The organism is Pseudoalteromonas sp. JC3, assembly GCF_030291895.1.
Taxonomy (GTDB): domain Bacteria; phylum Pseudomonadota; class Gammaproteobacteria; order Enterobacterales; family Alteromonadaceae; genus Pseudoalteromonas.
Map to the genome: position 1 here is coordinate 4,178,014 of NZ_CP127855.1, position 57,671 is coordinate 4,235,684.

Below are 57,671 nucleotides of genomic sequence, written 5' to 3' on the forward strand. Positions count from 1 at the left end.
GCGAGACTGCTTATCCGCTTCTAGCTCTTGATATCCAGCATCAAACGTCGTTTTCCAGTTTTCATGACGATATTCAAGTTGGGCAAATGCGCCCATCAACGCACCATTATTGATGCTTTTCTCGGCTCCAAGCTGCCAAGCAAGTTGGCGCAGCACATCCTGCCCTTTTAATGCCACGCCCAAACTATCAAAAGAGGCGCTATTTAATGCGCCTGATAAGGCGACAGAATAAGACTGTTCGAACACAGAATAATCAGAACTGGGCAGGGCGGTTTGATCTATCTTAGCCGCAGGTAATTGATGGGGATGCTGCTCTTTTTGTTCCGCCTCATCCACTTGTTCCAACACACTCACGGTGCGCCAAGCCGGAGCAACTATTTTGTTAACCTTGACCCCCTCAGGGGTCGCATAGCTCACCAGTAACAGCTGTGAATGGGTAATAATTTGCTCAAGCGGTTTAGCACTTGCAGGTAAGGTCTCAAGTATTTTACTCGCCACGTCATAACGCATCACCGCTAAATGGCCTGCGACTCCAGAAATAAAGTACAGCTTGTCATCATCATGAGACCAAGTTAACCCCGAAAGGTATTGATGTGACTTAGGTAAATAAACAATTTTAGTTGTATCATGGCTAAGATCTTTAACAACAAGTTGCCAGCGTTTGTTAGGAGTAACATGCACATAGGCTAATGTCGTCTTTTTATTAGAGAGCACAGGAAAGTCATGGACATCCCCAAGCTTGCTTGTGGTGATTGGCGTTTGCTTGCCTGAGTCCAGCTCTATGGTCACCAGCTGTGAGTAACCTAAACGGGACACCTCCGCAATTACGGTGTTGGCATCAACAATACTAAAGCGACGAATACCCGCACCTTCGGTTAGTTGCTTCGGCTTTCCAGTACCAATTCTCCAGACAAACAAATCATTGATAAAGGTATCGTCTGCAGCTGGCGTTTTTGCAACGAAATAAATATGGCTGTCATTCAGCCACTGGGGGTAATAGATACCAGCAAAATTGTGAGCATCAAGCTGCGCAAGTCGCTTTTTTGGAAAGACTTCAGGTGCAATATCCACAATATCTTTAGGATCGGCATTTAATATCGCTTCGTTGCGCTTATTAAATTGCTCAATGGCTTCTACATTTTCTTTGTTTTCGTAGATATTGAGTGTGACTTGGCGTTTACGATTTTGCTCTACCACCAAAAACTGACTGCCATCTGGAGAGAATGCAATATCTCGAGCAGCATATGCGAACCGCTGCCAAAGTTCACTCTGTGTCGGAACCAAGGCCAGCTCCTGCTGCATGGCCTGATAGCTATATTCAACAATAAAGCGACGATATAACTGACTGGCTGGCGCTCCAAAAGCACCACTAAATGCGGTTTCAAAACTGCGAGATTCCACCGCCTGCACTCTTGTCCACACGGCATCTAACGTCTGTGCGCCATAATTATCCTCAAGCCATGCTAGAAAACGTACGCCTACTAAGTATGCCATGGAGTTGGAAAGGTAAGACTTGTCGCCATTATCTAAAGCGCTATAGGTCGGTAATGCGCCTTGCTGCGCGTAATAGCGCACAATGCTCTCACTGTAATTATCGTATAAACGTCCTCGTCCCGTTAATCTAGACTCCAGCAAGGTCGCATAGCCTTCGCTGACCCAACGCGGTAATACCGCATCGAGCAAGTCGGTAATATCGTGCCAATCTCTGAGATGTTGTCGCCATTGATTACGGCTAGGTTGTGATAGGTGAACGAGATGAATATATTCGTGCAAAATGAGCAACTGCTGCCAACTGGTGTTATTTGCGATGACGGAATCAGCTTGAGGCGGCGTTGCTTGCAGTGCCATCATTGGTTTATCTGTGCTGGGTAATGCAAAGCCATTGGCCGTATTTTCTGGATCGTAAATAATCACATCAGCACGTTCACTCAAGGCTCTACCTTGTTGTGCCAGCACTTTATCTCGAACCACTTCCAGCTCATTTGCTGCAGAATACGCCCATTGCTGAAGCGCTTGAGGATAATGCACATTGAAGTTTTCGGTTTTGATGGTTTGCCACTTAGCCTGTAAACCAAAGCTCGTAAAAGCAACAAAAATTATCAGTAGCGCTCGCATTACCTTTCCTAAATAAATCCAGTTGCGCTAGCTTAACAAGAGATGTAAAGAAAAAGTGTGCTTTTTAGTAACAATTTCTTGCGCACGCTACGCCTTAAAACGCCTATTTCGGGGCAAGCAAAATCTGAGTTGCTCTAAATGCGCGTAATTTTTCAGTGATTTTGTGGCTGTGCAAGGGTGACAAACAAGCTAAGTACCGCAAGAGATACTGCAAAAACAAAAAATACCACGGTTGAACTCAACCCCGCCTGCCATTTTGCCGCGGCGATTAAACCCGCGCTCAATAACACCGCCAACTTTGCCTTGGTATGTGCATGTGGTTTGAATGATTTGGAGTAGCTATACGCCATAAAGATAAAGCCGCAGGCCAACAGATAAGTGACTAACATGGTAGCTCCTTGCCAAGGTTTTGAAGGAATTTTAATTATATGCTAATGATAATTATTATCAACAAGGCAAAGTAATTTTTATTAATCCACCTGAGTCTGTGTTGTGACAACTCAGTTGTCCATCATGTAACTCCACAATGGTACGGCTAAAGGTTAAACCTATTCCCTGCCCACTTTCTTTGGTGGAATAGAAAGGAGTAAGCATGTTATCTAGGTTGGCAAAGCCCGGGCCATTGTCTTGTACATCAATCACCGCTTGTTGCTGCTGATAATAAGCATGTAGTGTCAACTTAGCATTTTCACCGCTGGCCTCAATGGCATTTTTTACTAAGTTAATCAGCACTTGCTCAATTAAGGCTTTATCGAGATTGAGCGTATTCACGGTGCAATTTACTTGGATGTCAGTATCCTCAAATAGCGCCGCAACAGAAGACAGTAACAGCATGATAGAGACTGATTTCCGATCTAGTCTCGGGGTTTGCGTAACCTTGGCGTATTGGCTCACAAATTGTTGTAAATGCTGGCAACGCTGACCAATAACACTTAACGCATGCTGCTCTTTTTTGTCCTTCGCTCTTGCCAATAAGGTTTGCGCTAGGGAGCTGACGGGCGTCAAACTGTTGTGGATCTCATGACTTATTACTCGGATTAAATGTTGCCAAGCAGCCAGCTCCTTTTTACGTAATGCCTTAGTAATATCGAGTGCGACAAGTAAAGAAAACTGCTTACCCTCTTGAAAGAATTCACTACTTTGTAGTTGCCACCGAGATTGCTGCGCTGTATCTGCAAAATGCCAGTGATTATCTTGTTGCACCAGCCCAAACTGAGCCGCGCTTATTCCCTTACACTCTAACCAAGGGCGATGATAAAGCGACTCAAATGCACCATTGGCATAGGCAAGTTTGAGTTTTTCGTCAAACATCATAATAGGCGTATTAAGGCTGTCTATTAGCTGATAAATGATAAACTGCTGACTATGATAGCGGCGCTTTTGACTGTGTAGCTGTGCACTTAAGGCCAGTAAGCGCTGTTCAAATTCGGCTACCACGCCCGCTGTATAATGGGGCTTAATAGTTTGCGTAAAATCACTTTGTGCAATCGCTTCCAGCTGCCAATTAGCACGCATGGCAATGCGTTTAAGGTGAGACAACAGTATTTTTTGTAACCCGCCCAACAGCCCCAACACACTCACCGATACGGCAGCTACCCACGTTATCTCTAGCTGTAATTGCAGAAGCAGCAAAGTCAGTAAAACCGTACAGCTAATGGTTAACAGCGTACAGTAGGCCCCAAGCCGCCACTCAGCGCTAGCCAGATGTTTTAAGGCCATATTTTTCCAAACGCCGATAAAGAGAAGAGGCCGTGAGCCCAAGTATTTTAGCGGCTTCAGCGACATTGCCTTGGGCCCGTTGCATCGCTTGCTCCACCATTTCCTGCTCCACTTGTTGCAAGGTCTTGCTTGGCATATCACTGATCACTTTAGGTGCGGCGGTAAAGCGTAGTTGGCAATCACTGAGCTCAATCTGCAAGCCCTCCGCCATTAACACGGCTCGCTCCATGACGTGACTTAACTCACGCACATTGCCGGGCCAATTGTGTTCAATCAACACAGCTTTAACCGCAGGGCTAAGTTCACGAATTGGCTCACCATACTGCGCACAGAATTTAGCAACAAAATACTCAGCCAACGGCACGATATCGCCAAACCGCTCGGCGAGCCTCGGCACTTCAATCACAATTGTATTGATGCGATATAACAAGTCTTCTCGGAACTCACCGGCTTTCACTAAGTCGTCAAGATTGGTGTTGGTTGCGCAAATAAGTCGACAATCCGCTTGTTGCGTCTGACTGCTACCCACAACTTCATAACTGCCATTTTCCAGCACCCGCAGTAATTTTGCTTGTAAAGGAAGTGGAATAGTCGCAACTTCATCCAAAAATAATGTGCCCTGCTTTGCCATTGCAAAACGACCAACACGATGCTGCTTTGCATCTGTAAACGCCCCTTTGCTATGACCAAACATCTCACTTTCGAATAATGATTCTGGCACCGCGCCCATATTCACCTCAACCCAAGGTCCTGCTGAACGATTAGATTGTTGGTGTAACCACTGAGCTAAATGACTTTTCCCCGCGCCACTTGGACCGGTAAGCAGCACCCGAGCGTCGGTTTTTGCTACTTTGGCAAGCTGCTTATATAAAGATTGCATCGCCTGAGAGCGCCATTGAAACGCGCCGCGCTCGCTGTGTTTTGCTACGATATTCGCTTGCTTTAATGATATTTTGAGTTGTTGCTGCACGGCTTGCAGCAGCTGCTGATTGTCCCATGGCTTTTCGATGAAGTCGCTCGCACCAAGCTGCATTGCAGACACCGCTAACGCGACATTTCCCCAACCGGTAATACAGATCACTGGCACATTAAGAATGGAGTCACGTAGCCAGCGCAAAAAGTCCAGCCCTTCATTACCTGAGGTGGTATCTCGGGAGAAGTTCATATCGAGCAAGGCTAATGACACTTGCTTAGCGGTGAGCAGTGGCTTGGCAAGTTCAAGGGTTGCCGCCTCAATCACATTGAAACCTTGATCTTCTAAAAAGAATACGGCGCTGAGGCGTACTTCGGCGTTATCGTCGATAACCAGTATTGTGGGCTTTTCCATAGGGGGAATTTTTATTGTTATAGGGTTTCAGCGGAGCATAGTGTGCTCCGCGAATATAAAATTATAACCAACGGATGATTGTACTTAAGGTATGGCTTTCACCTGGTGCAAGTTGCACGGCATCGTCCATTACGTTACAAGCTTCTAAGCACAACATCTTGTGGTATTCGTCATCATTAAAGTTGCTTAAACGCTGTGACTTTTCAATCCATGGGTTCCAAAGCACACAAGAAGTTGAGTTTTCACGTTTTACTTCAATAATGCCCGCAGGCGTGTTGATGGTTTGCACCGGGCTTGCTTGGGTGTACACCATATCGGTTTCGCGGGCAAAGCTAACTACTTCGGTTTGCTCAAATGGACCTTCACCAAATTCGATATATTTCGCGCCTTGTAACCCGTCTACCGTGGTATTACCGACTTCTGGCGTTGGGAAATACGTATGTAAGGCTTGCGTTAACGTAAATGGCGCATCACCAGTATTGATATTGGTCAGTCGCACTTCAAGCTTGTCTGATAACACAAACTCGACCTCTAATTGTGACGTGTGTGGCCAGTATTGCGCTTCAACTAAGGTCATCGGTAGTGTGAGTTTAACGGTAATTTCATCGCTTTTTTCTTCAACGCTGTGCGCACGCCAAAGTAGCTTGCGAGCAACCCCATGAATTGGCCAATCCGCTTTGCTATGTACGCCAAACCAAGGCCAACAGATTGGAATACCACCGCGTACTGGTTTACCTTCAAGGTAATCTTCCGCCTCAGAAACCCAAATTAAATTGCCTTTTCCTGCTGGTGTAAACTCGGTAAGTTGCGCGCCCTGTAAAAAGATCTTCGCTTGGCAAAATGCACTGTCGACCCAAATATACTCTAGTCCGGACTCAGTGCGCTCGATTGAAACTGAAGGTGATAATTCCATGGTGATTCCTACGTCAACTCAATGATATGCCTACCTTACCACTTAAATACTACGAGTAAACTGTTATCCATCCAATTTGAAAGTTATTCAATTATACCAATGCGGTAGCACCGTGAGAGCGTTGCTCTCACGATTTATGGAACTTGAGGATTGGGCTAAAGCTATACTTTAAATTTGCCCACCAGCTCTGTGAGTGTGCTCGACAATGAATGTAATCTCACGCCATTTTGATTGGTATTCACAGCGATATCACTCACGCTATCCGCAGCATTTTTAATTTCCACCACGTTGCGATTAATGTCTTCAGCAACATGTTGCTGCTCTTCAGCTGCGGTGGCGATTTGCGTGTTAAGGTCGCTAATATTGACAATCGCTTGGGTAATTTCACTAAATTGTTGTTGCGCTGAGTTTGTCAGTTCAACCGTTTGCTCCGTACGCGTTAGGCTGCGCTTCATTTCTCCCGACACCATTTCCGTCATTTTTCTAAGCTTATCAAGCTGAGAGGCAATTTCTTCCGTCGATTCAGAGGTACGCTGCGACAACGCGCGTACTTCATCGGCCACAACGGCAAAGCCACGGCCATGTTCACCTGCGCGTGCCGCCTCTATTGCCGCATTTAACGCTAAAAGATTGGTTTGTTCTGCTATGCCTCGGATCACGCTGAGTATCGACATAATATTTTCGCTTTCGGTGTCGAGCTGCATGATATCTGCGGTTGCCTTATTGATCACTTCAGATAATGTTGTGACGCTCTCGACAGACTCTGTTATCACCCTTTGGCCCAACTCAGATGCTTGCTGAGTTTGTCCTGCAAGCTCAGCCGCATTGGCGCAGCTTGCCGCCACTTCATTTGCGGTTGCCGCCATCTCATTAATAGCAGTAGCAGCCATTTCAAGCGCTTGCTGTTGTTGACTGGTAGCGCCGGTGAGCTGATCAGACTGCGAAGCGGTTTGTCGTGAGGTTTCATTAACTTGCTGCGCACACTCGTTGATTTGCGTCACCAACTCAGCAATGAGATTTAAAAACAAATTAAAACTCGTCGCCAGTTTGCCTGTTTCATCCTGAGCTTTAATGTCTAAACGCTGCGTTAAATCACCACCGCCTTGTGAAATTTCAGTTAAGCCATCACTCACTTCTACAATGGGCGCTGAAATCAACTTAGAAATATAACTTGCTAGCAACAAAAATACGGTGATCAGGACAGCACTTAGAATCAATATCGTCAGCGTCATCGCATTGGCTGCAGCCATTACCTCACTTTTTTCAACTAAACCAATAAACTTCCAGCCTAATTTGGGTGCTGTATAGATGTTGGCAAAGTAGTCTTGCCCGTTAATTTCGAGCTCAAATAGCCCATCTTTATTTTGAGCCAATTCACGATAGCGGCCGTTCGCAATGTCTGCCAGCTTTTTAAATCTATGTTCGGAGAACTTGGCATCGACCAACACATTTCCAGTGTCTTCCACTAGCATTAAATAGCCGGTCTCGCCCAATTTGATATTGCGGATGATTTTGGTCAGCCCTTGCAGTGACACATCCATACCTTGAACACCCACGGTTTGACCATTGGCAGTAACCGCTTTTACCGTCGACACAATCACCATATCATCCGGCGCCCAATAATAGGCGCTAGTGCGGATCGTCTCGCCATTTCCTGATTGTCCTGTTTGATACCAAGGACGCTGTCTAGGATCGTAGTTTGCATTCACTTCACCTAGAGGCCATTGAATATAACCACCTTGCTGATTCCCCATGTAGATATAGGCAATGCCGGGGTGCGTGTTACCAAAGTGCTCAAATAACGAATATGCTGCTTGCTCTGTTTTACTTCCTACTTTGGAATTAAGTCGAGTGGTGCTGGTTGAATCCATATAAGTTTTCACGTCTTGCTGCGCGCTCAAGACTTGTGCATGGGTTGCCAAATAGTCTACGTTTTTTGCAATTTCATCAAAAAACATCTGTATGCCATTCTCAACCTGTAGCGCCTCTCGATCACTGAGCTCCGAGAAGGTCTCTATTCCCTGCTGCCTAGTTTGACTGATAATAAGCCCCGCGATGATTAACAAAGGAAGCGCGATTGCCGTTGCGAAAGACAGCTTTAATTTTTGCGATATATTCATGAATAAACACCGTTTCACAGATAGTAAAAATATAGTGAGGGATAGGCTATTGGGCAAGAATGACATACAAATGTGATCACTTGTTCGTCTTATATTCATCTTAGGTATGGTTAAATGTTGGGTAACTTTGAGGTCGGATAGGCCACAGTGTTACTATGGATAATTCAATCAAGGGCCATAAAATTTATTTGCTTTCTGCAATGATAGCTTTGGTGGTCTACAATTTGTAAGAGGTTTTGCGCTCAACCATTTAACAACGGGACAACTATGTTAAAACTTTCAACCATCTCACTCGGATTAGGTCTAGCACTTTGCTCTAATTCAGTGCTTGCCGAAAACTCAGAAATTGACGCGTTAAAGCGCCAATTGGCTGAACTTCAGAAGAAACTCACGCAGCTAGAACAAAAAGAGCAGGCGCGAGCACAACAGGAAAAAATCGCAAAGGCTGAAAAAGCCGAAGCAAAAGCTGAAACTAAAACTCAAGTTGCAGCAGCTGAAACAAAACCGGCCATCAAAGTCGGCGGCGCGATCAGAACAAACTACAGCCATACGTCTTATGACGATGACAACAAGAACCGTGGCGGCGATTTTGACTTCGATATTTTCAGATTGAACTTCTCTGGCAATGTCGGAGGCTTTGGCTTAAATGCTGAAATCCGCTTTTTCGACTATATGACTGCGGTAAAATACGCTTACCTAGACTATGACTTTGCCGACCATTGGCAAGCTCAGGTTGGTATGACTAAAGTACCTTTTGGTAACTCACCTTACAATTCACACAACTGGTTCTTTAACACTACCTATTATATTGGTCTTGAAGACGACCACGACATGGGGGTGGTATTTAAACGTAAAGTGGCGGACAACTGGCAGCTTGATCTTGGTTTTTTCAAAAATGATGAGCTAGGTGGTGTGGACGGTTACGTGGATGACCGCAGCGATCGCTACTCTTATGACGTGGTAGGTTTCCGTAAAGCGGGCGATGGCGTTTATGACGACCCAACGCAACCAATCGGCGAATACAACACCTTTGTTGGTCGTTACGCGTATCATATTGAACACAACGGTGGCACAACTGAAATTGGCGTCTCTGGTCTTGCCGGAGGCCTTCACGACGGTAATGACCGAGCAGGTGATTACAACGCGTGGGCACTACATTTAAACAGCAACATTGGCCCTTGGAACTTACAGTTACAACACGGTGAATACCATTACGATATTGATGATGTAAACCGTATGGCAGTAGGTGCTTATGCATTTTATGATTCCATCGCAGCAGAAGCCACCATGTCGAACTTTAATGTAGCGTACAACCTGCCAGTTGAGTTCGGTCCAATTACCGATCTGCAATTTTATAACGACTTCGGTATTATTTACGACAAATCCGATAACACTGAAGACACTTGGATGAATGTCACAGGTGTGTCACTCGCTGCGGGTGCATTCTTCACCTATGTTGATTTAGTTCACGCAAAGAACCAGCCGTTTATTGGTGGTTCAATCGCAGGCGATAGTGACGAAAGCGAGCGTCGCTTCAACATTAACTTCGGTTATTACTTTTAATCTAAGGGATTAATCTTAGGTATTAAATCAAAAAGGCGATGCGCTTGTTGGCGCATCGCCTTTTTATTACCTTACTTTCTGAAATACCAATAAGATCAGCCTTTACTCTGTGGTTGCCCTCCAACCAAGGCGCTCCGCTTCAGCGGCGGCAAATTGAGGTAAGTCTGCGGCGATAAATTGTTTGTGCAGTATTTGCACACCAAGCAAGTGATTGATCACGGCATCTAGTTGCACTTTGAGTGAATCATCTGCGTCTGGCGATTCATGTAACTCAAATAGCGCATTTACCGCTTCAAAATCTAATAAACCAGCGGCTTCTACAGCTTGTCTAGATAAGTATTTATCGGCCAGCACGCGCATTGCCGCCCATTTTTTCTTATCCGAGTGCGCCGGTGGTGCCATAAAAGCAAACTTTTCTCGTTCATACAGCACTTCTGGCAGCAGTCCTTTCATCGCTTCACGTAACACGTACTTTTCTTTACGATCTTTAATGCGATATTGCGGGGGAATGGTAAAGGCAAACTCAGCGAGGTGATGATCCAAAAAGGCAGGCCTTGCCTCCATCGAATTGGCCATGTCGACCCTATCTCCACCCCAAGTTAATATTTGCCCCTCAAGCATGGTTTTAATCCACACATACTGGGCTTTGTCGAGTGGATGGCGGGACTCTAACATGGCATCATCTAAAGTCTCGGCAATCGCTTTGCCTGCGTCATAACCCGTGAGTATTTCTCTGTGTTCGGCGGCAACGAGTTGATGGGCAAAGTGACTGCATGACAGCCAAGGCTGCAAACAACTTGGTGTGAAACCAACCACCTCATCTAATGCTGCACTATCGTATTGCTCACGGGAAAGCATAGCCCCCTTAAACAACTTATTGCTGTCTTCCAGCATGGTTTGCCACTGGGCTTTTTCGGTGTCATCAAGTTCATCTAAGCCATATAAAAACAGGTCTTTTCTAAATGCTGGATAACCCGCAAAAAGCTCATCGGAGCCTTCTCCGGTCATCACAACTTTATAATTAGACTCGTTAACTTGCTGACTCATCAAGTATTTCGCAACACCAAGCGTGTTATAAATGGTTCGTTCGGTATGCCATAAAGTTCGCTCGAAATGGCCATATAGCTCGTCACCGCTTAACGACATAATATGATGATCGGCCTTGGTGGCTTGCGCCATTTGCTTTGCAATCGACGTTTCGTCGTACTCAGCACTATCAAAGCCTATGGTAAAGGCCTTAATTGGTGCTTGCGCCGCAGCTGAAGACAAACCCAAAATAGCGCATGAATCTATGCCACCACTTAAGTAACAACCTACCGGGACGTCTGCGGTGAGTCTCAACTGCACCGCTTCTAGCAGCTGTTTGCGCACGCCATCAATGTAGTATGCTTCATCTTTGCTATTTAAATACGCTTGCGCCTTCGGAAAGTTAACATCCCAATAAGGTCTATCTTCAATGCTAAAACCTTGTTCGCTTCTGGTGATACTAACAACATGTCCAGGTTTGATTTGATGTACATTCGCAAATGCCGTGCTGCCGGGCACCATGACTTGGATCAGTTGATGAAATAGGCCTTCACTTGAGAATCGGCGCTTAACTTTAGGGTTGGCAAACAGCACCTTCAGTTCTGAGCCAAACACAATTTCGTCTTCTGTTTGGGTGTAGTACAAAGGTTTAATACCAAAGCGGTCTCTCACTAAGTGTAGTGTATCGGTTTGTTGGTCATACAACGCAAACGCAAACTCACCGCGCAGATGCGTCAGCATCTCATCGAGACCAAGCTGCTGATATAAGTGCATAGCAATTTCTGAGTCGCTTTTACTTTGGAACCTTGCCCCTTTTGCTACCAGCTCAGCTCGGATCCGCGCGTAATCGTAAAACTCACCGTTGTGAGCCAACATTAGACGCTTGTCAGAACTAATAAAGGGCTGCCGCCCTCGCTGCTCGTCGAGGTCGATTATCGACAGTCTGGCGTGACTAAATCCCACGCCAGCCATTTGTTTATAGCCAAAACCGTCGGGGCCACGATGATGTTGAATGGCTGCCATGTTTACTAATAATTGATTATCTATTTGTGTTTGCGCTTGCGTTGAAAAAATACCAGCAATTCCGCACATAATATCTCCCTAAATCACATCCATCACAGTACTGGCGCGCTGCACCATACAGGTCAATAAGGCTTGGCGTAAAAAGACGGCACCACGTGCCTGACTAAAATACCAATTGTGTGGCGTGGCATCTAAACTGGTACACAGCTCTTCACCCCGAGCCAGAGGATGAAGCACTATCGCATCGGGCTTAAAGGGGGAATCTGCGCTCAATTTAAACGACTTTCCATAGGTTTCGAAGCTTTCACCAACCCATGCAATGGAATTGATATACACCACATCAAGCTCAGGTAAAACGGCGTTCAAGTCATGGCCGATAGACACCTTGACCCCCGCTTCCTCTAGCTGGGCTAATTGCTCGCTCGACACCGCTTCCTCGACACTCTCGTCGTAGAGCAGGAATATTTCGTCCACAATGCGCGGAAAATGTGTAAACATTTTCAGCAGGCTACGCACCGTACGCATTTGACTCGGCACGCCAATCACACCAATTTTTATAGGACTAAAGGCTTCGCTGTCAGGGAGTAATAACGACGGCCGCCATTTGAAGATAGTGTATAGATCAGACATCGCTTGTGTTGGGTGCTCATCAATGCCATTACCTGCGTTGATAATTGGAATGCGTAGGCTGTGGATCATCTCTTCAATAGACTCCACAGAGGTGTCACGTAAAACGACACAATCGCCATAATTATTGAACATCTCGGCGACATCTTGCAGCGACTCCCCTTTCGCAATGCCCGTTGAGGAGCGATCGGTGATCGACATAATATCGCCCCCCAAGCGGTGCCATGCACTTTCAAACGACAGACGGGTGCGAGTGCTGGGTTCATAAAACGCACTGATCAAAATTTTGCCACTAAGCGGCGAGCTGAACCTTGCAGGGTTACTTTCATATTTCGCGGCGAGGCGGAATAGCTGGATCAGCACGTCTCGGTCAAGGTGGTCGACACTGATAATGTGCTTATTCTCCAAACAATGCAGCCTGTCCCCGTCTTCTTGTATCGCTCTGAGTAATGCTTTGGGATGTGCATCCCCGTAAACATCCGGCTGCGCTCGATTAAACTCTACTTGCTGCGCACTTACCATAACTGCCTCTTTTTAAAATCAATAAGGAACATAACGACAAGGACAACAGGACATAAACAACTGAGCACTATGGCCAGCCAAATTAAACTAGAAAATGCGCCCAATGAGATCATACATCCTCCACTTTGCTTCGTGTGCCCAACGCTTGCCAATGGAATGATTGCTGACTAAAACGCCAAGCAATCACACAAATTAATAACGACACCGCACAAGAAACTAATGCAGCGACATAAAAACCAATATAAAAATACCCAATCAAACCTGATACCGTGCCAAGCAACATAGCCCAACCAGCGCTATTTCCCGTCATTCGCGCAAAGTACAAACCAAATACGATAGGCCAAATGGTGCTGGCGACGAAGGCACCAGCGAAGTTCAACAAGGCACCCAGCGTGGCGATTTTTGGTAAACACAAAAGCCAAGTTACTACACCTAAGATGACAATGATCCACTTAGCACTTTTTAAGCGTTCGCTATCGCTCGCCTTTGGTTTGATGTATTGCAGGTAAATATCTTGATTGATGAGATCTGACGTTGCGGCGAGCAAAGAGTCCAAGCTCGATGCTAGCGCTGAGAACACCACAATGAACAGAATGATCGAGCCGGTATAGCCGAGCACTTGGCTTGCAACCAAGGGTCCCACCATATCGGCACTAGCGGGATACAAACCTAAACTCGGCGCTGCCAGCGCAATAAACCCAGTTACGATGGGGATCGGTAGCCACAGTAGTCCTGCGATAAAATACGCCTTTTTGCCCACCCCACCTTTAAATGCAAACGCCCTTGACCACCATACGTTGCTGTGAAAAATTTCTCCTAAACCAAAAAAGATATTGTTGAATAAAAACATCACAGCGGCAGGAAAAAGCAGGTCGAGTAGCTTGGGGTGGTCGCTACTGAGTTTTTGGTGAATTGGTTCAAGCCCAACATTCATCGCCACGACAATGGCAATTCCGACGACACCTGCCAAAATAATAATGGCCTGTAGAAAGTCCGTGGCGATCACCGCTTTTAGACCGCCAAAGAGCGTGTAGACCACACACATCAGCAGAATAATCGACATACCAAGGTGATAATCTAAGCCACTTAGGGTGTGTAGCAAAATGCCACCGGCCATGCCTAGACTAACGAGCCAGCTCATGGCATACACGAAAGAGATCAGCAAAAAGACCCACCAAGAGAAACGCCCAAACCGCAACCGCATGAAGTCGCCACTGGTGTAGCCGTGGGGTAGTAAAGTTTTGATGCGTTGGCTTAGCGGCGCAAATAGCAACAATCCGAATGCGGCACAGGCGTAGCCTATCATGCCCCAAATACCAAACTGATAAGTGAGCTGTGGCGCAACTAAAGTGGTATTACTGGTGACCCAAGTTGCCATCGCAGTGGCACAAGCAAAGGCCAACCCAACATTTCTACCGGCCAGCGCAAATTCATTATGTGACTGCACGCGCCTGCCAATCCACCAGCCAAAAAATACCCATAGCAAAGCAAACGCTAGGGCAAGACCGAGCGCCAATGAAGCATTTATCATACGCTTTCCTTATCGTGCGTTTGCTTATTACCCACCATAATCATCCCTACAAGTAGCACAAATAAGCACAAGCCCAGTACAAACAGCGCAAGCGCCAGCGTTAACTGATGATGTTTGACTGAAAATGAGACCGACGTTTGTGCCGAGTTAGCAGAGGGACTACCTAAGGTTGCGAGATAATCACCATCAGCCAAGCCACTAATGGTTACCGCTTGTTGAGTCGGCTGAAGCGAAAGGGAGAGGGAGTAAGGTTCCGAAAGATGTTGAATGGATAGCTGTGTTGGTTGTTGTAGAGGCGGACCTGTACGCTCAATGTGTAGCGTAATAAACCCAGCAGTCACGACCTCATCGCTCACCCTCAGCGAGGCGGCAAGCCCACTAAAGCTCGCAGCAAGTAAGACCAAGGTTACTACTCGGGCGATCCACATCCTCATAATCCCTAACTGCGGTTATCCAAGTCCGAATTCGCCGCAAGTTTTGCTATCCACATTATTCTAGTAGTAACAAAGACTAGCCCAAGGATCAAATTTGTCTAGTAAAGCCTCACCCAATTTCACCCCAGCCTTACATTTATTCTTTTGTTTTTATTGCTCTTTTTTGAACACATTGCAGCAGTAAATTACTCCCAGCTTCAACATCATGCCAATGACTCCATTCGTCTGGCGCATGGCTAACGCCGTTGAGTGATGGAATAAATATCAGCCCCGTGGGACACACTTCTGAAAAAAACTGGCTATCGTGACCAGCACCACTTGGCATGATTTGATAATTCAGTGACAAGGCCTCTGCTTGTTGACTAATAAATTCCACCATCTCAGGTGTGCACTTCATTGGAGACAACCAACTCACCTGCTCGTATTCAAACATTAAATGGTGTTTTCGAGCGATGGCTGAAAGCGCTTTACGACAGGCAATTTCAAGGTTCTCCATCACCGTTTCGTCCATATCACGCGCGACGATGGTGAAATCCACCTCTCCAGCAATCGTATGTGCAAAACCCGGCTTTAATTCTGCCTTACCGACGGTGATCCTCGTGGTATCTGTGCCGTCCTCTGCAATAATGCGGTCTAACTGGTAGGCAAAGTCAGCCAACCCCATAAAGGCGTCGCTGCGCATCTCCATGGGGGCTGTGCCTGCGTGGTCGGCCTTTCCAATTAATTTAACCATCCATTTAAATACTCCCGAAATCCCTTCCACCACACCAATTTGAATGCCTTTTTGATCAAGCACGGGCCCTTGCTCTATATGTAATTCAAAAAAACTATTTATTTGCTCAGGTTCTAGCCTCGCATTCAGTGCATCCATAGGGTCTAACCCTCGCGCGCGCATGGCATCACTAAGCATACAGCCATCCGCATCATGACTTGTGAGTAATTGGTGAGGCGTTAACTTCCCGGTGAGCGCTTGTGCCCCGATCATGCCGCCAAAGCGCCCTTCTTCTTCACTGGTACCGATGACCCAAATCGGCCTATCCAATTGCACATTGTGCTCTTTTAAAATACGAATACACTCAAACCCCGCAATGACGCCCAAAGTTCCATCAAACATGCCACCTGCTGGTACACTGTCGAGATGAGAGCCGATGATCACTGCGGGTTTCGCTGCGATATCCGGACTGGTCATTTCAATAATCACATTGCCAGCGCCATCCATACGACTCACAAATCCTTCGCTTTGTGCGCATTCCATCAGCCATTTACGCGCTGCAAAATCCTCATTGCTAAAACCTTGGCGATAAATTCCCTTATCTTCATGGTTATAGCCGAACTCCGCGAGCGCAAATAAGGTAGACTTTAGACGTTCTAAATTTACTTGCATACTTTGCTCCTCAACGTTTCAGTCGCACCACTTCCCTGTACTTAACCTGAGATCAGATTCGCTATTTCAAACACTGACGTCCGACTGATAATCTCTTTGCTTTAGCTTAGTTGAAAATTCGCGAATTTCAGCCGCTGTGATATGCTTTTAATAATTGGCTTCTGGTTAACAATGTTGGCTCAGGTCACCGTGATGCGCTGCCAGTTCAGCACTCCCGAAATATGAGGATGCCTATGCGTAAGAAAATCCCCCTATTCAATCGTTGTTTTTGGCTGCATGTTGCTGGCATCGTATTTGTTGGTCTCGGCTTTATCGGCATGGCACTGCCTGTTATGCCTACCACCATCTTTTTTATTCTTGCCCTTGCTTGCTTTACCCGCTCTTCTCCTAAGTTAGAAAACTGGCTGCTTACCCACCCCAAATTTGGCCCGAGTCTGCTTGCATGGCGACAACATCAGGTGATCCCCATAAAAGGCAAGATTGGCGCGGCAGTTGGCATGAGTGTTGGCTTACTGGCACTGAGCTTTAGTGGCGCACCTGTTTGGGTGGTGTGGTCTGTCGCTATAACCGAAGCCGGAGTGCTCAGCTATATTCTAACGCGTCCGTCCATAATTCCTGTAAGCACAAAGTAGTCCCACTTATTATAACAAACAAAATAAAAACAACAAAAATACATATATAACCCACTATTTACATTAAGTCCCTTTTTAGGGTATACAGTTTGTTCTTGTAAAAGAAACAATAAAAACTGAGATACCATGAAAATAAAAATAACTTATCTAGCTACTTTGCTAGGCATACTTCATGGCACTGCTAGTGCCCAACAAGAATACCCATTATTTCCAGGTGATCCCCTTGTCAACCAACAATGGCATTTGAAAAATACAGGGCAAAATGCTTTTTCTGAGCGGGGTGGTGTTGCAGGAGAAGATCTAAACCTTAGCCTTACTCATGCGCTTGGTATTATGGGAACAGGCGTAACCACCGCAGTCATCGACGGTGGTGTTGAGCTTACTCACCCTGATCTTATAAACAATGTAAAACCAGGCTCATGGGATTTCCTTACGAATTCTGCTGATTTAAAACCAGCCAACAGCGGCGATGGTCACGGTACAGGTGTCGCAGGTATCATTGCTGCCAGTGCATTTAATGGCATTGGCGGTCGTGGTGTCGCACCTAGAGCCGGGCTCGTTGGCTTTAACTATCTTAAAAACGGAAGTATGGAAAATTGGTTACAGTCTCACGGCATGTATTCTGATGGTTTCAACAAAGCTTCTTTTGATTTTCCTAGAGTATTTAACCAAAGCTATGGCCGAACCCTTTCATCACCGCAAACATTTAACTACGACTTCTCTCCATGGCTACAGACCTATGAAGATGCTCAAGAAGAGATCACGACTACAAGTCACAGCGGCCGCGGTGCAATTTTCGTAAAATCTGCAGGTAATGGTTACCAAGCTCAAAGCTTTAATGCCAGTGGATTAGGGCCTGGGTATCTATGGTTTGCAAATCGTAACCATGGCTTACCAATGCAAGATGTTAACTTAGAGCGTATTGATACCAGCTATTGGAATTTGGTTGTGTCTGCTTATAATGCTGACGGTAAACGCTCGTCATACTCTACGGTTGGTTCAAGCGTCTTTGTCAGTGCGCCTGGCGGTGAGTACGGCTCAACCACTCCCGCTATAATCTCTACGGACATCAGTGGCTGTGACTGGGGAAGCAACCCGACCAATCTGCGTAACACCTTACATGGAAGCCATCCACTGGATCCTAATTGTGATTATAATGCAACGATGAATGGCACTTCTTCCGCTGCACCAAACACGACAGGGGCAATTGCACTTATCATGTCAGCAAACCCGGCATTAACTTGGCGCGATGTGAGACATATCTTAGCCTCTACAGCGCGTAAAATTGATGCGGACAATCCTGGCGTTACATTGACCTTTAATAATGCGGCTGGAGAAGCACAACAATATGATGCGATCCCCACATGGCAGCGCAATGCTGCAGGTTATAACTACCATGGCTTCTACGGCTTTGGTGCAATTGATGTTGATGCTGCAGTAAATATGGCTCGTTTCTATAATGAAGATAGAGGTAATTTCACTATCACACCTTGGCAGCAAGTTAATGCTAATGTCACCATTCCTGACGGTAGCCTTGCTGGCGCAGAAAGTTCGGTACAAATTGACAACGATGTCACCGTAGAAGCCGTACAGATCCGTGTAACCGGTGAGCATACCAGTACCCGTGACGTTGCAATTGAGCTTATTTCTCCATCAGGTACTCGCAGCGTATTAATGACGCCAAGAACAGGAACTATTTCTGGACGCAACGGCTTTAATGATATGCAAATGCTATCGCATCACTTCTATGGCGAACCTGCGCAAGGCCAATGGACCATTCGGTTAATTGATACACAAAGTGAGGACGAAGCCTTTATCTTTGATCCAGTAAGTGGCGCACCGGACATTCGTGCTGTACACAGAAATAATGCGCAAGATGGCCAGCTTACCTCTTGGCAAATTCGTTTTATTGGTCATAACTAAGGAGAACCATTATGAAAGCACTCTTTTTATCAGTCATACTACTTAGTGGCCAAGCTCTTGCGACCGACAATGTGTTGATAGAATTAACTGAGGCGCCACACGGTGCTGAAATAAACATCAACAATCAATCATTTGTTTCACTTGAAGAAAACAACACCACACTGGTTAAAGGGTTGAAACTACAATCACCAGTAACTGGGGAGGTGTATACCGTAACCGGTGAGATTATCGTTGAACACCTTACGATGATTAACGCCAATACTTTCGCTAGCGACAATAATCTAATTTTAAGCTACGCTCGTGGTAACCGAGCTATCTATCGCCACGCTGACGCACACACTGACCTCACAACTTTGAATGCATATTTACGTGTACAAGCAGGAGTATTGAGCACTCAGATAGGCTTACAGCTTGACGGATTAGAAAGCGAGTAATACCTAGTAGAGAGGCTAAATGCCTCTCTACTAATTAGCTAAACGCTTTAAAAGCATCATCCAGTGGAGTATGTGCGATATGATTCACGTAGTTACTCATCACTTTTTGACTTAGTGCTAAGATGATTTCCAGCAAATTTTGTTTAGTATAACCTGCTGCAAAAAACGCTTTCGTTTGTGCATCACTCAGTTTGCCACGCTCACGCAGCATTTCAAGTGTTGTGGCACGCAGCACTTCTAGTTTCTCATCGCCCAGCGGTGCTTGCTCACGCAGTGCTTTGACCAATTCATCACTTACTTTCATTGATTTTGCGATAGCAGAATGAGCCGGTACACAGTAGTGACATTCATGCTCTACATTAATCGCTTGCCACACCACAGTTTTTTCATCGTTATTGAACGAGCTATTTAAAAAAGCCTCATGTAACACTTGATAACCATGCAGATGCTCTGGTGATTCCGCCATTACACCATGAAGGTTCGGAATACGTCCAAATGCTTGCTGGGACTTCTCAAGTAATGGTTTACCTTTTTGCGGTGCAGATTCTACGGTATGGATTGTAAAGTCAGTCATCAGTTGCTCCTCTTGATGCATTTTGTATTGGTATAACCTGAGCTCTAACTAACCTCAGGTTAACTACTCATTGGATGCTAGACTAACTTTACTTGAATGATCATTCAAATAACTATTCGCTATAGTAAACACCATAACTGTCTAAATTAATATGAAATTTAATTAGCTACTGACTGGTCGAGCGTCAAGCCAGCAGCGTTGGGATCAAAAGTAAATTTTGTTCTCAGCGTAGTCGATAATGAGCTTATCGTCGTTGAAATTACTTAAACCCAGCAGGATAAACGGCTCATCTTTATATCCAAGCACCTCAAACACAGGCATATCCGATAAGTGACTTTCGGTATTGATGATTTCCTTGTCACCTAAGCTAAAACGCAGTGATTCTATGGCCACCTTTTTAGTCGCTTGGTCGTTTAACCCTCGGCTGATGTCTTTTTCGCCCAGCGTTAATGTTAGTTTATTGGCCAGGTGTGAGTTGATGTAGTTGGTTGGAGCGCCGGTATCAAGCACGGCGTCTACCTCTTCGCCATTAAAACTTGCTGTCAGCTTGATGAAATTGTTATCTATTTTAAAACTTTCACTCTCCAAGCCTTGTGTCACGCTACTTGGGCAAACCCCTTGATACAAACTCAGCTCATTATTATTAAAATCAAACACATTACAATATTGCGACATATATCCATGCCCCAAAATTCCTGGCAAGACGCCTTCCACATCTAAGCGGGTCATATCTTTAAATACATATGGAAGCGACTCTGCTGCTAAGTGGCCGACGCTGGTGTGGTCTATCGTTGCCAATACTAGCTCTGAGCTACCACTTGCGCCTTGTACGTCCATTTTGCTTAGCTTATCTTCTGGCAAGGCAAGTGCTGCTTTCAGATTAACCGGTAAAATACCAACATTCGCAGCACTATCTAAAATCATAGGATGGGTAACCGTATGGTTAATCGTTGCCATCACATAGGCATGACCTTTCTCGGTGTACTTCATCGGTAAAGTGAGTGATTGTGGCGCGGTAGACGCGGTGATCCCACAACCAACGGTGGTACATGCCAATGCTGATAAAATAATTGCTCTCATATTTTTGCTCTCAAACTGTTGATGTCGTTGTTGAGCTAACTATGCCGAGCAATTGTCAAGCAATTATCAAGTTAGTCGAGAAAACCGAAGTGAAAAGCTTGCGCCTTGATTTTCAGTACTGGTCGCGGTCAATGTCGCGCCCATCAACTCGGCAAGTTGACGGCAAATTGGTAAGCCGAGCCCCAAACTGGATGTATCGTGGCGCGACCCCTGCGCACGATAAAAGCGCTCAAACACCTGTTCGAGTTGATTAGGCGACATACCTTGGCCGCAGTCAGCAACCGTAATCACCAGTTCATTATCTTGATAACTGAGCTTTAACGTCACAACGCCACCATCAGCACCATATTTAAAGGCATTATCTAATAAGTTCACCACTATCTGTCTGACTCTTCCGGCATCAAGCGTCACGGTCACACCTTCTTGAATATCTGCGTCCAATTTCACGCCTCGCGCTTCGGCCTGTGCTTGGTAACGCACTAAGGTCGATGTTAACAGCTCAGAGAGATTTACTCGTGTTGATGACAAGGTCAGCTGCTTTGACTCGGTTAATGACAACAAACACAGGTCGTCGATAATACGGTTAACGTTGTGAAGGTCTTGGGTTATCACCGCTAACTGAGCCTTATCCATTGGCACTATACCGTCTTCCATCGCCTCCAAGCGCGAACGAATGCCGTTAAGTGGTGTTCTAAGTTCATGAGATAAGTCGGAATTCATTTGTTTATACTGCTGATGCAAACCTTGTAGCCAAGCCGCAAGATTATTAAAACTATTGATGATTTCACCTACTTCATCATGGCGTTTTAGCGCTAAGCGGGTGTCTAACTCGCCCGACTCTATCGCCTTGAAGCTACGTTTGAGCTGTTTAAGTGGCGACAAAAAGTACCACGACCCCAACCAAGCAAGTAATGCAGCAATAATCGATAAGATGACCAAAGTAAGCATAAAATCATCCAACATCGCTTGCTGCAGCGCTTCCTTTTCAAACGACCTATCTAGCAATACCTCAGGCAACCAAAACAACTCACCCTGTGGTGATAACACATATTGCGCCTCATTAAATTGCACCACAAACGCCGCAACACCGGGATGATGAATTGAAAATTGATGACCGGATTTGACCTGCTCATAGTCTATGGTGAGATCGGGGTTGAGGATCTTTACATCCGCTGTTGAGTTAGCATCTCGCCAAATAAATAGCTGCTCAGGAAAGGTTGATGCTAAAAACGTTAACGTCGCTTCTGGGCTCGCAAAGGTTTTACCAGTCAATGCTTCTTCCACTAAGTCATCATCAAGCAATGAATGACCAAACGTTACCGCACTTTGCTTATTAAATGCTAAAAAAGTGCGCTCGGCTGAGTTTTTAGATAGTTGATAAAAGCTTCCGAGTAGCGCAAAGGTACAAAGCGCCACGAGTAAGGTAAATTTGGTTTTTAGCTTCATGAAGACACCTTACGCGCGATAAATTGATAGCCTTGCCCGTAACGAGTGGCGATAAACTTGGGCTCAGCCTTACTGTCACCTAGTTTTTTACGCAAGTTAGCCAAATGAGTATCGACTGCCCGATCCGTAATAGGCGCATCACTTCCCCATACTTGTTCAATTAATTGCGCGCGGCTAAATACTTGTTGCGGCTGCTTGGCCATGGTCAGTAATAACTCGAACTCCACAGCCGTTAACGCTGGTGTTTGTTGTGTTACCGTTACGGATTTGCTCTCAAGATTGATACTTAAGCCATCAAACAACAAAGCGGCACTCTGCTGACCACGATAGCTACGTTTACATAGTGCCTTTGCTCGTGAGATCACTTCTCGTGGGCTATAAGGCTTACATACATAATCATCCGCACCTAGCTCAAACCCCTCAAGACGGTCGGTTTCAGACACTTTGGCGGTCACCATAATGGTAGGAATGTTGCGTGCAACGGCTTCTTTAAGTAACTCACGGCCATCACCTCCGGGTAGCATGACATCTAAAATAGCGAGTTGAAATGTTAGGTTTTGTAGGGCTCGGTGGGCATCTGGGGCGTTATCGAAATGGACAACCTGCATATCCGCTTGTGCCAGATATAAACGTAATATCTCAGCACTACTTGGGTCATCTTCTACATATAAAACAGTATATTGGTCAGACATTGTTGAGATTAATTTAACGAGTTAATGCTGAGATTCTTAAAGCCGCTTTATAACCACAGCACCTCCGCATGACGAGGGATATTTGTAGCCACATTGCAGGGTGATCTTTCAGCTAATAATTTAAGTGACTTTACTATGCCACAGCCTTACTCGTTAAGGAACGTCATACTTACCTCTACTGATACCGCTTTTAACTATCGCATAATAAAACAACATCCGCTTCCATCCCTTCCAGCTACTATAACCATTTAAAATAAAAGGACTTTTACATTACTTACAAGCTCAAAATAGCAACCTTTGCAACTCAAAATTAATAGTGTCATAAAGACACAAACTCATCACAACACAAATTTTGATCAAGCACCAAGATAGAGTCACAGAGACAATATACTCCACTTATTAACATTGAAACCTTTGTTTTGCTTTAACCTAAACAATCGTTTATTGTGTCCAAAAGACATTAACTAAAAAATCAATGAGCTCAGAACACAATTTATCCCAGTTTCACCCGCCTCTTTTTTCAGTAGACAGTGTGTTATTTACAATTTGGCAAGGTAGCTTAAAAGTCCTCCTCACCAAACGCGCCCATGCGCCGTTCAAAGGCCGCTGGGGATTACCTGGAGGGTTTGTTGATGTTGAGCTGGATGACAACACGGATATGAGCGCGCTGCGTAAGATCAAAGAGAAAACCAGTGTTGCCCCACAATACCTTGAACAACTTCAGGCGTTTTCTGGGATCAACCGTGATCCGCGAGGCTTTAGTGTCACCTTGGTTTATTACGCCTTGATTTCACCTCAGCAAGTGGCAACCCAAATTGACTCGGTAGATGATGTGAGATGGGTGGATCTTAGCGAGATCCCAGATCTTGCTGTGGCTTTTGATCATAAGCATATTATTGAAAAGGCCAAGGCAAGGCTGCAGCAAAAGGCGTTATATTCCATGATCCCGGTTTATTGTTTGCCAGATCAATTTACCATTGGACAACTCAAAACCGCCATCGAAGCCATTATCGCCAAACCCATTCAGCGCAAGAGCTTGGTAAGACGAATTGAAGCCTCAAACATGTTTGAAGCACTGGATGAAAAGGTCAAGTCAGGCGGACGGTTAGCACAGCTCTATAAGCTAAAGCCTGATGTCGATATCGTGCATTTTGAGCGCAATCTGAGCTTAGGATAAAATGCGATTGTGCGGTGTTTATTACAGAGCTATCACTGCCCCTTGCAGATAATCAAGCTCCTGACACCGCATTTGCAGTAACTCAATAAAGTCTCTGGTGTAAGTCGGTGGAGTTCGTTGATTTGGCCAAAGTGCGTAGATGCTGCGAATAAATTGGTAGTCACCGATATAGCTAAATGCGGTTTGAGATTGCGCTGCCAACGCTGCAATTTCTGTCATCGGCAATACGCCAGCACCGTTAGCCGAGCCTACCAATTTACGCACTAAGGTAATATCACCCACATAAGAGACGTGACTAAACTGCGCCAACAGTGCTCGCCACGCATCGGTTGCGGGCAGTTGCGATGCTTTAAAGGGCAAAAACAGGGTTTGTGTAGTCGCAATTTCCTTGGCGACCACCACCCTTACCGCGATTTGCCCCAGCCGTTTTTGATAGACGCTTGAATCATCCAGCTCCCCGACTCGCACGGTTAAATCAAACCGCTTTTGGCTGAGTAAGGCCACACTATTGGCAGGCTCCACATGCAATTGGATCTCTGGATACTGGGCCTGAAACGATTGCAGCGCATTATACAAAGGACCAATCATTAGGTTTTGCGGGCATAACAGGTGGAAAGTGGACGCTTCTAGTGTTGATAGCGCCTCACTTTGCGCTTGCAAGGCGAGCAAAGACTCCGCCATGTTATCCACCACTGCCTGACCATGATTCGTTAATGTAAGTCCTCTGGCGCTGCGCAGTAAGAGCGGATAACCAAGTTTGTCTTCCAGCGCTAACATCCGCTTAGATAAGGTCGGCGCGCCTATGCCAAGGTCTTCTGCCGCCTTGGCAAAACTTCCTCGGCGGCTTACCTCAACAAAGAGTCGTAAGTCATCTAGCATAGTTATCTCCGCAATCTTAGCTTTCCATTTTTGCCATTCTGATCGGCTGGCAATTCCCTACAATCATATCAACAGCCAGAGGAGGAAACATGCAAAAACTCATTTTTACATTACTGCTGTCATTGTGCCTGTCGTTTATGGTGTCTGGATGGGTTACGTACATCAATTTGGGATTAGTGGCGGACTTTACCACGCGATGGGCGCATGCCTTTGCCAATGCTTGGCCGGCCTCATTCATCGCCGCCTATGTTTTATCAGCCCCAGTTACCGCCGTTACTAAACGCATTATGGAGAAATATCATGGCCAACAGCCACAATAACGTCAACTTTATCGCCCATATCACGCCTAAAACCGAGCACTATCAAGATTGTATTAACGCAATCCAAGAGATCTTGCCAGCCACTCGAGCAGAGGTCGGATGTTTACGCTTTGAACTTTATGAAAGTGAAAACCGCACCCAGCTTACCTTAGTCGAACGCTTTGTCGACCATGCCGCGTTTGATTTTCATCACCAGCAAGCCTACACCAAACAGGTATTTACACTGTATCAAGGATGGCTGGCAAAAGCGGTTGATATTATTGCCATCAAACCGCTTTAATTTGCACTTTTAACAAGTTAAGCGCTTCTTCACAAGCAATGATAGAAGCGTTTTAAAGCGCTACGTTAGCGAGGCACTTTGCAGCACAGTGGAGTTATTGAAAAAGCCGTTGCGTTATCGAACAAGTTCGGATGTAATTGCTGAACAAATATACACCACCACAGTCACTAAGGAACGTAAATGGCTACTGGAAGTCAGGGAATAAAATCACACTTTTTGCACACATCTACTATTTCCTTGTTAGCCGTGACCCTGTGGCTTTGTAACACACTCAGCACCAACCTAAACTACGGCTACCTGATGATATTTTTTGCAACTTTCCCTATTGCCTACTTCCTAAAATTAGACCATTTTCTAGCCACCTTTTTATCATGGTTATTGATTCTCTTAGCGGATAAATTCCTCAGTATCCATATGCTGCTGCCGCAAAAAGCTTATGATGGATTAATATTTATAGTCTTAAACGCATTAATATTGAGCGCACCTGTGCTCATTCTAAAAGTATCTATGTGTGTATTTCCGCGCCTCCGCCCTATATTCCACAAACAAAATCCTAAAAACCACCACACAAAATAATTGTATTTGGCGTATCGAGAGTGAAGTATAGCTATGTCTGACAGTGGGTCTACCGTCATTTCTTTAAGGTATATAAGTTTTATATAAAAGCGCTTAAAATTTATACATATAACCTTAATACTCTCATTGATATTGGTAAAAGTGGTATGAGGGAGTATGACCAACAACACTAGTGCAGTTGCTCCTTGGCTAGGCTATACAACACAAGAATATAAACTGGTGCAACGATTGTTAAATGCAAAGAAAGGGAACGTTTTAGGCTTCGAAATTTTGGATGATGTTCAGGAGCAGTCCGACAAAAGAACTGTTCTTGAGCAAGATAAAATTAGCATAGCTCGTAGGATAGCGCTCTGCCACTATTCACACTTCTATATTGGCTACTTGTCAGCTATCAAAATTAGCTGACAAGTAAAGCTAATCTCACTGAACGGTGGCTAAAACGCCCCCTTTTGCCAAAGCACTTGCCCTTGTTCGCCAATCACCTGTATCCGATGCGCTTCTGTCACCGATGGCCACTCCAACCTTTTCAGCTGCTGGGCTATCACTTCATCTGGGACGACTCGTGCTCTTGCTCGGTTATTTTGCCGAAGTTGTACTTCACCTTGTTGAAATACAACTAACGTCACGAGCGCACCGTAGTCACACCCTAAATCGCAAAGTATCTTACGAAAATCTTTTCGCAGGTTTGTCGCATCCCACACAACATTTTCCTTTGCTGCTAATGCTTTTTTCAGCTTTTGTTTGGCGGCTTGTAGAACCTGACCACGGTTTTTTTGACTCGTGGAACGACCATTAATCTCGCCTCTTAGTTCATCCAAAGAGACCAGTGTAAATCCTTGAAGATGCTTTGCTATCCAACTGGATTTACCGCTCCCACTAGCTCCACACATGATATAAAAATGACCATAGTGCTTTGCCTGTTGGTAAAATTTGATAGGAGCTTCTTCAGGAACTGTGATTTCGCCAAAAGCCATTTGCCTAACTGTATAAGCAGCAATGAAGCACTGTTCTTCAACAGTTGGGTATCGCGATATATTAGCAAGTAGTGATTCAGCCGGATCTGCAATCGACCAAAGCTTATATTCTTGAGCAAACATTTTAAACAAGCTCAGCAGTTCAATTTGCATATCCTGATCTGGGCAGATACGACCTCGCATATCTGCAACTTCGAGCCAGTAGAGCATCTCGAGATCAGCATTTAGCGCTAAATTAAGATATTCACTGAAGCCTTTGTTTTTAACTACCAATAATTTGGGCATTTGATGAAAACCGACTAATGCCAAAATCGTTTGAATAGTCTGCATTGGCAACGGTAAGTCAACGAGTCTACTTGCTAGGTAACTCATCCCGATCGCCTCATGCCGCGGTGCAACAATCCGCCGTTGACCATCAATCTCCTTCGCTCTGGTCACGACAGGCTTGGCAATATCATGCAACAGCGCAGAGAGTATCAGCACCTGCCTTCGCTCCCCCTTTATATGAGAGGCAGAACTCTGCAGCAATGCATAAAGTGCTTCCAATACCATATTGGTATGAATGGCAACATTACCTTCCTCATGCCAAATAGTATCTTGTGGTGTTGCTTCAAGTTCGTGCAACAGGGGAAAGGTTTCCCCCAACATGGTTAAGCACTCTGTAAAATCAGGCTGATGTTGCTCTGCAAGCAAAGGCAACCAATCCGCTACTTTTTTCTTCGCTAACATACAGTGTTACTCCTCCATGAGTTTGTTTGGTGTAATAACGCTATGCATCCAATGCTTATCCGACACAATATGATCTGAGCGCACCCATTTGGCAACACAATTAGCAAACTCATCATAATGGAAGGCATCAGCCACTCTGACCACATAGCCTTCTTGTAAGTTTGTATCTACAACAATACTTTTGATGGTTTTTTCGCACCATGCCCCACGATAGAGCACCTTTGGATTATGCAGACCAAGCTCATTAAAAATAGCTTGGCTATCATCCCAACTTAAACACTCGTTACTCGCGTTCCACACAGAAAAAGCGAGGAAGTAGCTAGGCAACTTCTGATAATGAATGGCGTGCTTTGCATACAAGTTTTCACCACAGATACGCCATCCTTTTGGAATCTTTAGACCTATTTGAGCCTGTAGTGCTTTTACCCAAGAGCGAGATGGATGATAACGACTGTCGAGTGATCGTGCATGCATATAATCAGCATACAAAGTGGTATTTTCACCATCCATTTTCTCGGTCACGACTACTTGTTTGTTTTTAAAGTGCTCCGTGTTGGCACACCTTACATCATCACTTGTGATCCCTTTTGACCACACCAAGTGCGGAGTTCGAGGATATTTAATTCTCATCTTAGTTGCTCCATTTTTAAAATTAAAAAGCCAAGTTGGTACTTGGCCGCAAAATCAGCAATTAATCGCAACAAAACGACTTATTGTGTTCTCAATTGCTTGTTCCCGATGGAATTACATTGCTCTATCCTCTTCCCTACAATCTTATTAACACCCCAAATGGGCTGGGTTAAACCACTAAAATACTCGCGACACTGTCTTGTAATAGCGTCACTAGCTCGTCATCCATAAATTGATATTCGTCAGGAATATCCAATACTTGAACATTTTTATAGCGCAATAGATTGGCGTATTGTGCACGCAGCCGCGATTTATGTTTTTCTTCCATGACTAAAATAGTATCGGCCCACTCAATATCACTCGCATTTACGCTGCGACGTGCTCTTGGGCTTGTGCCTGCCGATCTCACGCTAATACCCGGATGATTTTTCCAGATACGCTCAGCGGTTGGACTGCGCCATTGGTTGCGACTACAGATGAATAACACATTAGTTGTCATGCAGAGCTCCTATATTAAACGGCACCCTTGGGCTGAACTGGTTTCCTTTAAAAGTATTTTTAGGATTACCGCGTTGTAGCGCCTGATGTTGCTGCCACCTTGCTTTATCACGAGCCATTTCCTCAGCATCTGCCTGCGCGGCCAATTTCTGTAGCAATAACGCCTTTGCAACGCGCTTATTGGCGTGCTGACTACGCTCACTCTCCACTCGCACACTCAATCCTGATGCTATATGCGTCGCTCGTACCGCTGAGTCTGTGGTATTAACATGCTGCCCACCAGCTCCTGACGCGCGACAAGTTTGATAGCGAATATCGGATGCCATTGTGACTTCATCTATCTCGGCCATGCTTCCGCTAAAGAACCAATTTTTCCGTTTATGTTTGGCACGAAATGGGCTCTGGCACACCCACAACTGCGGGCCATGCCAATACTCGGCAAGCGCTTTTGCGTCACTCGAAAGCTGTAGCAATACGGATTTCATGCAGCCTTTGTGTTCATGCATTTCTTGCGCTAACACAGTACATTCTGCGCCTATTGCTTTAGCTTGTTTATCGACTAAGTTGAGCGCCAATGCAACGGCTTTCCCGCACTCTGCTGGGCCTTGACCGGCTGAAAGTTGCAACAAGATCATGACGAACAACTCCCGTTGGTTTTAAATGTCAGCACCGGACGCAATATGGCGATCACTTCTATCAATCCAGCGTCAACCAAATCACTGACAATGGTTTCACACTTTTTATAAGCCTGCGGCGCTTCATCGTACAGCAACTCCTTATTGCCACAGATCACACGACTCCCCAATGCTGTGCGATAAAGGTCTTCGCGTTTATATTTGTGACTCAAGCGGCTTTGGCAGTCACCTCGCTTCCACTTTCGACCAGCACCATGAGCCAAAGAATATAAACTGGCAGTTAACGCAGGCGCATTGTTTACAGGTTGAACCAAATAGCTATAGTCTCCTCGTGAGCCGGGGATCACGACTGCACCTTTGTCACTTGGGGTCGCACCTTTACGGTGCAGCCAACCTGCGCGGCCATCAATAACTTTTGGACACACGAGGTTGTGATTAACATCTAGCGTACATTCGCCATCGCTACGAATGGCTGCGAGAAATCTTTTTGCAATCAAAAAGCGGTTTAACTCAGCCCAGCGCACCGCTTCATCATGGCGTGCCAAATAGCGTGCGCTTTCACTCTCCGAGCCCGCATCAGCCACTAAGCCATCATGATTAAAACGCGCAATATGGTCGACTAAAATGGCTTGCCCAAGCCCACGCGAGCCGGAGTGAACCAGCAGCTGTAAATACTTTTTATCAAGGCCAAGCGCAGTAAACGCGGCTTCATTGTAAACACGTTCCACCGCTTGAAACTCGGCGAAATGATTACCGCCGCCAATCGTACCCAGTGCACTTTCAAATAATCCAGCTGAAATATCACGATGTGTCATTTCAGCTTGAATCGTCTCTTGCCAACTGGCATCGAGCGGTTGCTCGATATCTTCTAGCCGTTTAGCAAACTTATCCAAATTAACTTTGGCAACCTTTGTGGTGGTCTGCCACAGCGCCATACCACAGCCAATATCGTTTCCGACTAACGCGGGATACAGCCGGTCTAGGCTAAAAAATGCCGCGCCGATTGGATAACCACGCCCCGGGTGCAAGTCAGGCATACCAGCAACGCGATGCATACTGGCTAGTTCAGCGGTTTTTGTAAGTTGTTGGATCGCAGCGCCTTCAATCCAAGTGTCTTGAGATGCAAATAGACACACGCGATCAGAAATTTGTTGGACGGATCTGCCCATAGTTACCAATACCTTTCAATGAGGTTTAAAAATAATTGTGTATTGGCAGGTCTAGAATGGCTTAGTTATAGCAATCAAATGTTAGGTTACATAGGCAACATAGAATCGCTAAATACAGCTTTCGCAAGCTAGGAAATATTTATTCGCGCTCGCGAATTACAGAGAAAGACCTGCAAAGGATAAAGTTGTTTGTGTCATGTTTTTTCTCCTCTACAGTGAATGAATGGTTAGAATCGCGGCAAGTGTAAACAGTTTGGGAACACAATGCAACCTTGGATTGCCTGTGCGCTGAATGATAAGAATTGCAACTTGTGATATTAACCTAAACAATGCAAGGATAGCAGCTAGATATTCAGCAACAAGCGCTTAATCACTTACTCCTGCGACTATTATCGATTAAGGAAAACAAATATGACGCAATTCTATTTTGGAGATTGGTACAACGAGGACACTCCAACTCGCCTCGACACCTTAAAACAAGCTTTGTCTCAACAAGATAAGGCAAAGGTAGAAACCTTATCGGAAGCCCTGTTTGAAAGTTATTTGGATGTCACCGCAGCACTCACGAAAGCACAAGTCATTCAGTATGCCGACTTGATGGGTGATGAGTTAAGTGCGGTAGAGCTCGATATTTGTATGGGAGAATTAGTTGATCATCACCACCCAGGTGATATCGAAACGGCCTGTCTTCATTGCCTCGAACTTGGCATTGATTTTCCATTCGCCGACTACTTTTTGATGGAAATGACGGCGAATCGCTCAGAGTTCGACATTGAGTTTTTTGAGCGCACCGTAGCCCCTTCTTTTGTGGAGCTGCGCAAAGCAGGCAAAATGTCTGTCACAGACTACTTTGCACTGATGTGCGAAATTATTTGTCGCCTTGATAAGTGTGAATATGGCGCGAATTGTTTAGAAAAGTTACTTAAAGACCCAGAACTCGATTTAAGTCAGCTAACCGAAAACGACTATACTGCGTGTTTAGATACCTGCCACTACGGCTACTTTCTCAAACCTGAACTGTTTCGCTTATTTGTGAAGAAAGCGAATGGTCGTCAAGTAACTGAATCCACAACAGAATGGCAAGAATCGGGGGAGTATTTTCTTATCACCTATCAATTTAAGTCCATTTTCGGTGAAGCCAATGCATATTGTGGCGGTTGGGAAGAATATAAAGACAGTTTTACCGATGCCTTTATCGAACTAAAGCGCAGTAACTTAGTTACTCAAGTAGAACAACAAGTTATCGATTGCTTAGAAAGAGATGGTCACCATGATCTTGCCCAAGCTTTTATCACTGCGTAGTCAAGCTAGCTAAATAGAAGTACTTAAAGCAATGGAAGGTGCGCACACTTTCCATTGCGAAATAGCAAAGCTTAGAAGCTTAGCATTTTTTTAACATGACAAACTTGAGGTAATACATTTTTTTGCACCTCAAATTGTACTCTGTCGCCTTCAGAGATTGTCGCTGCGATGTTCGTTACTCTTTCAAGAATAGTAGGATCGCTGTAGCTTACAGTGCCATTCATTACGCAGCGGAACTTACGTCCATTAGAGTCTTGAGCATTTACAGTTAAATGGTTTTCGCTCACATTCATAGAGAAAGTGCCTGCTTGGCTGTGGTTTAACACAACATCAGCAGTTTGGATGATCACACTACCATAATCTACTTCTGTGATTTTTACTTCAGCAGCAGAAGCCGACCCTGCAGATACACCTAACGCTAAAACGGTTGCACCAAAAACTTTGTTCAATACTTTCATTGTATATTATTCCTTTATACATTTATTAAGTTCATTTATTAGAAAAGCCCTTGAAATCTAAGGCATTGCAAACCTAACACATAACAAATTTAAATAAAACAAAACAAGTTTAAATATTTTTTAACACGTCGCGTAGTTAGTTTAAGATTCAATTTGAACAAGCACACGCAGACACCGTTACCACATTAATAGCCTGGGACGCAGTATTCCTCGTTGCCGGGCGCGATACACTAGTTTTAGTGTCGAGAAATACGTAAACACCAACAGCTACCTTATTTTAGAAGCGCTTTTGATACGAATAATGAACAATTTAGTGCAATGCTAAGCCGAAACTGTCATAACCATGGTGAGCAGATAACTGTGGATGTCAGTGCTGCTCCTCTGTTGATACTCAGTGAATATGTTACCAAATACAGACAAAGACTGGCTGATATAAGTTGGTTTATGCGGGTACTCAACGAGGATATTGCCCGTAGAGCAAATAAAGAGGATGAGTGTACAGGCCGGTTCTGGGAAGGACGATTTAAATCTCAGCCCTTGCTGGACGAAGCAGCATTAGCTGCTTGTATGACATACGTTGACTTAAACCCTATTCGAGCTAAATTAGCCCCAACACCTGAAACCTCTGACTTTACCAGTATCAAAAAGCGTATCGACCATGCAAGGCAAGGGAAACAACCAAAAAGCCTATTACGGTTTGCAGGAAGCCCCCGAAAACATATGCCAAAAGGGCTGCCTTTTGAACTCAAGTTTTATATAGAATTAGTTGAGCTTACCGGTCAATGTATTCGCACCGACAAAAGCGGTGCCATCTTTGAGTCTCAACCTATTCTGTCTCGACTAAACATCGAACCTGATAACTGGATGAAGCTCACTACACAATTTTCTCGGGTTTTCCACGGCGCGGTGGGTCGAGAGCAAGTACTCACAGCTTATTGTGGAACCCTTAAAAAACGACGGCGCACAAATCTAGCAAATTGTGAACGCTTGCTAGCTTAACCAAATAACACCTTTAGCGATAACCCCTCAAGCTGTGCAAATTACAGCGCCCTTGTCGTGCGTGATACACTAGTTTTAGTGTCGAAAAATGAGCAAACACCAACAACTACCTTATTTTAGAAGCGCTTTTGATACGAATAATGAACAACCTTGTACAAAGCTAAGTCGAAACTGCCATAACCATGGTAAGCAAATAGTAGTGGCTGTCAGTATTGTTTGCTGGACAGAAATCATTTTCGTTTTTCGGTTAAGCCAATGCAAATCGTATTAGGTTGTGTATGGATAGTGCAGCTTTGATGACAAATAATTATGGGTGTCTTTATAACCCCCTTTAAAGAGGATTCATCAAGAATTTGTCTCGATGGTGCGGTGGAAAATATGGCCCTATTCAGGCGCTTTGTAATGAATATGCTCAAGCAGTGTGAATGCGGCTTACCGAGTCAACGCAGCAAATTGAAAACAGCTGGCTGGAACGACAAATTTAGGGCACAGGTGTTCTTTGGCTTATAAGTAATCAAAGTATGCTCCGCCCCTGACATAGAAGCCACCCCACCGATTTCATCGATCTCTGTAAACAAACAAAATGTTGTTTATAAAGATCATGCTGATTTCAGAAAAGTAAGCCTTAGCAATGCTGTTGAAGCAAAACAGTTTGTAGCTTGGTTGCTTACCATGTAACTCGTAAATAAGCATACTCGTTGAACAGTTACGTGTCCTATAGATATTAGTCAAAAGACGCCAAACGCGCCTTTGTTTGTAAACATAAGATAATTAAGTAAACTCACTTTTTAGTTTTAAGTTTTTTATCAGTTGAATATCAACCCAATATTGTTTTCCTTCATAAACACGTTTGCCGCTTCCATTCACATGCCAATCACCTCGATTAAAGAAAAAATATTTTCCATCAGGTGATAATTGAGGGGAGCTTTCCTGTTTTTCTGTATTAATTGCTGTCCCCATATTTATAACCTTCGACCAAGTACCATCTTGCTCTTTAAAACTAATATAGAGATCAGATTGGCCAAAACCCTCTGCTCGTTGCACACTCCAAATCAAATATGACTCATCAGGCGCTATCATAGAACCAGCAATATACTCTCCTTGATTCATATCGTCTCTTAGCTTTATCGGCTCTTCATACTGCCCGTTGATAAGTCGAGAGTAATACAAAGCGCCAACAACACCTCGCTTTTTATATCCGGTAAAGTAATAAGTGCCACTTGCAGAAACCGATCGTCCATGAGCCATATGTTCTATGAACGCGCCTGGGCTTTTAGGCTCAGACCAACCACCCCCTTCGCGCTCTCGATACATTTTACCGATAAACATTTTGTTACCATCATAAGAAAACTGCGGCCAATGTAGATCTGTTTCTGACGCCTTTCCCCACTGATTATTTTCTTTATGGATAACAAAGAAACCTCGCTTTTTGTCTTCGCCTATCGCTTTGGTGAAGTAAAAAGACTGCATATCTGGCGTGAATGTACCGCTTTCAAACTCCCCGTTTGGTGAAACTATTTTAGGCTCAAAGATCTTCGGCACTAAACCCGGTGGCTGCTCACCAAAATACATACTTTCTTTTACATTGGTTTTATCTTCAGCATGATTCATAGAGCAACCGCTGAGATTTAAAAATAATAGGGTGAGTAAAGCTAAATTCGACTTCATGGTTTGTCCTTAATGGTGATTTAAGAACCACTGACATTAGCAGTTCAAATACAAAAAACCTGACGTCTTGATGAATTGTGCCTGATTGTTACTCATACTGTCTTTTTAAGTGCGTAGTACCACAAACTTACGATTTAAATAAATAGAAAAATATCTAGTAAGAAATTGTATTTAATAAATAAGTTTTCTGCTTTGGCTTTTAGAATGCAAACTTCAGAAACCCATAAGGGGAAATGAGTTATGAGATTTTTAAGACGGATTAATTTGAACCGTTATAAAAAAGGCGCTGAATGCGCCTTTAGTATCTTGATTTTGAGGGCATATAAGCCTGTAGAAGTTGAACAAGTAAACCAAAGACACCCACCACAACAGTAAACCAAAGACACCCACCACTAATTTGTGCCTTTTTTAAAAGTCGTCTACGCTCTAATTCTGCACTCAAAGGATTGAGGAAAACAAAGGATGGCTACTGCCCGTAAAAATCAAATCAGCTTAACCGACACCAAATACTACCACTGTATCTCCCGTTGCGTGAGGCGCGCGTTTTTATGCGGTGAAGATAAATTGACCGGAAAATCCTATGAACATCGCCGTGATTGGGTTGAAGAAAAGCTCCTGATATTGGCAGCTGTTTTCTGTATCGACGTCTGTGCTTATGCGGTGATGAGTAACCACACTCACCTTGTTCTGCACGTTGATGATAAAAAGGCCAAGCGCTTATCAGATAAAGCCGTTGTAATACGCTGGCACAAGCTGTTTAAAGGTAATTGGGTAACTTGGAAGTTTATCGAGGAAGAGCCTCTAAGCGAGTCGGAGCAGTTGATACTCAGTGAATATACTTCCAAATACAGACAAAGACTGGCTGATATTAGTTGGTTTATGCGGGTACTCAACGAGGATATTGCCCGTAGAGCAAATAAAGAGGATGATTGTACAGGCCGGTTCTGGGAAGGACGATTTAAATCTCAGCCCTTGCTGGACGAAGCAGCATTAGCTGCTTGTATGACATACGTTGACTTAAACCCTATTCGAGCTAAATTAGCCCCAACACCTGAAACCTCTGACTTTACCAGTATCAAAAAGCGTATCGACCATGCAAGGCAAGGGAAACAACCAAAAAGCCTATTACGGTTTGCGGGAAGCCCCCGAAAACATATGCCAAAAGGGCTGCCTTTTGAACTCAAGTTTTATATAGAATTAGTTGAGCTTACCGGTCAATGTATTCGCACCGACAAAAGCGGTGCCATCTTTGAGTCTCAACCTATTCTGTCTCGACTAAACATCGAACCTGATAACTGGATGAAGCTCACTACACAATTTTCTCGGGTTTTCCACGGCGCGGTGGGTCGAGAGCAAGTACTCACAGCTTATTGTGGAACCCTTAAAAAACGACGGCGCACAAATCTAGCAAATTGTGAACGCTTGCTAGCTTAACCAAATAACGCCTTTAGCGATAACCCCTCAAGCTGTGCAAATTACAGCGCCCTTGTCGTGCGTGATACACTAGTTTTAGTGTCGAAAAATGAGCAAACACCAACAGCTACCTTATTTTAGAAGCGCTTTTGATACGAATAATGAACAACCTTGCACAATGCTAAGTCGAAACTACCATAACCATGGTAAGCAAATAATCGTGGGTGTCAGTGCTGCTGCCCTCAGTGCTGCTGCCCCGTATAATTCTAAGTCGAAACTGCCATAACCATCGTGAGTAAATAATCGTGGGTGGTGCAAATTACAGCGCCCTTGTCGTGCGTGATACACTAGTTTTAGTGTCGAAAAATAAGCAAACACCAACAGCTACCTTATTTTAGAAGCGCTTTTGATACACATAATGAACAATCTTGTATAATTCTAAGTCGAAACTGCCATAACCATCGTGAGTAAATAATCGTGGGTGTCAGTGCTGCTGTCAGTGCTGCTGTGCTCTCGTTTAGCCCTGCCATACGTTCAATTCGCCAAGTTCTGAGTATTTGATGTTTTGCAATACAACGAATACATGCCACAGCGATACGACGGCGTTGATATTCTCCTATAGTTTCACAACATTTATTAAAAAATAATTTACAAAAAGGTAACTCATGTATTTTTTGATCTGAGACAATGGAATGCTTGCGTGGGTTGCGAACCAAGTGACTGTATATCACGCTGTATCTAATTGATTTTCAGATTTATTCATTAAATTAATTAGTTACCTAACAAATTTCTTGTCTCTTTTCGACCAATCGATCCTACTTGGTTCTGCAACATTTGGTTGCATCGAGCCTTGATTAAATTGCATCAGCATATTTTACCTTACGCATAATTATCTTTTATATAGAAACCACAAACCAAGAATATTTACACTGTTAACATTTTCGATATATATTATAGATTAGTAAATCTAAGACTTAAGATTTTAAGGAGAATTATGACCAAATTGATGTCTGATTGGCACGAAGAAGGCCAAAGAAAGTCAGAAAGACAGTGGGACGAGAGCTTGCAAGTTCTGGGGGTAGAACAAGTTAGACTTTTGGTGATAAATGCAAAACCGAAATCTCTCATAGAGATTCCTAATCCCACAACACTGATTAACCCAGAAACAAAGCTCACAACAACATTCAAACCGACTGTTGAATATGCAACGAAGTGGATTAGTCGCGAAATAGATAAAGAGGCTAAAAATAAAGAAAAAGAGCTTCAAACCACATTAAAAATTCAAAAAACAGCTTTACGCATTTCAGCCTTAGGAGCTCTAGCAACTATAGCAAATGTGATTCGACTATTCTTTCAGTAACATAAGGAAATTAAATTATGATCTTACCTTTAATAGAGGCTTCCGTAGCAATTGGTGGAAGGCCAACGAAACCAATATCTTCATTAGATTATGTCACCGGGTATACTCAAATATCTAATGAAGTTTTACCTGGAAACCTTTTTATCGCTTTAGAAGGAAAAAAATTTGATGGTCACGACTTTTTATCCGAAGCTAAAAAGAATGGCGCTATTGGCGCAGTTGTGGAAAGGGAAGTGAAACATGTAGATATTCCTCAGTTTGTAGTCCCTTCGACTGTCGATGCTATGGGCCAGCTTGGCAAAATATGGCGGGGAAGGTTAAATATCCCTCTAATAGCAGTTACTGGAAGTGTAGGTAAAACAAGTACTAAGGATATGATCGCACACATATTATCAAGTGAATTTAACACACATAAAGGCCGTAAAAACTTTAATAACCAACTTGGCGTTCCGATTGAGTTAAGCAAGCTAAATAGAAGTCATGAATGTTCTGTTGTTGAGCTAGGAATGAGAGGAAAAAACCAAATAAATTATCTTTCAAAAATTACTAGACCGACCATTGGTGTCATCACTAACATTGGAATGTCTCATATTGAACATTTAGGTTCTATTGAAGAAATAGCAAAAGCAAAAATAGAAATATTAGAGGGTATAGATGCTGACGGTCTCTTAATATTAAATGCCGATGATAAGTATTTCGAAAAATTTAAAAAGCTTACAAAGTGTAAAATATTATCCTTTGGGGAATCTGAAGGCTCAGACTTTAGAATATCTGATATTCACTTGACCTCTAAAGGAAACCCTGTGTTTCGTATTAATGGTGTTCCTATATCAATAATGGGAAGCATTGGAAAGCATCACGCTTACAACGCAGGAGCTGCTTTTGCTGTTGCATCAGCTTTAGGAATTAGACAAGAAGTGATTGCTGATCGACTCTCTTCTTATTCAACTCCAGAAAGACGAGGTGTGTTTTCTAGAGCACTATGTGGAGCAGTTTTACTAGATAACACATATAATGCAGCACCAGACTCAATCAAAGCCTCTTTATACACTTTGGCTGATGTCAGAGCAAAAGGGGCTAGAACAATGGCTGTTATTGGGGATATGCTGGAATTAGGAAAATTCAGCGAGGAAGCTCACAGACATATAGGTGAAGTTATTTCTGAAATTGGTATAGATGTTTTAATTACCATTGGCGAGCATGCTAGATTCATTGGAGAAACAGCCCAGCTAAAACATTGGAAGCACTTTGAAAATGCCAACTTGGCTGCTAATTTCTTGCTCTCTGAGGTTTCAGGCGATGATGTGATTATGGTACAAGCATCAAGAGATATGTCACTAGATATAATCGTTGATTCTCTAGAAAAAGGAAGTATTGATCTCTTTAGTTAATGAAAAACTCTCAAATAAGTAAATTAGTATGGGTATAATAAATTACATTATAAAAATCGCAAAGCCGGCTACTATCAACTTTGCGATCATTTAAGTATGTATACTTTTATTACTTAGTATGAAACTTTATTCCTAAGTTACAACATGAGGCGCTTGCGCGCCTTTTCTTATTCTACCGTTACACTCTTTGCGAGATTTCTCGGTTGGTCAACATCGGTGCCTTTGATCACGGCTACATAGTACGAAAGTAGCTGCAATGGGATGGTGTAAACCACTGGGGCGATGATGTTTTCTACGTGGTTGACGTTCATTACTCGCATGGTGTCGTCTGAGGCAAAGTTTGAGTCTTTGTCTGCAAATACATAGATGATACCGCCGCGTGCGCGCACTTCTTCAACGTTTGATTTGAGCTTTTCAAGCAGTTCGTTGTTTGGTGCGACGACGATAATAGGCATATCTGCGTCGATAAGCGCTAGCGGGCCGTGTTTTAGCTCGCCTGCCGCATAAGCTTCTGCGTGGATGTAGGAAATCTCTTTAAGCTTAAGTGCGCCTTCCATTGCGATTGGGTATTGTGAACCACGACCTAAGAACAATGAGTGATGTTTGTCGGCAAATTCTTCTGCAAGAAGTTCAATACCATCGGCCATCGTTAGGGTTTCTTCAAGCTTGGTTGGCAGGGTTTTGATCGCGTTTACGATTGCGCTTTGATCACGGCCTTTTTCCTGCGCGATCGACGCAGTTAGCATCAATAAGCCAACTAATTGAGTTGTAAATGCTTTGGTTGATGCCACCCCAATTTCAGCACCGGCTTTGGTCATAAAGGCAAGATCTGACTCACGTACTAGCGATGAGCCAGGTACGTTACAGATGGTCATCGACGCCATATAGCCTTGCTCTTTGGCAAGACGCAGCGCTGCAAGTGTGTCTGCGGTTTCACCCGATTGTGAAATGGTTACCAGTAGGCTGTTTTCGTGAACGAATGAGTCGCGGTAGCGAAACTCTGAGGCGATTTCAACGTTACAGCTTACGCCTGCAAATTGCTCTAGCCAGTAGCGCGCCACCATGCCTGAGTGGTAAGACGTACCACACGCGATGATTTGTACGTGTTTTACATCTTTAAAGATTTCATTAGCTTTGTCGCCAAATGCGTCGATACTGACGCGATCGTTATCTAAACGGCCTTCAAGTGTGTTACGTACGGCCATTGGCTGCTCGTAGATTTCTTTTAGCATGTAGTGGCGGTATTCGCCTTTGCCCGACACATCTTGCGTGATGTTAGACTCAACCACTTCGCGCTCTACAGGATTGCCGTTAATGTCGAAGATTTCTACCGTTTCGCGAGTAATGCGTGCTACATCACCTTCTTCTAGGAAGATAAAGCTGCGAGTTACTGGTAATAGCGCGAGTTGATCAGAGGCAATAAAGTTTTCACCAAGGCCAAGGCCGATAACCAATGGGCTGCCTGAACGTGCCACGATGATTTCATCTTGATTGGCTTTATCAAACAATACCGTGCCGTATGCACCTTCGAGCTGTTTTACCGCTGCTTGCACGGCAGCGAGTAATGTAGTGTGTTGCTGTCTGAGTTGATGGATCAAGTGCACCATCACTTCGGTGTCGGTGTCAGATAAAAACTCGTAACCGTCTTCTTTTAATGCCGCGCGCAAACCTTCGTGGTTTTCAATAATGCCGTTGTGTACCAGCGCAATTTCGCTGTTAGAAATATGCGGGTGCGCGTTAGCTTCTGTTACGCCGCCGTGCGTTGCCCAGCGTGTGTGTGCGATACCGGTAGTACCTTTTACTTCAGCATTTTCAAGCGCAGATTCTAGGTTTACCACTTTACCTACGGCTTTCACGCTGTTGAGTGCGCCGCCTTCGCAAAGTGCGACACCCGCAGAGTCATAACCACGGTATTCAAGGCGTTTTAGGCCTTCGATAAGAATTTTGTTTACTGGACGCTCAGCAACAGCGCCTACGATTCCACACATAATCTCTCCATTATTTGCACGTTGTGTGTAGTTCAGCACAGATAAGTTGTATACCACGCGCTTCGATCGCTTGGCGGAGGTCATCGGCCAAGTTGTTGTCGGTGATCAAAGTGGTGATCTGTGCCCAAGGTATTTCTAAATTCGGAATTTTACGGCCAATCTTGTCGGATTCGACCATCACAATCACTTCACGGGCTGACTTTGCCATCACACGGCTCAGCCCAATCAATTCGTTGAATGTGGTTGTGCCGCGCTCTACATCAATGCCATCGGCACCAATAAAAAGCTGATCAAAGTCATAGGATTGCAGTACTTGCTCTGCTACTTGCCCTTGAAAGGATTCTGAGTGCGGATCCCACGTCCCGCCGGTCATCAATAAGGTTGGCTCATTTTCAAGTGATAACAATCGATTAGCGATATTCATCGCATTGGTCATCACGACTAAACCGCGCTTTTGCGCAAGCTCAGGAATTAGGGTTTCAGTGGTTCTGCCGCTATCGATAATGATGCGATTGTGATCTTTAATCAGCTCGGCGGCCGCTTTGGCAATGGCTGTTTTACGTACTGAGTCTTGCTCGTCTTTACCTGATGCGGTGATCTCTTTAGGAAGGGCTATCGCACCGCCATAGCGGCGTAGTAACAGGCCACTTTTTTCTAGTGCCGTTAAATCCTTACGAATCGTAACTTCTGACGTTTCAAACTCAGCGGCAAGTGATTCTACGCTTACTTCACCGTATTCATTCACCCATGAAAGAATGGTATGTCTGCGCTGTTGAGTGTTTCGTTTAGTCATTAAATAAGTTTCGTTTCGAAATTTAAGGCGATTATAGTCGAAACTTCAAAACCTAAACAAGTTAAATTTTGCACTGAACAAATTTTAACTGGAAATATTATGAACATCAGGATACATTTCCCAGTTGAGGTACTTAAAAGGATAATTAAATGAACAAAAACTTAATAACATCAATACTTTGTTGTTCACTATTACTAGCAGGATGCGGCGGTTCAGGTGGTGACACTACACCAGTCAATCAAGATAGCGGCAAAAATGGAAATAATGGCAACACGGATTCAAATAACGATAATACAGATTCAGGAACGGATACCACGACTAAGCCAGTCGCTAAAATTCAGGCTAGTGCCTTTGGGGAGGCAGGCAACGTCATTCAGCTTAGCACTGCAGGAAGTACGATCCCTGAAAATGCCGAAATAACATGGCAGTGGCAAGCCAAACCTCAAGGCAGTAACGCTCAGTTTTCTAACCCCAACGCTAAGCAAGCGTACTTTACCGCTGATGTTGCAGGTAGTTACATTGTAGGGCTAACAATCAAGTCAGGTAGTAACGAATCGACAACACAGTTTGAGATCCGTGTAAAAGAGAAAACCACTCCAAATGTGAACACGCCTCCTGTCGCTAATTTCACACTCACAAAACAGGAAATTGCCATCAACGAGCATCTACAGTTAGATGCGAGCAACAGCTCAGACTCAGACGGCGATAATCTTAGCTATAAATGGCAAGTCACTGCACCTGCTCATGTTGATGAATACACATTGGTAAGCCCTAACAATAACCTTGCCTCTTTTGCCTCTAAATTTGCGGGTGAATACACCATTACTTTAACCGTTTATGATGGTAAATCGTCACATAGCAAATCAGAAAAAGTCATCGTTATAGATAACCAACCAACTCTTAAAGCGGTTATTTCAGCACCTTCCGAGGTTACATTAAGCTCAATGACTTTTGTTGAGCTGAAAAGCGATGGTAGTCAGTATCAAGGCGCTGTAACACCGCTTTGGAGTTTTGACAGCAAACCGAGCGGCAGCCAAGCCGCAATGGCAACACCAAATGGATTTCTCACCTCGCTTCAATTAGATAAGGCTGGACAATATAAAATCCGCTTTAGCCTTAAAGACAGACAGGGTCGTTTAAGTGAGGCAACCCATACCTTAACGGCCAAATTAGGCGAAGCAAACAAACCGCTTGTATTCGTCGATGCGCCAGAGTCAACCAAAATCAATGAAGCCATCGAGCTTAGTGCCAAGCGAAGTAGAGATACAAGCGGCAGAACACTCTCCTTTAGTTGGAGGTTTGAGCCATTTAAAGCCGGTTTGACCTATTCCGTTACGAATGAAGATACCGATACGGTGATTTTTACACCTCACGGAGAGGGGAGTTACCGTTATTTTGTGGAGGTAAGTAACGGTGAGCTAAGCCAAACTGCCAGTGGCGTGATAAAGAGCCACCCTGAAAACTATGGACCCACAGCGTCTATGAGCCCACAAATATCTACAGCTACGGAAGGGGAAACCAAAGTCTTTGTGGTATCCGCAAAAGATAAAGACGGCGATCCGCTCACTTATCGCTGGTCGCTTGAAACGAAGCCAGAGAATAGCGCAGCAGTGGTCAATAATGCTGATAATCGCGCGTCTCTTACCTTCGATGAAGCTGGTAACTATGTGCTGAAATGCATCGTGTCTGATGGCAAGGTTGAACTAGTGGTTGCAGCATTCATCACAGTAAATGCAGTTCAAAATAGCGCTCCTGTAATTACGGCACTGGACTATCAAGGTGTACTAAAAACAGATGCTGCACTGCGGATAACTCCAGAGGTTATAGATAGCGACAGCAATGCAGGCAATTTGACCTATTTTTGGAAGGTGGTTGCTCCGTCTGGTGAAGTGATTGACAGTACCGCAGCTCATGACTCGAACCTACAATTCACTCCTGTAGCATCAGGCGACTACCAGGTAAGTTTAAGTGTTGTTGATGAAAAGTCCGCTTCCGTTGCAACTAAAACGATAACACTCTCAGTAGAATAAGATCTCTCTACTCGATAACTTTTAAGGCTTAAGCGCTCACTGGTGGGCGCTTAAGCCTTTTTGTTTAAACGGTTATGTCGGATGGAGTTAAGTGACGGATCTCCATATTGCTGATATGCGTTCCCGAAGAGTCCTCAGGACCAATTTCATCATAGGCAGACTCAACTCTAAGGTAGGCTTGAGTTGCGCCGAGTTCCGCCAGCTTTGTCTCGGCCTCTCGCAGCGAGTTAAACGGCGTTAGTTTACCCTCAGCATGCATTAAGATATGCAAGTTCCCATCACTATCTTGACCACCCGCAAGATAGTGATTTGAATCCGCGTAGCTAAGCACGATGGCATGGAGTTCTTTATTAGCGATTTTTTCTTTGAGTGTGGCAGCAAGCATAATGCTCTCCTCGTTTAACCGATTAATAATTAAACGGCCCTTGTGCGTGTTTGGTTCACCTTGGTTGTCGTGAATGTTTTGTCGAAAATCTGTTGTCGTGATAAATCACGACCTACCATCCATTCGTAGGTCGAGGTTTACCTCGACGGGGTAATCATTTATCCCCTGTTGTCGTGATAAATCACGACCTACCATCCAACCGTAGGTCGAGGTTTACCTCGACGGGATAATCATTTCGCCATTCGCAAACCTGTTGTCGTGATAAATCACGACCTACCATCCAAACGTGGGTCGAGGTTTACCTCGACGGGGTAATCATTTCGCCATTCGCAAACCTGTCGTGATAAATCACGACCTACCATCCAACCGTAGGTCGAGGTTTACCTCGACGGGGTAATTATTTATCCACCACAAACCTGTTGTCGTGATAAATCACGACCTACCATCCAAATGTGGGTCGAGGTTTACCTCGACAGATTTAATCGAAGGGATTATCTTTAAAACTCATCTCTCAATTGCAAGGAGTGCACATGAGCTGGAATGACCTGAGAAAAGGCAGGATATCAATCCCGTACGCAGAATACTTCATTACGTTTAACTGCCATAAACGCACGCCCTATTTTACGGATTATCGGCTGGCACGATTGTTTTGCCAATCTATCTCACATAATGAACAAAAGTTTAAGTGCTGCTGGCAAACATGGGTATTAATGCCAGATCACTTTCATGGCTTACTGACACTTGGAAATGCACAACTTGGTAAGGTTGTTGGAGAATTAAAAGGCAGAACAGCTTACCTGCTAAACACAGAATTTGGCAAAGCGCGTATTACGATCATATGCTCAGGTCCACAGAAGATAGGCATACCATTGCCCGGTATATTGCTGCAAACCCACTAAGAACCAAGCTAGTAGGCCGCATTGGTGATTACCTTTATTGGAACTCACACTTTCTGTGATTGGCTGGTTAAAGGCGCTCTTCCCAACTCAGTTAACACGCTTCGATACACCGACAAGTTACCTTCCGCCATCACCTCAATGGCAAATTCACTGCACATTTTAGCGCGACCTTTACGGCCCATTTGCTCTCGTAAAATCGGGTCCTGCAATAAGCGATTAAGATCTTGAGTAAACTGAGCTTGATTACCAATCGGAGCAAGTAATCCGGTTTCATTGTGCGCAACCGCTTCGGGAATGCCACCGGCAGTAAAGCCTACGACAGGCACGCCAGATGCGCTACTTTGTAATAACGCTACGCCTAGCCCTTCCATCGATGCTGGATGTGCAACAATATCAACCGCCGGTAAAATACGCGCTACGTCTTGTCGAAATCCCACCAGCTGGACAATTTTTTGCAGCCCCAGCTCATCTATACGCGCTTGATACTGTTGCAGCTTTGGCCCTCGGCCAAACAGTAATACACGTAAATTAGGATGCTCAGCAATGAGTTGTTTGGCTGCACGCATGATCACATCCTGCCCTTTGCGCTCTATCAGTTGCGCAAAATTAGCCACAACCAAGGCATTTTGTGGTAGTTCAAACTCATCAAGCAGCCATTGCCGCTCCGCACTATTTGGTGCAAAGCGCTCGGTATCGACGGCACTGTGGACTAACTTTACTTGCTCAGAGGCAACACCTTGTGAGAGTAATACTTGGCGGATCCCCTCTGAGATAGCGATAACTTTATCGTAGGCTGGGTACTTTAATTTTGACCACCAGCGTGGCTCGGTGTTGTCGACTCGTCTCGATAAAATAACAGGAACATTAAGCAACTTAGCGGCAAGTAATCCCCAAGTATCAACCCCTCGACGGCTGTGAATATGAACACAATCAGGCCGATGATGGGCAATAGTCTTTCGTAAACGCAAACATTGCATGACATCGAGATCGCCTGCCATTTTCACAGGCTCCACAACAACTTGCTTATCAACGGCTGCAATCATTTCACTATTAGGCGGGCAAACCAGTACGTTCTCAATGCCCTTTTGCTGTAACGCTTGGGTTAAATACACCACTTGCTGTGCGCCGCCATATAAGTGACGACCCGCTTCAATATGCAGAACTTTCATAGCACTTCTCCCAGTGCGCTCGACACTCTTTGTGGCGTGAGCCCTACCATACAATCAAAACGAGCCTCACAGGTTGGCCGGCGTTTGCATGGTGAGCAAGCAAGTTTATCGCTCAACACGCGACCATTTGGATTAAAGGTGTTTTCATACGGTAAGGTTGAACCAAACAATGCAATAACCGGGGTATGATGCGCCATCGCCATGTGAGTCAGTCCAGTATCAACGCCAATCACACCTTTTGCCCCCCGAATGATCTCGCTGCACTCAAGTAATGTCGTTTTCCCAGTTAGATTAATGATCCCCGGCATCTGTTTTTCTAAGCGCTCGCTATGAGCGATATCACTTGGTCCACCCAATATAATAATATGCGCACAAATAGACTGATTTACTTGTTTATACAACTCACGCCAATGCCCATCTACCCAGTGTTTCTGTGCTCTCGTTGTAAACGGACAAAACACCACATAAGGTTGACCTTGCGTATGCTCCAATAGCAGTGCTTTTGTGTGTTGTTGTGTCTCTTTCGAGGCAATGAGCGAGTATTGAAATGCCGTTTCTGGCGCACCAAAAAATTTCGCTGCAGCTCTGTATTCCGAGCTGATATCAGCAGACCAAGGCGAGGTCACTACCTTATTCATAAGCCACTGACTGCCCTCGCGACTATTGATCCCAACCTTATATTGAGCGCCGCTAAGCCAAGCTAGCACGCCACTTTTAAGGAGTCCTTGAGCGTCGAGCACTAAGTCAAATTGTCGACTAGCCAACTGCTTTTTAAAGCTATTAACTTGCTTAAGTAGCGCTATGATCCCCTGTGCTTTTCGCACTTTTTGCCACTCATTGCGAGGCCACAGGATCACCTCATCTAGCAATGGATTTTGTTGTAGCAAGGTCGCGCCAGCAGGCTCTGCTAACCAGCTCAGTTTTGCTTCTGGGTAACGTGTCTTTAGTGCAGAAATAAGACCTGACGCCATCACGATGTCACCAATGGCACTGAGTCGGACAATAAGGATATTGTTGTATTGCATTGTTATCTGATCACCATTGGATGTAATCGGGTACTATGAACTGGCCGTTGTGCCTGCTTTAACTGATATAAAACTTGCAATGTGGTTGTGTGTAGTGCGCCATTATGCTTTGCGATAGCAGCTTGCCCAGCCTGTATTTGTTGTACTGTTGCAGCACTATTTTGCCAAAAGCCGATGACTTCTTTAGCTATTTGCTGTGGTTCGTTACCCTCAACAAGTGCACCAGCTTGACTCAGCGGCGCACATATATCTTCACAATTTCGTCGACTACTTCCCATTACGACGGCAGCCCCTTGGACAATGGCTTCGGCAGGATTATGACCACCGAGCTTAACTAACGAGCCACCGATAAAGGCAACGTGGGCATCACGATAAAACGCAAATAGTTTGCCCATCGTATCGAGCAGATACACTTGCGTATTTGCCGTTAGTGTTGGCGCGTGCGAGTAACGCTGACAGCTCAGCCCGCTTGCTTGCAGCTGCTGCCATACCTCATCAAATCTTTCAGGATGACGCGGTGCGATAATTAGCTGAGCTGCTGGATTTTGCTGTAACAACTGTTTGTGCGCTGCGACCATCGCTATTTCTTCAGTGTCATGCGTGCTCCCCGCAATCCATGTCAACTGAGAGGGTTTTTGCGTTGGGTCGGCATGTTTAAGCTCTGGCCAATCGTACTTGATATTACCGCACATCATCAGTTTTTCTGGTGGTACACCCAACTCGCGAAAAGCTTGATAACTTAGCTCACTTTGCGGCAGAATTTTATGCACCTTGGACACCATAAAGGTAAAAAGACCTAACATGTTGGCATAACGATTTTTTGATCTGTCGGTCATGCGAGCATTTACCAGCATCACTCGACTGCCTTGGTTGCGCGACTGGCGAATAAGGTTCGGCCACCACTCCATCTCAACCGACATGGTCAATACCGGATTAAAATGCGTCAAGAACGCACCAACCGTCAATTGAAAGTCCAGTGGCAAATAAGTATGAATGACTTGCTCCCCCCAGTTGCGCTCAATATAGTTGGAACCCGCAACCGTGGTACAAGTAAAAACAATGGGTAAATGAGGATGCTGTTTACGCAGCTCAGGAATAAGTTTAGCAATGGCGGCACATTCACCAACGGAGACGCCATGTAAATGAATACAGGCGGGTAAACGCTTACAATCGTAGACACCTAAGCGCTGTAAAAAGTGCCTTTTATAACCCGGTTTACGTAGCCATTTTTTTAATAAGATCAGCGCAATCAAAGGTAAACACAACAACAGGATACTGTTGTAAACACCAATCCAAAGTGAATTAGCTGATCTTCTACGAAGACGAGAGGTTGTCTTAACCTTAGCCATAGCTACACCTTGTTATTCAAGCCTGAATTAACCCCAGTGTAACTATGGTTTTTGACACTAAATTGACAGCGAGTTATACCAACTTGCTTTATTAAGTGGTCTATTTAAATATTAAGCCAAATTGCTATCAGCTACTCGTAGCGCAGCGCTGATGAGGGGCGCCGGCTTGCAACCTTGTAGGTAACGAGCACAACGGTAAGCCAAGTAAGCAAGATCACAAGTAGGCCTGCGACTCCATAAATCCATATAGATTGATTTATCCGCTCATTAAAGCGATTAAGCCACTCACCAACTAGCCAATACGTCAGTGGGACCGCAAGTACCATACTCAATGCAGATAACCACAAATACTCTTTAGCAACCAAGCTAATTAACCCAAGACGTGTAGCGCCTAACACTTTACGGATAGCTAATTCCTTTTCTTTACGCAAGGTAGTAAATGACGCTAACCCAAATGTTCCGAGTAAGGTCAGCAATATAGCTAAAGGACTAAAGATAGATAGCATGGTAAGCGTATAAAGTTCATTCTTGTGGGCCGCCAAGAACTCATCATTGAGAGACTGAACTTCTATATCACGACGATTGAGATGTGCAGCAAGGACTTGTTCAATTTCAGTGATCACGTTATCTGGATCAATGCCTTCAGCGATTTTTAATACCACATTTGCAGTTTCACCATCAACATGACCAAGCATCAATGAAGTAGGTTGTACCGCATTATTCACGGAACCAATTCTGATATCGTCAACTACACCCACGACATTGGCTGTCAACTTTCGCCTTGGCACGGTAACAGTGACGCCGATTACCTCATCAAGCTTCTCATATCCCGCTAAATGAGCCATTTTTTTGGTTATCAGGATAGCGACATGCGCCTCTCCATTTTGCTGTTCACGATACCAATCTCCAGTGTAATCGCGACTAAAGCCTCGTCCAGTAATCAGCTTTAACCCGAGTACATCAATTACGTCATAACCCGTATTGATTACTGCTAACATGCCGTCATAGGTTTCGCCATTTGGCCAAGTGTAATGCATCCCACCGTTAATGGCGGTTGCATAATTGGTATCGCTCAATGTCCAACCAGCCACACCTGAGATCTGGCCTAACTCATCAAGCAATGCGTTTCCTTGTTGCTGATAGATCAGCTCTGAGGGCAATTCTCGAATGATAATTCGCTGTGCTTTTTCGTAACCTACATCCAACTGTTTTACCAGCATCATTTGTTGATAGAGTATGCTGATAGCTGCTATCAGCCCTACGCCAATCGCACCTTGTAAGCATAAGGTTATTTTGCGGATCCTTGCTGATGAACGCCCTCGACTAAAATCGCCACTTAACACTTTTTTCGCACCAAATGACGAGATAAATAAAGCTGGATATAGCCCAGAAAATAAACCAACCACTGTCAATGTAATTACAAGACCGAGCATAAATAGAGAGTTGTATACCAATGTCAGGGGCTGCGCGATTAACTGATTAAAGTGCGGCAATGCCAACTCAACGATTACAACCCCTAAAAACCCTGAAAACAGCACAATCAGTAACGATTCTGACAGGAATTGTGTGACGAGTTGCGACTTACTGGCACCTAGCGCTTTACGTATGCCGACTTCTTTAGCGCGCTTTGCAGCACTGGCAATATTGAAGTTAATAAAATTAGCGCTGGCTATGATCACAAGTAAAGTACTCAGCACAACGCTCACTTGCAGTGCCAAATAAGACCCGCCTTGCTTCATCTCTACGGTGCCATTGGTATGAAAATGCAACTGGGTCAATGGAATAAACTGAAACTGGATGTCTTTGAAGTTCGGGTTTTTAGCTCTTGTTTGCATCTCGCGCGTCATCTCTTGCGCTAACGCGTTAGGATCTGCTTCTGGCTGCAACTTTAAATACACATGACTACTAAAAGGACCGCGCTGCAATTTGGGTAAGTACATCAGCACATCAAAATCAAAGTGTGTATTTGCTTCTAAATCCGCAAAAACAGCAGCCACTTCATAGCTTCCCCCATCGTATTCAAGTTGCCTGCCGATAACATCTGTGTCGCCAAACAAGCGCTTTGATTCTGTCTGACTAAGGGCGATAAGATTGGGCTGAGAAAGGGCCTGAGTTAAGTCTCCATGTAATACTGAGATATTCACAAACTCAGCCAAATTTGGCGTCGCAACATACGCCTTTTTGAGCTTAAAGCGCTGATCTTTAACCTTCACGATATCCGCCATTGGTTCGCCACTATATTGTAACGATTCAATCCGACTAATAATCAACAGTTCCTTTATTTGACTGTGCTTTTGCATCAGCAGCGGCATTCTAGGGTCAATCGCACCGCGCACGCCCACACCCACAGAACGCAAATCTAAATGTACTCGATAAACATTATTTGCATCAGGCTGATGTTTATCAACAATCAACTGACTTTGGGCAAATAAAGCCACGATAATTGCAGCAGCAATTCCAATGCTGAAACCGATGACATTGAGCAGTGTGTGTAGCTTTTGTTTTTTACTTACCCGAATTGCCGTATTCAAATATGAAGTGAGCATAGAAGATCCTTTTTAGTTATTTTTTATAAAGATATCCAGTACAAAGTCACTTGATTTTTCCACTCGCGATTGTGACTCACTTTTAAAAATGACTGCTTGTAGCAGTATATTCACACCATTCAAAAGCAGAAATGGTTGTGCCGATATTGGCGATGAAAACACCAAAGAATAAATGATGAAAGCGGCCTAAATTAGGCCGCAATTTCTTGAGTGATTACCAATTTAATTTACTCATATCGCAAGATCAGCGACGGACGCGTACTCGCGGCTTTAAAGGCAAGGGTCGCCACAGTCAACCAAGTGATACCGGCAACCACCAAGGCTGCTGCGCCATAAACCCACATTGCTTGCTCAATGCGGTCATTAAAGTTTGCAAGCCAATCACCAACGAGCCAATAAGTTACCGGATAAGCAATGGCGATACTGACTCCCACCAAAATCAGGAACTCTTTTGCTAAGATATTCACAATGCTTAGCCGTGATGCCCCCAAGACTTTGCGTACAGCTACTTCTTTTTGACGGCGAACCGTTGCAAAGGATGCCAATCCAAAAGTGCCTAAACAGGTTAAGAATACAGCTAGCGCGGTGAAGATAAGTACTACCTTAGAGATACGCTCATCACCACTAAGTACCGCCCTATAACTATCTGAAAGTAGATTTATCTCTGGTTCATACACGTTTGCGGTTTTTGCCAACACACTAATCAAGTCTTGTCGAATCTGTGCTAAATACTGCGGGTTAATCGTTAAGATTACTTCAGATGTTGGATTAAAATAAGTAAACCCCAATAAAAACATAATATTAGAACTCGCTTCTTGTGCATTCCCCACTTTGACGTCAGCGACGACGCCAACCACTCGCATCTCTACGTTGCGGCCAGTATCTTTGATAGTTTTGCCAATAATATCTGCAACATTACTGTAGCCAGCTTGCTTAGCGACCGACTCGGTAATAATGGTGCCTATTGTGGTTACGCCGTTAACTCGATTTGACCAATCACCGGCAAACTCTCGGCTAAAGTCTCGACCTGCAAGTAGCGTTAACCCCAACCCTTTGACTACCTCGTAGCTTGTGCCAATAACTGGCGTTAAGGATTGCGACTGTTCACCATTTGGCCACGTTGGTACTAGGGTGTTATTAATCGAGCGAGTCAGCTGCGTATCTATCACACTGATATGTTCAACGCCCTCAATCGCCGCGAACTGTTTAACTAATGACGTTGGCGCTTTTGTAAAAGCCGCTTTAACGGGTACTTCTGAGACCACCAAACGCTGTGTGGTTTCGTAACCAAGCGGTAAATTTTGCAAATGTGCCAACTGGTACTGTAGCGTTATCGAAGCAATAATTAACCCAACCGCAAGTGCTGCTTGTACAGTTAAAAGACTTTTGCGCACCCAAATCGCGGTACTCCCACGCTGTAAATCTCCGCTTAGTACGCGTTTAGCACTAAAAGATGAGATAAAAAATGCAGGATAGAGACCCGCCAACAAACCCACGATGACGGCAACCGCGACTACTACGACACTAAACATAGATGCATAATCAATACTTAATTCACGGCCAATTAGATTGTTGAAACTTGGCAATAGTAACTCGACCAAAACACAGGCTATTGTCATTGCAAGCAATGACACGAGTACAGACTCAGATAAAAACTGTGCAACTAATTGCGACTTGCTGGCACCAAGAGCCTTGCGTACACCCACTTCTTTTGCACGTTTGGTCGACTGTGCAACCGTCATATTAATAAAGTTAAAGCCAGCGATAAGGATCAGCAGCACGCTTAAACCAACACAGATCATCACCACTTGTTTCGCACCACCCACTTTCATTTCAAACGGCGACTTTGCAGTAAAGTGAAGCTCCGTTAAAGGGTGTAATTGCAGCGATAAGCGACCCTTAAAATCACCGAAATAATATTTCTCAGTCAGTATGCTTTCCAAAGCAATAACATCTGTTTGCGGCGCCAATCTTAAATAAACATAACTAGAAGTTATATCCGTATTGACTGGATCATGCTCTACAGACACTAGGTTTTTAAAGCCAAAATGCGTGTTTTCGGGTAAATCTGTAAATACTGCACCTACCGTATATTGGCCGTTTTTATGCTGTAGAGTCTCGCCAACCACGTTTGTGCGACCAAAAATACGCTGAGCTTCTGAACTACTCAATGCAATGCTATTCGGTACACTCATGGCGCGACTTAGACTACCTGCCACCGTTTCCATATCGATAAAATTCTCGATATTTGCAGTTGCGCCATAAAGGTCATTCAGTTTAAAACCTTGATTTTTTACTGTCACATCTACTTCAGCTTCGCGAGTAAACTCCACCATCGTCAGCGCAAAAACCTCTTCAACTTGGCTATATTCAAGTGCTCGAGTGCCATTGATGTAATTAAAAATAGGAACGACCCCAAGCCCTAATTGCGAATAGTCTTGTGCAATTCGATACACACGCTCAGCATGAGATTGCTGGCTATCGTAAGATAGTTCATTTTTTGCAAACAGTGCGACCAAAATTGCCGCGGCTAAGCCCACACTAAGCCCAAGCACATTTAAAATAAAATGCTGTTTTTGCTGCTTAAAAGCACGCAATGCTGTTATTAGATAATTCACTATCATCGTTATGCCACCTCTGATTTTTGTGGTTGCACCACCGTGTTGGCTTTGTCTAACATCACTTGGCCATCGAGAAGGCGTACAAGTCTATCCGCGTATGATCCCTCTTTTTCTGAGTGCGTTACCATGATCACGGTTGTGCCTTCGCGGTTTAGCTCGCGTAACATCGCCATGACTTCTTCGCCGTTTTTGGAGTCCAAGTTACCCGTTGGCTCATCCGCTAAGATAAGTTTAGGGTTAATAACCAGCGCTCTTGCAACCGCCACACGCTGCTGCTGACCACCAGAAAGTTGCTGTGGTAGGTGATCAGCGCGGTGGTCGATGGCAACGCGTTTTAAAATCTGCTCTACACGCTGCTTACGTTCACTTTTTGAGATATTTTGGTATTGCAGCGGTAGCTCGACATTTTCAAACACAGTCAGCTCATCAATCAGGTTAAAGCTTTGAAATACAAAACCAATAGACGCTTTACGTAGCTGTGAGAGCTGCTTTTCGCTATAGCCCGCAATGTCCGTGCCCGCAAACTCAAACTGCCCAGATGACGGTGAATCCAACATCCCTAGGATGGACAATAAAGTAGACTTACCACACCCAGACGGGCCCATGATGGCGACAAACTCACCTTCATTAACAGTTAGGTTAATATCGTTTAGCGCAGTCGTTTCAACGTCTTGAGTACAAAATACACGGTTTAGGTTAGTTAGTTTTATCATTGTTATATCCTTAGAAATTGAGTTGTTGCGCTTTGTCGAAGTTGCTATAGCTTGAGGTGATCACTTGCTCACCTTGTGATAAACCATCTAACACTTCGTAATAATCTTGATTCTTTTTACCTAAGCGAATGTCACGACGCTCGGCGGTTTTGCCATCACTTGCCAACACGTATACCCAATTACCGCCAGAGCTTGTAAAAAAGGCACCGCGTTTTAGCAATAAGGCATTTTCTTTGTTGCCGCCAAGCATCAGTTCGACATCTATGCTTTGGCCGCGTTTAATGTCGCTTTGGCCGCTTGGTAACGCCACTTCTACCTGAAATTGTGATTGCGTTACACGGCTATCAATTTTGCTCACCTTGGCACTGACTAAGCCACTGTCTAACATCACATTCACTGCCATATCCGGTTGTACTTGATTTAAATAAAACTCATCAAGGCGGACAACCAACTTGTATTCATTCGGAATGTCAATTTGGCCTAACCGTGCCCCTTTACTCTTTGACTCACCTATTTCAACATCCAGCTCACTCAAGTAACCCGATACCGGCGCTTTGATCAGTAGGTTTTCGAGATTTTGACGGGCAAATTGCAAGTTCTTCTGTAACATCTCAGCACTGTCTTCTAGCTGTTCTACTTGCACTTTACGAATTGAATTTTCCTGCGCTTGGCGCTCTAACGTCAGCTCCTTTCGGGCCTTGTAATACTGTAAATCGTCTTCGATTTCAGACAATCTGTCGGTTGCCAGCACACCTTTTTCAACGAGTGGCCTGGATTGCTTATAACGACGTTCCAAATGGCTAATTTTTAAGTCAATTTCCAGCAAGTCACGGCGTAAATTAAGGCGACTGGTTTCCATGGTCATTTGGGTGTTTCTTAGGAAGTTAAGCTGCTCTGTTACTTGTGCTTCGCGACTCATCACGTCTAGCTGTAAACTGGTATTGCTCAATCTCACTAATGGCTGACCCGCCTCAACAAACTCACCCTGCTCCACCAAACGCTCTTCTACTTGACCACCCGCGATGGTGTCTAAGTAAATCGTGGTTTTGGGTACGACTTGACCACGCAAGCTTAGCGCGTCCACAAACGCCCCTTTGCTTACGGTACTCACCGTAAGGCTACTCAGTGCGAGATTTTGACTACGACCTGAAGAGGCAGTGTTATTGAATGCCAGTGCCGCTGCTGCAATGCTCAGTAGTACACCACCTGCCACCGCTTTCTTAAGATGTTTTTGCAATCCTGAACGCTCTATTTTCTTATCCATAATCACGCCTCTTGTTGTTAGTCGGTTAAATCGTTTTATCGAATATGTATGACTAATATCAAACACCATGCCAAGCTTAATTTTATTAGTAATTACAAAACTTTAGGTATCTACCATTATATTCTAAGAATAATAAGTGTCCGGAAATAGAACACATCAAAAATCACAAAGTGTCCATAAATGAACACTTTTCGTAGACGAGATCTAAACGATTGCGGTACGCTAAAAGAAAAATAAAGCGATCAGGATATGAAGCAGGAAGGCACCATATTAATTGTCGACGACAACAGCGATATATTAATTGCAGCAAAGCTTTTGCTAAAAAAGCATTACCAAACCATCATCACCACAGATAACCCCTTTGATATAGAAGCGCAGATTACATCGCAGCAAATAGATGTGATCTTGCTCGACATGAACTTCAGCCAAGATGCTATTAGTGGCAAAGAGGGCTTCTATTGGTTAAAGAAAATTGTCGAGCAAGACCCAAGCATCGTGGTGTTGTTAATGACCGCCTATGGTGACATTCAGCTTGCCGTTGACGCGATAAAAGCAGGCGCCGCCGACTTTATCGCTAAGCCTTGGCAAAACGACCAACTACTCGGTGCGGTTGCCGCCGCATTTGCGCATGCCAAAGACAAACAACAGGTTGGTAAGCTCACTCGTCAGACGCAAGGGTTAAATCAGGCACTCAATCAATCCAGTGGTAGCCATCAATTTGCTTTTTTAGGACAAAGCTCGGCCATGCAAAAGGTATTTAGTACCATCGAACGCGCGGCACTCACCGATGCCAACATTTTGATCACCGGCGAAAGTGGCACGGGCAAAGAGCTTGCCGCCCACGCCATTCATCAGGCGAGTATGCGTCGCGACAATACCTTTATCAGCCTAGACATGGGTGCTATCTCCGAAAGTTTGTTTGAAAGCGAATTGTTTGGTCATAAAAAAGGGGCGTTTACCGATGCGAAAAGCGATAAGGTCGGTCGCTTTGAACTCGCACACGAGGGGAGCTTGTTTTTGGACGAATTGGGCAACCTGCCGATGGGCCAACAAACAACGCTACTTGCAGCGCTACAAAATCGACAAGTCACTCCTGTAGGCGGCAATAAGCCTATTTCAGTGGACATACGGCTTATCTGTGCCACCAACGATAATCTGCAACAAGCGGTTGATGAAGGTCGTTTTAGGCAAGATTTATTATATCGGATCAATACCATAGAGATCCGTCTGCCACCGCTTCGCGAGCGTGTCGATGATATTCCACTGCTCGTAAACTACTACCTTGAACACTTTTGCCACAAGTATAAAAGGCAGCTTGAGGTAAATAGCAGCGACATGCAATGTCT

49 protein-coding genes and 2 pseudogenes (2 of these 51 only partly in view) are annotated in these 57,671 nt (G+C 44.5%); 18 read left to right on the forward strand and 33 right to left on the reverse strand.

Translation table 11 applies throughout. The features are described 5' to 3' along the window. From QSH61_RS18150 to QSH61_RS18175, 6 genes are all read right to left on the reverse strand, one after another. Positions 1-2,115 carry the 5' portion of a TolB-like translocation protein gene (locus QSH61_RS18150; RefSeq protein WP_206473493.1) on the reverse strand. 699 nt of this gene lie to the left of the window's left edge, so the window shows 2,115 of its 2,814 coding nt (coding positions 1-2,115); it begins with the start codon at positions 2,113-2,115; its stop codon lies beyond the left edge, outside the window. Between the two features lie 152 nt (positions 2,116-2,267). Continuing rightward, complete coding sequence (locus tag QSH61_RS18155; RefSeq protein ID WP_206473495.1) at positions 2,268-2,504, reverse strand: hypothetical protein; 237 nt, start codon at positions 2,502-2,504, stop codon at positions 2,268-2,270. A 58-nt stretch (positions 2,505-2,562) separates the two neighbouring features. After that, positions 2,563-3,834 (reverse strand): sensor histidine kinase, encoded by a 1,272-nt coding sequence (locus tag QSH61_RS18160; RefSeq protein WP_206473497.1) that lies wholly within the window; start codon positions 3,832-3,834, stop codon positions 2,563-2,565. Next, complete coding sequence (locus tag QSH61_RS18165) at positions 3,812-5,161, reverse strand: sigma-54-dependent transcriptional regulator (protein ID WP_174170209.1); 1,350 nt, start codon at positions 5,159-5,161, stop codon at positions 3,812-3,814. Before QSH61_RS18165 ends, QSH61_RS18160 begins: the two co-directional genes overlap by 23 nt. 61 nt (positions 5,162-5,222) lie before the next feature. Next, positions 5,223-6,074: a D-hexose-6-phosphate mutarotase gene (locus tag QSH61_RS18170; protein WP_174170208.1), complete on the reverse strand. Its 852-nt coding sequence runs from the start codon at positions 6,072-6,074 to the stop codon at positions 5,223-5,225. A gap of 161 nt (positions 6,075-6,235) precedes the next feature. Beyond that, complete coding sequence (locus QSH61_RS18175; RefSeq protein WP_174170207.1) at positions 6,236-8,194, reverse strand: methyl-accepting chemotaxis protein; 1,959 nt, start codon at positions 8,192-8,194, stop codon at positions 6,236-6,238. A 267-nt stretch (positions 8,195-8,461) separates the two neighbouring features. On the opposite strand from QSH61_RS18175, the gene QSH61_RS18180 reads away from it, so the two are divergent. After that, positions 8,462-9,757, forward strand: coding sequence for a porin (locus QSH61_RS18180; RefSeq protein WP_174170206.1), 1,296 nt, complete (start codon positions 8,462-8,464; stop codon positions 9,755-9,757). A gap of 102 nt (positions 9,758-9,859) precedes the next feature. On the opposite strand, the gene asnB is transcribed toward QSH61_RS18180, so the two are convergent. The 5 genes from asnB to QSH61_RS18205 all read right to left on the reverse strand — a co-directional run bounded on the left by asnB (position 9,860) and on the right by QSH61_RS18205 (position 16,304). Further along, the gene (gene asnB / locus QSH61_RS18185) at positions 9,860-11,875 is read right to left on the reverse strand and encodes an asparagine synthase (glutamine-hydrolyzing) (protein WP_206473498.1); all 2,016 of its coding nucleotides are present in this window, start codon (positions 11,873-11,875) and stop codon (positions 9,860-9,862) included. 9 nt (positions 11,876-11,884) lie between these two features. Then, on the reverse strand, positions 11,885-12,955 hold the full coding sequence (locus QSH61_RS18190) for an aspartate/ornithine carbamoyltransferase family protein (RefSeq protein WP_010376561.1): 1,071 nt from the start codon (positions 12,953-12,955) through the stop codon (positions 11,885-11,887). Between the two features lie 109 nt (positions 12,956-13,064). After that, a complete protein-coding gene (locus QSH61_RS18195; RefSeq protein ID WP_206473499.1) occupies positions 13,065-14,486 on the reverse strand; it encodes a sodium:solute symporter family protein in 1,422 nt (473 codons plus the stop codon). Further along, on the reverse strand, positions 14,483-14,914 hold the full coding sequence (locus QSH61_RS18200) for a hypothetical protein (protein WP_206473500.1): 432 nt from the start codon (positions 14,912-14,914) through the stop codon (positions 14,483-14,485). The genes QSH61_RS18195 and QSH61_RS18200 overlap by 4 nt, the downstream gene beginning before the upstream one ends. A 142-nt stretch (positions 14,915-15,056) precedes the next feature. After that, positions 15,057-16,304 (reverse strand): Zn-dependent hydrolase, encoded by a 1,248-nt coding sequence (locus QSH61_RS18205; protein WP_206473501.1) that lies wholly within the window; start codon positions 16,302-16,304, stop codon positions 15,057-15,059. Between the two features lie 233 nt (positions 16,305-16,537). Between QSH61_RS18205 and QSH61_RS18210 the strand changes: the two genes are divergently transcribed. The 3 genes from QSH61_RS18210 to QSH61_RS18220 all read left to right on the forward strand — a co-directional run bounded on the left by QSH61_RS18210 (position 16,538) and on the right by QSH61_RS18220 (position 19,293). Continuing rightward, positions 16,538-16,936: a YbaN family protein gene (locus QSH61_RS18210; RefSeq protein ID WP_010606936.1), complete on the forward strand. Its 399-nt coding sequence runs from the start codon at positions 16,538-16,540 to the stop codon at positions 16,934-16,936. Between the two features lie 126 nt (positions 16,937-17,062). Beyond that, positions 17,063-18,859 carry a S8 family serine peptidase gene (locus QSH61_RS18215; protein ID WP_174170201.1) on the forward strand — a complete coding sequence of 599 codons (1,797 nt, stop codon included), beginning with the start codon at positions 17,063-17,065 and terminating at the stop codon, positions 18,857-18,859. 11 nt (positions 18,860-18,870) lie between these two features. Continuing rightward, a complete protein-coding gene (locus QSH61_RS18220; protein WP_174170200.1) occupies positions 18,871-19,293 on the forward strand; it encodes a serine protease external chaperone in 423 nt (140 codons plus the stop codon). A 34-nt stretch (positions 19,294-19,327) separates the two neighbouring features. On the opposite strand, the gene QSH61_RS18225 is transcribed toward QSH61_RS18220, so the two are convergent. From QSH61_RS18225 to QSH61_RS18240, 4 genes are all read right to left on the reverse strand, one after another. After that, positions 19,328-19,867: a carboxymuconolactone decarboxylase family protein gene (locus tag QSH61_RS18225; protein ID WP_088532102.1), complete on the reverse strand. Its 540-nt coding sequence runs from the start codon at positions 19,865-19,867 to the stop codon at positions 19,328-19,330. 204 nt (positions 19,868-20,071) lie between these two features. After that, entirely contained in the window at positions 20,072-20,947 is an 876-nt protein-coding gene (locus QSH61_RS18230; protein WP_206473502.1) for a retropepsin-like aspartic protease, read from the reverse strand. Between the two features lie 66 nt (positions 20,948-21,013). Beyond that, complete coding sequence (locus QSH61_RS18235) at positions 21,014-22,393, reverse strand: sensor histidine kinase (protein WP_206473503.1); 1,380 nt, start codon at positions 22,391-22,393, stop codon at positions 21,014-21,016. After that, positions 22,390-23,085: a response regulator transcription factor gene (locus QSH61_RS18240; protein WP_174170196.1), complete on the reverse strand. Its 696-nt coding sequence runs from the start codon at positions 23,083-23,085 to the stop codon at positions 22,390-22,392. The genes QSH61_RS18235 and QSH61_RS18240 overlap by 4 nt, the downstream gene beginning before the upstream one ends. A gap of 532 nt (positions 23,086-23,617) precedes the next feature. On the opposite strand from QSH61_RS18240, the gene QSH61_RS18245 reads away from it, so the two are divergent. Beyond that, on the forward strand, positions 23,618-24,262 hold the full coding sequence (locus QSH61_RS18245; RefSeq protein WP_238536749.1) for an NUDIX hydrolase: 645 nt from the start codon (positions 23,618-23,620) through the stop codon (positions 24,260-24,262). Positions 24,263-24,283: 21 nt separating this feature from the next. Here QSH61_RS18245 and QSH61_RS18250 read toward each other — a convergent pair whose 3' ends face one another. Next, the gene (locus tag QSH61_RS18250) at positions 24,284-25,141 is read right to left on the reverse strand and encodes a LysR family transcriptional regulator (protein ID WP_206473504.1); all 858 of its coding nucleotides are present in this window, start codon (positions 25,139-25,141) and stop codon (positions 24,284-24,286) included. An 89-nt stretch (positions 25,142-25,230) separates the two neighbouring features. Here QSH61_RS18250 and QSH61_RS18255 point away from each other — a divergent pair, with 89 nt between their 5' ends. From QSH61_RS18255 to QSH61_RS18270, 4 genes are all read left to right on the forward strand, one after another. After that, the gene (locus QSH61_RS18255) at positions 25,231-25,461 is read left to right on the forward strand and encodes a DUF2798 domain-containing protein (RefSeq protein ID WP_010606951.1); all 231 of its coding nucleotides are present in this window, start codon (positions 25,231-25,233) and stop codon (positions 25,459-25,461) included. Then, the gene (locus tag QSH61_RS18260) at positions 25,442-25,741 is read left to right on the forward strand and encodes a putative quinol monooxygenase (RefSeq protein WP_206473505.1); all 300 of its coding nucleotides are present in this window, start codon (positions 25,442-25,444) and stop codon (positions 25,739-25,741) included. Before QSH61_RS18255 ends, QSH61_RS18260 begins: the two co-directional genes overlap by 20 nt. Positions 25,742-25,921: 180 nt before the next feature. Then, complete coding sequence (locus QSH61_RS18265) at positions 25,922-26,317, forward strand: hypothetical protein (protein WP_130165171.1); 396 nt, start codon at positions 25,922-25,924, stop codon at positions 26,315-26,317. 156 nt (positions 26,318-26,473) lie between these two features. Beyond that, positions 26,474-26,722: a hypothetical protein gene (locus QSH61_RS18270; RefSeq protein ID WP_130165172.1), complete on the forward strand. Its 249-nt coding sequence runs from the start codon at positions 26,474-26,476 to the stop codon at positions 26,720-26,722. Between the two features lie 29 nt (positions 26,723-26,751). Here QSH61_RS18270 and QSH61_RS18275 read toward each other — a convergent pair whose 3' ends face one another. From QSH61_RS18275 to QSH61_RS18295, 5 genes are all read right to left on the reverse strand, one after another. After that, on the reverse strand, positions 26,752-28,020 hold the full coding sequence (locus QSH61_RS18275; protein ID WP_174170194.1) for an AAA family ATPase: 1,269 nt from the start codon (positions 28,018-28,020) through the stop codon (positions 26,752-26,754). A 6-nt stretch (positions 28,021-28,026) separates the two neighbouring features. Then, positions 28,027-28,650 (reverse strand): RNA ligase family protein, encoded by a 624-nt coding sequence (locus tag QSH61_RS18280; protein ID WP_174170193.1) that lies wholly within the window; start codon positions 28,648-28,650, stop codon positions 28,027-28,029. A gap of 169 nt (positions 28,651-28,819) precedes the next feature. After that, positions 28,820-29,149 carry a low molecular weight protein tyrosine phosphatase family protein gene (locus tag QSH61_RS18285; RefSeq protein ID WP_174170192.1) on the reverse strand — a complete coding sequence of 110 codons (330 nt, stop codon included), beginning with the start codon at positions 29,147-29,149 and terminating at the stop codon, positions 28,820-28,822. Beyond that, complete coding sequence (gene prfH, locus QSH61_RS18290; RefSeq protein WP_174170191.1) at positions 29,139-29,783, reverse strand: peptide chain release factor H; 645 nt, start codon at positions 29,781-29,783, stop codon at positions 29,139-29,141. The genes QSH61_RS18285 and prfH overlap by 11 nt, the downstream gene beginning before the upstream one ends. Continuing rightward, entirely contained in the window at positions 29,780-30,952 is a 1,173-nt protein-coding gene (locus QSH61_RS18295; RefSeq protein ID WP_206473507.1) for an RNA ligase RtcB family protein, read from the reverse strand. The genes prfH and QSH61_RS18295 overlap by 4 nt, the downstream gene beginning before the upstream one ends. A gap of 411 nt (positions 30,953-31,363) precedes the next feature. Between QSH61_RS18295 and QSH61_RS18300 the strand changes: the two genes are divergently transcribed. Beyond that, positions 31,364-32,254, forward strand: a complete 891-nt coding sequence (locus QSH61_RS18300; protein WP_206473508.1) for a hypothetical protein — start codon at positions 31,364-31,366, stop codon at positions 32,252-32,254. Between the two features lie 71 nt (positions 32,255-32,325). On the opposite strand, the gene QSH61_RS18305 is transcribed toward QSH61_RS18300, so the two are convergent. Continuing rightward, entirely contained in the window at positions 32,326-32,712 is a 387-nt protein-coding gene (locus QSH61_RS18305; protein WP_010606954.1) for a hypothetical protein, read from the reverse strand. Between the two features lie 402 nt (positions 32,713-33,114). Here QSH61_RS18305 and QSH61_RS18310 point away from each other — a divergent pair. Together QSH61_RS18310 and QSH61_RS18315 are read left to right on the forward strand one after the other, a co-directional pair. Further along, positions 33,115-33,711: pseudogene (locus QSH61_RS18310) on the forward strand (transposase); the annotation flags it as partial. 330 nt (positions 33,712-34,041) lie between these two features. Next, positions 34,042-34,221 (forward strand): annotated as a pseudogene (locus QSH61_RS18315) (transposase); the annotation flags it as partial. A 261-nt stretch (positions 34,222-34,482) separates the two neighbouring features. Here the strand turns inward: QSH61_RS18315 and QSH61_RS18320 are convergent. Next, positions 34,483-35,379, reverse strand: a complete 897-nt coding sequence (locus QSH61_RS18320) for a PD40 domain-containing protein (RefSeq protein ID WP_010606956.1) — start codon at positions 35,377-35,379, stop codon at positions 34,483-34,485. Between the two features lie 462 nt (positions 35,380-35,841). On the opposite strand from QSH61_RS18320, the gene QSH61_RS18325 reads away from it, so the two are divergent. From QSH61_RS18325 to QSH61_RS18335, 3 genes are all read left to right on the forward strand, one after another. Then, on the forward strand, positions 35,842-36,813 hold the full coding sequence (locus QSH61_RS18325) for a transposase (protein WP_206473510.1): 972 nt from the start codon (positions 35,842-35,844) through the stop codon (positions 36,811-36,813). Between the two features lie 973 nt (positions 36,814-37,786). After that, positions 37,787-38,152, forward strand: a complete 366-nt coding sequence (locus QSH61_RS18330; protein WP_206473512.1) for a hypothetical protein — start codon at positions 37,787-37,789, stop codon at positions 38,150-38,152. 17 nt (positions 38,153-38,169) lie between these two features. Further along, positions 38,170-39,543: a UDP-N-acetylmuramoyl-tripeptide--D-alanyl-D-alanine ligase gene (locus tag QSH61_RS18335; protein WP_206473515.1), complete on the forward strand. Its 1,374-nt coding sequence runs from the start codon at positions 38,170-38,172 to the stop codon at positions 39,541-39,543. A gap of 167 nt (positions 39,544-39,710) precedes the next feature. On the opposite strand, the gene glmS is transcribed toward QSH61_RS18335, so the two are convergent. Beyond that, positions 39,711-41,531, reverse strand: coding sequence for a glutamine--fructose-6-phosphate transaminase (isomerizing) (gene glmS / locus QSH61_RS18340; RefSeq protein ID WP_039493253.1), 1,821 nt, complete (start codon positions 41,529-41,531; stop codon positions 39,711-39,713). Positions 41,532-41,541: 10 nt separating this feature from the next. Then, a complete protein-coding gene (locus tag QSH61_RS18345) occupies positions 41,542-42,324 on the reverse strand; it encodes a DeoR/GlpR family DNA-binding transcription regulator (RefSeq protein WP_010377680.1) in 783 nt (260 codons plus the stop codon). Positions 42,325-42,473: 149 nt separating this feature from the next. Here QSH61_RS18345 and QSH61_RS18350 point away from each other — a divergent pair, with 149 nt between their 5' ends. Next, entirely contained in the window at positions 42,474-44,354 is a 1,881-nt protein-coding gene (locus QSH61_RS18350) for a PKD domain-containing protein (RefSeq protein WP_206473517.1), read from the forward strand. Between the two features lie 64 nt (positions 44,355-44,418). Here the strand turns inward: QSH61_RS18350 and QSH61_RS18355 are convergent, their stop codons facing one another. Further along, positions 44,419-44,739, reverse strand: coding sequence for a DUF6482 family protein (locus QSH61_RS18355; protein ID WP_102057782.1), 321 nt, complete (start codon positions 44,737-44,739; stop codon positions 44,419-44,421). Between the two features lie 530 nt (positions 44,740-45,269). Between QSH61_RS18355 and QSH61_RS18360 the strand changes: the two genes are divergently transcribed. Beyond that, on the forward strand, positions 45,270-45,638 hold the full coding sequence (locus QSH61_RS18360) for a transposase (protein WP_227386673.1): 369 nt from the start codon (positions 45,270-45,272) through the stop codon (positions 45,636-45,638). 44 nt (positions 45,639-45,682) lie between these two features. On the opposite strand, the gene QSH61_RS18365 is transcribed toward QSH61_RS18360, so the two are convergent. From QSH61_RS18365 to QSH61_RS18395, 7 genes are all read right to left on the reverse strand, one after another. After that, positions 45,683-46,807 (reverse strand): glycosyltransferase, encoded by a 1,125-nt coding sequence (locus tag QSH61_RS18365; protein ID WP_206473519.1) that lies wholly within the window; start codon positions 46,805-46,807, stop codon positions 45,683-45,685. Next, complete coding sequence (locus tag QSH61_RS18370; protein WP_206473521.1) at positions 46,804-47,832, reverse strand: glycosyltransferase family 9 protein; 1,029 nt, start codon at positions 47,830-47,832, stop codon at positions 46,804-46,806. The genes QSH61_RS18365 and QSH61_RS18370 overlap by 4 nt, the downstream gene beginning before the upstream one ends. A gap of 2 nt (positions 47,833-47,834) precedes the next feature. Then, positions 47,835-49,181 (reverse strand): 3-deoxy-D-manno-octulosonic acid transferase, encoded by a 1,347-nt coding sequence (locus QSH61_RS18375; RefSeq protein WP_206473522.1) that lies wholly within the window; start codon positions 49,179-49,181, stop codon positions 47,835-47,837. Between the two features lie 131 nt (positions 49,182-49,312). Next, positions 49,313-51,727 (reverse strand): FtsX-like permease family protein, encoded by a 2,415-nt coding sequence (locus QSH61_RS18380; protein WP_206473524.1) that lies wholly within the window; start codon positions 51,725-51,727, stop codon positions 49,313-49,315. Positions 51,728-51,954: 227 nt separating this feature from the next. Next, complete coding sequence (locus QSH61_RS18385; RefSeq protein WP_206473526.1) at positions 51,955-54,351, reverse strand: ABC transporter permease; 2,397 nt, start codon at positions 54,349-54,351, stop codon at positions 51,955-51,957. Positions 54,352-54,353: 2 nt separating this feature from the next. Continuing rightward, entirely contained in the window at positions 54,354-55,061 is a 708-nt protein-coding gene (locus QSH61_RS18390; protein ID WP_102057788.1) for an ABC transporter ATP-binding protein, read from the reverse strand. A gap of 10 nt (positions 55,062-55,071) precedes the next feature. Then, a complete protein-coding gene (locus QSH61_RS18395; protein ID WP_206473528.1) occupies positions 55,072-56,325 on the reverse strand; it encodes an efflux RND transporter periplasmic adaptor subunit in 1,254 nt (417 codons plus the stop codon). 249 nt (positions 56,326-56,574) lie between these two features. Here QSH61_RS18395 and QSH61_RS18400 point away from each other — a divergent pair, with 249 nt between their 5' ends. After that, on the forward strand, positions 56,575-57,671 hold the 5' portion of the coding sequence (locus QSH61_RS18400; RefSeq protein ID WP_010606973.1) for a sigma-54-dependent transcriptional regulator. 316 nt of this gene lie beyond the right edge of the window; only the first 1,097 of its 1,413 coding nucleotides appear in the window; its start codon is at positions 56,575-56,577; its stop codon lies off the right edge, out of view.

Bases quoted from the DNA above. Each gene is read 5' to 3' on its own strand.
- QSH61_RS18155 (WP_206473495.1), bottom strand. From the start codon at position 2,504: ATGTTAGTCACTTATCTGTTGGCCTGCGGCTTTATCTTTATGGCGTAT.
- QSH61_RS18160 (WP_206473497.1), bottom strand. From the start codon at position 3,834: ATGGCCTTAAAACATCTGGCTAGCGCTGAGTGGCGGCTTGGGGCCTAC.
- QSH61_RS18165 (WP_174170209.1), bottom strand. From the start codon at position 5,161: ATGGAAAAGCCCACAATACTGGTTATCGACGATAACGCCGAAGTACGC.
- QSH61_RS18170 (WP_174170208.1), bottom strand. From the start codon at position 6,074: ATGGAATTATCACCTTCAGTTTCAATCGAGCGCACTGAGTCCGGACTA.
- QSH61_RS18175 (WP_174170207.1), bottom strand. From the start codon at position 8,194: ATGAATATATCGCAAAAATTAAAGCTGTCTTTCGCAACGGCAATCGCG.
- QSH61_RS18180 (WP_174170206.1), top strand. From the start codon at position 8,462: ATGTTAAAACTTTCAACCATCTCACTCGGATTAGGTCTAGCACTTTGC.
- asnB (WP_206473498.1), bottom strand. From the start codon at position 11,875: ATGTGCGGAATTGCTGGTATTTTTTCAACGCAAGCGCAAACACAAATA.
- QSH61_RS18190 (WP_010376561.1), bottom strand. From the start codon at position 12,955: ATGGTAAGTGCGCAGCAAGTAGAGTTTAATCGAGCGCAGCCGGATGTT.
- QSH61_RS18195 (WP_206473499.1), bottom strand. From the start codon at position 14,486: ATGATAAATGCTTCATTGGCGCTCGGTCTTGCCCTAGCGTTTGCTTTG.
- QSH61_RS18200 (WP_206473500.1), bottom strand. From the start codon at position 14,914: ATGTGGATCGCCCGAGTAGTAACCTTGGTCTTACTTGCTGCGAGCTTT.
- QSH61_RS18205 (WP_206473501.1), bottom strand. From the start codon at position 16,304: ATGCAAGTAAATTTAGAACGTCTAAAGTCTACCTTATTTGCGCTCGCG.
- QSH61_RS18210 (WP_010606936.1), top strand. From the start codon at position 16,538: ATGCGTAAGAAAATCCCCCTATTCAATCGTTGTTTTTGGCTGCATGTT.
- QSH61_RS18215 (WP_174170201.1), top strand. From the start codon at position 17,063: ATGAAAATAAAAATAACTTATCTAGCTACTTTGCTAGGCATACTTCAT.
- QSH61_RS18220 (WP_174170200.1), top strand. From the start codon at position 18,871: ATGAAAGCACTCTTTTTATCAGTCATACTACTTAGTGGCCAAGCTCTT.
- QSH61_RS18225 (WP_088532102.1), bottom strand. From the start codon at position 19,867: ATGACTGACTTTACAATCCATACCGTAGAATCTGCACCGCAAAAAGGT.
- QSH61_RS18230 (WP_206473502.1), bottom strand. From the start codon at position 20,947: ATGAGAGCAATTATTTTATCAGCATTGGCATGTACCACCGTTGGTTGT.
- QSH61_RS18235 (WP_206473503.1), bottom strand. From the start codon at position 22,393: ATGAAGCTAAAAACCAAATTTACCTTACTCGTGGCGCTTTGTACCTTT.
- QSH61_RS18240 (WP_174170196.1), bottom strand. From the start codon at position 23,085: ATGTCTGACCAATATACTGTTTTATATGTAGAAGATGACCCAAGTAGT.
- QSH61_RS18250 (WP_206473504.1), bottom strand. From the start codon at position 25,141: ATGCTAGATGACTTACGACTCTTTGTTGAGGTAAGCCGCCGAGGAAGT.
- QSH61_RS18255 (WP_010606951.1), top strand. From the start codon at position 25,231: ATGCAAAAACTCATTTTTACATTACTGCTGTCATTGTGCCTGTCGTTT.
- QSH61_RS18260 (WP_206473505.1), top strand. From the start codon at position 25,442: ATGGCCAACAGCCACAATAACGTCAACTTTATCGCCCATATCACGCCT.
- QSH61_RS18265 (WP_130165171.1), top strand. From the start codon at position 25,922: ATGGCTACTGGAAGTCAGGGAATAAAATCACACTTTTTGCACACATCT.
- QSH61_RS18270 (WP_130165172.1), top strand. From the start codon at position 26,474: ATGACCAACAACACTAGTGCAGTTGCTCCTTGGCTAGGCTATACAACA.
- QSH61_RS18275 (WP_174170194.1), bottom strand. From the start codon at position 28,020: ATGTTAGCGAAGAAAAAAGTAGCGGATTGGTTGCCTTTGCTTGCAGAG.
- QSH61_RS18280 (WP_174170193.1), bottom strand. From the start codon at position 28,650: ATGAGAATTAAATATCCTCGAACTCCGCACTTGGTGTGGTCAAAAGGG.
- QSH61_RS18285 (WP_174170192.1), bottom strand. From the start codon at position 29,149: ATGACAACTAATGTGTTATTCATCTGTAGTCGCAACCAATGGCGCAGT.
- prfH (WP_174170191.1), bottom strand. From the start codon at position 29,783: ATGATCTTGTTGCAACTTTCAGCCGGTCAAGGCCCAGCAGAGTGCGGG.
- QSH61_RS18295 (WP_206473507.1), bottom strand. From the start codon at position 30,952: ATGGGCAGATCCGTCCAACAAATTTCTGATCGCGTGTGTCTATTTGCA.
- QSH61_RS18300 (WP_206473508.1), top strand. From the start codon at position 31,364: ATGACGCAATTCTATTTTGGAGATTGGTACAACGAGGACACTCCAACT.
- QSH61_RS18305 (WP_010606954.1), bottom strand. From the start codon at position 32,712: ATGAAAGTATTGAACAAAGTTTTTGGTGCAACCGTTTTAGCGTTAGGT.
- QSH61_RS18320 (WP_010606956.1), bottom strand. From the start codon at position 35,379: ATGAAGTCGAATTTAGCTTTACTCACCCTATTATTTTTAAATCTCAGC.
- QSH61_RS18325 (WP_206473510.1), top strand. From the start codon at position 35,842: ATGGCTACTGCCCGTAAAAATCAAATCAGCTTAACCGACACCAAATAC.
- QSH61_RS18330 (WP_206473512.1), top strand. From the start codon at position 37,787: ATGACCAAATTGATGTCTGATTGGCACGAAGAAGGCCAAAGAAAGTCA.
- QSH61_RS18335 (WP_206473515.1), top strand. From the start codon at position 38,170: ATGATCTTACCTTTAATAGAGGCTTCCGTAGCAATTGGTGGAAGGCCA.
- glmS (WP_039493253.1), bottom strand. From the start codon at position 41,531: ATGTGTGGAATCGTAGGCGCTGTTGCTGAGCGTCCAGTAAACAAAATT.
- QSH61_RS18345 (WP_010377680.1), bottom strand. From the start codon at position 42,324: ATGACTAAACGAAACACTCAACAGCGCAGACATACCATTCTTTCATGG.
- QSH61_RS18350 (WP_206473517.1), top strand. From the start codon at position 42,474: ATGAACAAAAACTTAATAACATCAATACTTTGTTGTTCACTATTACTA.
- QSH61_RS18355 (WP_102057782.1), bottom strand. From the start codon at position 44,739: ATGCTTGCTGCCACACTCAAAGAAAAAATCGCTAATAAAGAACTCCAT.
- QSH61_RS18360 (WP_227386673.1), top strand. From the start codon at position 45,270: ATGAGCTGGAATGACCTGAGAAAAGGCAGGATATCAATCCCGTACGCA.
- QSH61_RS18365 (WP_206473519.1), bottom strand. From the start codon at position 46,807: ATGAAAGTTCTGCATATTGAAGCGGGTCGTCACTTATATGGCGGCGCA.
- QSH61_RS18370 (WP_206473521.1), bottom strand. From the start codon at position 47,832: ATGCAATACAACAATATCCTTATTGTCCGACTCAGTGCCATTGGTGAC.
- QSH61_RS18375 (WP_206473522.1), bottom strand. From the start codon at position 49,181: ATGGCTAAGGTTAAGACAACCTCTCGTCTTCGTAGAAGATCAGCTAAT.
- QSH61_RS18380 (WP_206473524.1), bottom strand. From the start codon at position 51,727: ATGCTCACTTCATATTTGAATACGGCAATTCGGGTAAGTAAAAAACAA.
- QSH61_RS18385 (WP_206473526.1), bottom strand. From the start codon at position 54,351: ATGATAGTGAATTATCTAATAACAGCATTGCGTGCTTTTAAGCAGCAA.
- QSH61_RS18390 (WP_102057788.1), bottom strand. From the start codon at position 55,061: ATGATAAAACTAACTAACCTAAACCGTGTATTTTGTACTCAAGACGTT.
- QSH61_RS18395 (WP_206473528.1), bottom strand. From the start codon at position 56,325: ATGGATAAGAAAATAGAGCGTTCAGGATTGCAAAAACATCTTAAGAAA.